A 57,671-nucleotide genomic window follows, 5' to 3' on the forward strand; every position below is an offset into this window, starting at 1 on the left:
CACGTCCACGGCGGCCAACCCGACGCACAAGTACAAGAAGAACGGCACCTACACCGCGACCCTGACCGCCAAGGACGCCTCGGGCCGTACCGGCGGCGCCAGCGTGCAGGTCGTCGTCGGCAACACCGCGCCCACGGTGGTCCTCGAACTGCCCAAGGACGGACAGCTGTTCAGCTTCGGCGACGCGATCCCGTTCAAGGTGAAGGTCACCGACCCCGAGGACCGCAGGACCATCGACTGCGCCAAGGTCAAGGTCACCTTCGTCCTCGGCCACGACACCCACGGCCACCCGCAGACCTCGGCCACCGGCTGCACCGGCACCATCCAGACCAGCGCCGACGGCGGCCACGACGAGGACGCCAACATATTCGGCGTGCTGAACGCCGAGTACACCGACAACGGAGGCGGCGGCCAGGCCCCGCTCACCTCCCACGACCAGAGCGTCCTGGAGCCCCGACACCGCCAGGCCGAGCACTTCGGCGCCGGCTCCGGTGTCGACATCATCACCAAGGACACCGCGCACGGCGGAAAGACCGTCGGCAACATCGACAACGGCGACTGGATCTCCTTCACGCCGTACGTCCTGAACAACGCCAAGTCGGTTACGGCACGCGTCTCTTCGGGTGGCGCCGGCGGCACGCTGGAGATCCGCTCGGGCTCCGCGAAGGGCACTCTCCTCGGCAAGGCGACCGTCCCGGTGACCGGCGGCTGGGAGACCTTCCAGGACGTCACCGCGAACCTGTCCCGCGCACCCAAGGGCACGACCACGCTCTACCTGGTCTTCAAGGGCGGCACGGGCGCGCTGTTCGACGTGGACGACTTCACCTTCACCACGAGCTGAGGGGAGACGACGTGATGCGCTCAACAAGCCGACTGGCTACCGCAGTTGTGGGCGCCGCCCTGCTCCTCGGCTGCGTCTCGGGCCCGGCCTCCTCGCACCCCGGGGACGCGGGACACGGTGGTGCCGACGGGAAGCGGGTGCTGGTCTTCTCCAAGACGGCCGGCTTCCGGCACGACTCCATCCCCGAGGGCATCGAGGCGGTACGGCAACTCGGCGCGAGCGGCGGCTTCACGGTCGACGCGACCGAGGACGCGGGCAAGTTCACCGACCGCAACCTGCGGCGGTACGACGCGGTCGTCTTCCTCTCCACCACCGGTGACGTCCTCGACGCGGCCCAACAGCGGGCGTTCGAGGGCTACATCAGGCACGGCGGCGGCTATGTCGGCGTCCATGCGGCCGCCGACACCGAGTACGACTGGGCGTTCTACGGTGGCCTCGCCGGCGCCTACTTCCAGTCGCACCCGGCGATCCAGCCCGCGACCGTGGACGTCGAGGATCGCGGTCACCCGGCGACCGCGGGCCTTGCCGACACCTGGACCCGCACCGACGAGTGGTACAACTACCGCTCGAATCCCCGGGATCGGGCCCACGTCCTGGCCTCGCTCGACGAGTCCTCGTACACCGGCGGCACGATGAACGGCGATCACCCGATCGCCTGGTGCCAGGACTACCAGGGCGGCCGCGCCTTCTACACCGGCGCGGGCCACACCAAGGAGTCCTACGCCGAACCCGCCTTCCGCGCCCACCTGTTGGGCGGGATCCGCTGGGCCGTCGGTGACGCCCAGGCCGACTGCCGCCCGGAGAACGGCTACCGCCCGCTCTTCGACGGCACGGCCGCCTCGCTGTCCGACTGGCGGCAGGCGGGCCCGGGCTCCTTCACCCTCTCCGACGACGGCACGCTGACGTCGTCGGGCGGGATGGGCCTGCTCTGGTACGCGACATCGGGCTTCACCTCGTACTCCCTGAAGCTCGACTGGAAGATGGCCAGCGCCTCGGGCGACGACAACTCCGGTGTGTTCGTGGGCTTCCCGCCCTCGGACGACCCGTGGTCGGCCGTCGACAAGGGCTACGAGATCCAGATCGACGCCACCGACGTGCCCGAGAAGACCACGGGTTCCGTCTACGGCTTCCGCTCCGCTGACCTGAAGAAGCGCGACCGCGCGCTGAATCCGCCGGGGGAGTGGAACACGTACGAGATCCGCGTGGAGGGCGAACGACTCCGCGTCCATCTCAACGGCGTGAAGATCAACGATTTCCGCAACACCGACCCGGCCCGGAGCCTGCGCGACGGACACCTCGGCATCCAGAACCACGGAGCCGACGACCAGGTGTCCTTCCGCGACATCCGGCTCAAGGAACTGCCCGCCAAGGGCAATTGAGCGGCGGTGGGCGAGGGACGCCGGACTCTCGCCCACCGTCTTCCGGCCGGCCCCTTTCAGGGGTCGTCCGGCCGCCCCGCCCTGGGGTGCGCGCACGAGGCGTTCGATGCCGACGCGTTCGACAAGGAGGCTGCCCATGTCCGCGTCCGTTCCCGTTTCCGACTCCGTCTCCTCACCACGCATCGGCGTCTGGCTGATCGGCGCCCGCGGCTCCGTCGCCACCACGGTCGTCGCGGGCTGCGCCGCCATGACCGCGGGCCTGCACCCACCGACGGGCCTGGTCACCGAGACCCCGGCCTTCGCGGAGAGCGGCCTGCCACCCCTCACCTCCCTCGTCTTCGGCGGCCACGACACGGTGGACTGCCCCCTCCCCAAACGCGCCGAGGCCCTCGCGGCCGGCGGCGTCCTCCCACCCGGCCTCCCCACGGCGGTCGCGGCCGAACTCGCCGCCGCGGACCGGGAGATCAGGCCGGGCGGCCCGGCCCCGGGCGACACACGCACCGAACAGGAACTGATCGAGGCCTTCGCGGCGGACATCGACGATTTCGTACGACGGCTCGGCCTGGCGCGGGCGGTAGTGGTGAACGTCGCGTCGACCGAACCCTCCGCTGCGGGGCCCGAACTCCCGCCCAGCTCCCTGTACGCGGCGGCGGCCCTGCGCGCCGGCTGCCCTTACGTCAACTTCACCCCGTCGACGGGCCTGCACCACCCGTCGCTCGCCGAGTCGGCGGAGTCGAGCGGGCTGCCGTACGCCGGCCGCGACGGCAAGACCGGCCAGACACTGCTCCGTTCCGTGCTCGGCCCAATGTTCACCCAGCGCGCCCTCGCGGTCCGCGCCTGGTCCGGCGCGAATCTCCTCGGCGGAGGCGACGGTGCCGCTCTCGCGGACCCCGCCGCGGCCGCCGCCAAGAACGCCGGCAAGGAACGCGTCCTCGCCGACACCCTCGGTACGACCCCCGAGGGCGAGGTCCACATCGACGACGTCCCGGCGCTCGGCGACTGGAAGACCGCCTGGGACCACATCGCCTTCGACGGCTTCCTCGGCACCCGCATGATCCTCCAGACCATCTGGCAGGGCTGCGACTCGGCGCTGGCCGCTCCGCTGGTCCTGGATCTGGCCCGCCTGACGGCACGGGCCCAGGAGGCAGGCCTGTCCGGTCCGCTCGCTGAACTCGGCTTCTTCTTCAAGGACCCGGTGGGGGAAGGGCCTGCGGGGTTGGGGGAGCAGTACGAGGCGTTGGTGGGGTTCGCGGGGCGGTTGAGGGGGAGCGACGGGGCCGCAAGTGAGGGGGCCACAGGGGGTGTCGGTCGGCAGGTCGGAGGCGTCGGCGGGCACACCGAGGCTGCCGGTGAGCGTTCCGAGAGTGTCGGCGGCCGGGCCGCGGGCGAGGACCGGCCCGGACATGCGAAGGGCTCGTCCGGGGCGGACCGTTCGGGGGAACTGTGGTGACCGCGGGACCCGCACTGACGGACGGTTCCACAACTCGGGGCGCGAAGAGGCCGATCGACAGGTCGACTTCAGGTCGTGACAACACGGACCGCCGCCCGAGCCGCCGCCTCGCCTGGGCCGAACTCCTGCGTCTCCCCGCCCTGTTCACCGTCCCCGGCGACGCCCTCGCCGGCGCCGCGGCGACCGCCACCACCCCCAACTCCCGCACCCTGCTCGCCATCGGCTCCTCCCTCTGCCTCTACACGGCCGGCATGGCGCTCAACGACTGGGCCGACCGCGAGGAGGACGCCGCCGAACGCCCCCACCGACCCCTCCCCTCGGGCCGCATCCACCCGACCGCCGCCCTGTCGACGGTCGGCGTCCTCACCGGCGCCGGCTTGGCCCTCGCCGCCCGCGCCGGCCGCCCGGCGCTCGCGGTCGCCGTACCTCTGGCGGCCACGGTCTGGGCGTACGACCTCACCCTCAAGCACACCGCCGCGGGCCCCACGGCCATGGCCGCCGCCCGGGGCCTCGACCTCCTCCTCGGCGCCGCCGCGACAGCGGGCCGCGTCCACGAGGCGCTCCCCTCAGCGGCCCTGCTCGGCACGCACACCCTCGCGGTGACGACGGTGTCCCGCCGGGAGACGACGGGCGGTTCCCCCGTGCCTCCGCTGGCGGCCTTGGCGACGACCGCTTTCGTGACGCGACTGCTCACGCGGCGCCGCCCGGCGGGTCCCCGGGAAGCAGGCACCCTCGACCTGCCCGGCACCGGGACGGACACGGCTCCGCCCACCCGAGCCGGTGATCAGTCCTTCCGCTCGGTCACGGGCACGCTGCAGCTGGCCCTGGCCGCCGCCTACGCCGCCACCTCCGGTCGCCGCTACTTCCACGCCGCCCTCAATCCATCACCCCCACTCGTCCAACGAGCCGTCGGCGGCGGCATCCGCGCCACCATCCCGCTCCAGGCCGCCCTCACCGCCCGCTCCGGTGCCGGCACCACGGCCGCGCTCATCGCGGCTCTCGCCCCACTCGGCCGAAGGTTCGCGAGGAAGGTGAGCGTTACGTGACCCCGCACACGACCCCTCCCGGTACCTCGCCCGCGACTTCTGTGCCGCGGCACCCGGACGGCCCCGAGACCAGCGCCCCCACATCTCCGACCTCCGTGCCTCCCGCCAACACCTCCTTCCGCTTCGGGTACGGCACCAACGGCCTGGCCGACCTCCGCCTCGACGACGCCCTCTCCCTCCTCGCCGACCTCGGTTACGACGGCGTCGGACTGACCCTCGACCACATGCACCTGGACCCGCTGGCGCCCGACCTCGCCGCCCGCACCCAGCGCGTCGCCGGCCGGTTGGATGCCCTCGGCCTGGACGTCACCGTGGAGACCGGGGCCCGGTACGTGTTGGACCCGCGCCGCAAACACGGTCCCTCGCTCCTAGACCCGGACCCGGACGACCGCGCCCGACGCGTCGACCTGCTGATCCGCTCGGTCCAGGTCGCCGCCGACCTCGGTGCACACGCCGTCCACTGCTTCAGCGGCGTCACCCCGGCCGGAACCGACACCGACACTGCGTGGAAGCGACTGGCCGAGGCACTCACGCCCGTCCTGGAGGCCGCCGACGACGTCGGCGTCCCCCTCGCCGTCGAGCCCGAACCCGGCCACCTCCTCGGCTCACTCGCCGACTTCCACCGGCTCCGCCACATCCTCGGCGACCCGGAGAACCTCGGTCTGACCCTCGACATCGGCCACTGCCAGTGCCTCGAACCCCTCTCTCCCGCCGACTGCGTACGCGCCGCCGCCCCTTGGCTGCGGCACGTCCAGATCGAGGACATGCGTCGGGGCGTCCACGAACACCTCCCCTTCGGAGACGGCGAGATCGACTTCCCGCCCGTCCTCGCGGCCCTCGCCGCGACCGGCTACCAAGGCCTGACGGTCGTCGAACTGCCCCGCCACTCGCACGCGGGCCCCCACTTCGCCGAACACTCCCTCCCGTTCCTCCACCGCGCGGCGACCCGAGCAGCCGCGCTGCCGGAGCGCCAGCGCGATTCCGGGGCTGCCGTTGATCGCGGTCCCGCCCCCTCCTCACCACCCGGCGATCCCTCCGCCACCCCAGAAGGGAGCAGCACCTCATGAGACAGCCGACGAGCCGACCCATGAGCCAACCCGTGGATAGCCCCACGACGGGCCCCACGACAGGCCCCACCCCGCACCCCCACTCCGCACCGGAGACCCCGGCCGCAGACCTCACGACCCCCGACTCCACGACCTCCGACTCCACGACCTCCAACTCCACAACCTCTCCTCCCACCACTCCTGACTCCACCGCCCCCGACCCCACCACCCCCGATCTCCCGGCCCCCGACATGACGACCCCCGACATGACGCCCCCCGACCTCACAGGCGCCCCCCTAGCCCGCACCCCACCAGCCGACCTGCACCGCCTCCTCACCGCCCGCCTCGGCGGAGCCGCCCGTGCCTGGCTCGACCAGGCTCTCGAAGAGGCCGCCACCCATCCCGGCATCCACGGACCCATCTCCGTCTGGGAGTTGCGCCTCGCCGAGGCCGGACGGCGATGCGGCCCGGAGCACGCCGACGTCGCCCGCGTGCTGATCCTGGACGCCGCCCGCGCCGGCACGGACGCCGTCACCCGCGTCTACTTCCAGGGCACCGCCGCCGAACGCCGCGCCGTCCTGCACGCGCTGCCCCATCTCGTGGTCGGCCCCGACGCCCTCCCGCTCGTCGAGGACGCCCTGCGCACCAACGACACCCGGCTCGTCGCCGCCGCCGTCGGTCCGTACGCCGCCCGGCATCTCGCCCCCCACCATTGGCGCCACGCCGTCCTGAAGTGCCTGTTCACCGGCGTGTCCGTGGACGAGATCGCCGACCTGGACCGCCGCGCACGCGACGACGCCGAACTCGCCCGCATGCTCGGCGACTACGCCGCCGAACGCACCGCCGCGGGCCGTCCCGTGCCCGAAGACCTGTACCGCGTCCTGACCTTGACCGACCCCACGGCCACCCCACCCGCGCCCGCCGCCGAACGCGACCCCGGCCCGCGCGGAACCGACGGCGAGGAGTCCTGATGCGCATTTTCGACCCCCACATCCACATGACCTCCCGGACCACCGACGACTACGAGGCCATGCACGCCGCAGGCGTCCGCGCCGTCGTCGAACCCTCCTTCTGGCTCGGCCAGCCCCGCACCTCACCCGCCTCTTTCTTCGACTACTTCGACTCCCTCCTGGGCTGGGAGCCCTTCCGTGCCGCGCAGTACGGCATCGCCCACCACTGCACGCTCGCCCTCAACCCCAAGGAGGCGAACGACTCGCGCTGCACGCCCGTCCTCGACGAACTTCCCCGCTATCTCGTCAAGGACCAGGTAGTCGCCGTCGGCGAGATCGGCTACGACTCGATGACCCCCGCCGAGGACACCGCCCTCGCCGCCCAGCTCCAACTCGCCGCCGACCACGGCCTGCCCGCGCTCGTCCACACTCCGCACCGCGACAAGCTCGCCGGCCTGCGCCGCACCCTCGACGTGGTGCGCGAGTCCGTGCTGGCCCCGGACCGCGTCCTCGTCGACCACCTCAACGAGACGACCGTCAAGGAGGCCAAGGACAGCGGCTGTTGGCTCGGTTTCTCCGTCTATCCCGACACCAAGATGGACGAGGAACGGATGATCGCGATCCTGCGCGAGTACGGGCCCGAGCAGGTCCTGGTGAACTCCGCCGCCGACTGGGGCAAGAGCAACCCGCTGAAGACCCGCGGGGTCGGCGACCTGATGCTGGCCGAGGGCTTCTCGGACGACGACGTCGACCGGGTGCTGTGGCGCAACCCCGTCGCCTTCTACGGCCTCAGCGGCCGGTTGGACCTCGATCTGGACCTGGACGTCACGGCCACCGGCGCCACCCACGAGGGCAACTCCATCCTCCGCGGCGGAGCGTGAGCCATGCGCTTCCGCCACCCCGACGGCTCGACCGTCCACCTCGCCTACTGCACCAACGTCCACCCGGCCGAGACCCTGGACGGCGTCCTCGCCCAGCTCCGCGACCACTGCGAGCCGGTACGCCGCCGCCTGGGCCGCGACCGCCTCGGCATCGGGCTCTGGCTCGCGAAGGACGCCGCCCACGCCCTGGTCACCGACCCCTCCGCGCTGCGCGGCCTGCGTACCGAACTCGACCGGCGCGGCCTCGAAGTCGTCACCCTCAACGGCTTCCCCTACGAGGGCTTCGGCGCCGAGGAGGTCAAGTACCGCGTCTACAAGCCGGACTGGGCCGACCCCGAACGCCTGGAGCACACCACCGCCCTGGCCCGTGTCCTCGCCGGACTCCTGCCCGACGACGTCACCGAGGGCACCATCTCGACCCTGCCGCTCGCGTGGCGCACCGTCTATGACCTGAGCCGAGCCGAGAAGGCCCGTACCGCACTCCTCACCCTCACCGAACGCCTCGACGCCCTCGACGAGTTGACCGGCCGCTCCATCCGCGTCGGCCTGGAACCCGAACCGGGCTGTGTCGTCGAGACCACCGGCGATGCGATCGCCCCGTTGACCGCGATCGCCCACGACCGCATCGGCATCTGCGTCGACACCTGCCACCTCGCCACCTCCTTCGAAGATCCGCACACCGCCCTGGACGCGCTCGCCGAAGCCGGCGTCCCCGTCGTCAAGTCCCAGCTGTCGGCGGCCCTGCACGCCGAACACCCCCATCTCCCCGAGGTCCGCACCGCTCTCGCGGCCTTCGACGAACCCCGCTTCCTGCACCAGACCCGCACCGCCTCGGCCGCCGGCCTGCGCGGCACCGACGACCTCGGCGTGGCGCTCCGGTCCGACGCCCTGCCCGACGCGACCCCTTGGCGCGCCCACTTCCACGTCCCGCTGCACGCGGCCCCCGCCGCGCCCCTCACCTCCACGCTCCCCGTGCTCAAGGCAGCCCTCACCCGGCTGGTCGGCGGCCCGCATCCGCTCACCCGCCACCTGGAGGTCGAGACCTACACCTGGCAGGCACTTCCGCCCGAGCTGCGCCCTCGCGGCCGAGCCCAGCTCGCCGACGGCATCGCCGCCGAACTCACCCTCGCCCGCGACCTGTTGACCGACCTCGGCCTGAAGGAGCTGCCATGAGCGACCGACCGGCCGACCCGCACGCCACCGGGGACTCCGTTCCGCCGGTCAGCGCGGACCGTGCCTCGCACACCACCCCGCTCCCTGTCCCGCACGGGGAGTCGCACCCCACCCCCCTCCTCGTCCTCGACGTCGTAGGCCTCACCCCCCGTCTCCTCGACCACATGCCCCACCTCAAGACGCTCGCCCAGTCCGGCTCCCGCGCCGCACTCGGCACCGTCCTGCCCGCCGTCACCTGCGCCGCCCAGTCGACCTTCCTGACCGGCACCCACCCGTCCGAGCACGGCATCGTCGGCAACGGCTGGTACTTCCGCGAACTCGGCGACGTACTCCTGTGGCGCCAGCACAACGGCCTCGTCGCCGGCGACAAGCTGTGGGACGCCGCCCGCCGCGCGCACCCCGGCTACACCGTCGCCAACATCTGCTGGTGGTACGCCATGGGCGCCGACACCGACTTCACCGTCACCCCCCGTCCCGTCTACTACGCCGACGGCCGCAAGGAGCCCGACTGCTACACCCGGCCCCCGGCCCTGCACGACGAACTCACCGAGAAACTCGGCACCTTCCCCCTCTTCCACTTCTGGGGACCCGGCGCGGACCTGGTCTCCAGTCAGTGGATCATCGACGCGACCCGCCACATCCTGCGCACCCGCCGTCCCGATCTGGCGCTCTGCTACCTCCCTCACCTCGACTACGACCTGCAGCGCTTCGGCCCCGACGACCCGCGCTCCCTGAAAGCGGCCGCCGATCTGGACGCCGCCGTGGCCCCGCTCCTGGACGACGCCCGCGCCGAGGGCCGTACCGTGGTTGCGCTGTCCGAGTACGGCATCACCCGCGCGGACCGCCCCGTCGACATCAACCGGGCCCTGCGCCGCGCCGGACTCCTCGAAGTGCACACGCAGGACGGCATGGAGTACCTCGACCCGATGGCCTCCCGTGCCTTCGCGGTCGCCGACCACCAGATCGCCCATGTCTACGTGCGCCGTCCGGAGGACCTCGACGCCACGCGGGCAGCACTGGCGGACCTGCCCGGCATTGAGCAACTCCTGGACGACGAGGGCAAGAAGACCCACCACCTCGACCACCCGCGCTCAGGCGAGCTCGTCGCCGTCGCGGAGCCGGACGCCTGGTTCACGTACTACTACTGGCTCGACGACGCCCGCGCGCCCGACTTCGCGCAGCTCGTCGAGATCCACCGCAAACCCGGCTACGACCCGGTCGAGTTGTTCATGGATCCGCTCGACCCCTACGTCAAGGTCAAAGCGGCGACGGCACTGGCCCGCAAGAAACTCGGCATGCGCTATCGCATGGCGGTCGTGCCGTTGGATCCGTCACCTATTCGCGGCAGCCATGGCCGCCTTCCGGCGAGCGACGACGACGGTCCGCTCCTCATCTGCTCCACCCCCCGTGCTGTCGGCGACCGCCTCGCGGCCACCGATGTGAAGTCCCTGCTGCTCCGACTCGCCGGTCTCACCTGACAGACCGGCCCCATCGACCCGTCCGATCGCTGTGATCCGACTGGTACCGAGTGAAGCACTCACCACTGACAACGCCCTCCGAATCCGAGGAGTTCCAGGCATGAGCCGCATCTCCCAGCCCGATCCCGAACTCACCCACCGCCTCAGCAGACGAGGCATGCTCGGCGTGGCCGCGGGTGCCACCGCCGCCGCACTGCTGGGCGCCGCGGCGACCCCGGCGACGGCCGCCGAGAGCACGTCCGCCGCTGCCGCGTCCGGCGGCCGTGGCCGTCCCGTCCTGCCGCCCGGCCGGCTCGGCATCCAGCTCTACAGCCTGCGCGACAAGGTCTCCACGCTCGGCTTCGCCCCCGTCTTCGCCGAGTTGGAGAAGTACGGCTACGACGAGGTCGAGTTCGCCGGATACACGCAGGGCTCGGCGGGTCCCATCACCCTCGCCCAGCTGAAGCGGCTGGCGCACAGCCATGGGCTGAACCCGATCGGCAGTCACGTCGGCTACTACTCCGACGACCCGAACGCGTACACCTTCGCCCAGAACCTGACCAAGGTCCTCGACGACGCCCAGGCGCTCGGCCTCAAGCACATCGGCACCGCGTCCGGACCCTTCCGCTACGGCTCGACCGTGGACGCGTGGAAGCGCGCCGCGGCGGAGTTCAACACGTACGGGGCGGCCGCCAAGAAGCGCGGCATGAAGTTCTACCAGCACAACCACTCCGACGAGTTCGGCTTCGCCTCCGACAATCCCAAGGTCCGGCTCTACGACGTGCTGCTCGCCGAGACCGACCCCGACCTGGTGTTCCTGGAGATGGACATCTTCTGGGCGTACGCGGGCCAGTTCCGCTTCTCGACACGGCCGGACGGCAAGCCGGCGCCGTTCGACCCGCTGCGCTACGTGCTCAAGCAGCCGCACCGCTACCCGCTCTTCCACGTCAAGGACGGGGTGAGCGACCCCTCGAACCAGTTCGGCTACCGGATGGTGGACGTCGGCGACGGCGACATCGACTACGAGAAGTTCATCTCCGCCGTGAGCCGGCTGCGCGGCGAGCGCCTCGCCCACCACTGGCAGGTCGAGCACGACCAGCCCACCGAGTCCTTCACCTTCGCCCGCCGCTCCAGCGCCTATCTGCACTCCCTGCGCGAGAAGAAGTGCTGAATCGCGGGGAAAAGTGCTGAACCACCGCTAGCACACGTGAGGAGGCCCTCCCCGCACCCGGGGAGGGCCTCCTCACGCGCGCGTGGCCGTCAACCGGCCGGTTGCGGCTGGGGAGTCGACGTCACCTCCCGGCTGCGACCCGGCTGCCGCAACAGCAGCGCTATCGCCGCCGCGGCCATCGAGACGCCGCCGGCCAGCGCGTACGCGCCGTCGTAGCCCCAGGACGCGACCACCATCGAGCCGAGGCCGCCGCCGAACAGACCGCTGATCAGCTTTCCGCTGTACACCAGCCCGTAGTTGGTGGCGTTGTAGTTCTCACCGAAGTAGTCCGGGGTCAGCGCCGCGAACATCGGGTAGAACGCGCCGCCGCCGAAGCCGGACAGGAAGGCGAAGAACAGGAACAGCCACTCGCTCTTCAACTCGCCCGCCAGGATGACGCCGAACTGCGCGAGCCCGAGCACCAGGATGACGAACACCAGGGTCGGTTTGCGGCCCCACTTGTCGGACAGCCAGCCCACGACACCGCGCCCGATGCCGTTGATGACCGCCATGACACCCATGGAGGACGCGGCGACCAGCGGTCCGAAGCCGACCTCCTTGGCGTAGTCGACCTGGAAGGAGATCCCGAAGATCGACACACCGGCGGTCATCACGATGGCCACCCACATCAGGGGCAGCATCCCTGTCCTGATGGCCTCCTTGGGGGTGTACTGCTTGGTCGCCGGAGGGTTCTTCGCGAGGCTCTGCGCGTTCTTCTCGTTGCCGGCGAACGTCAACGGGTCGATGTCCGCGGGCCACCAGTTCTTCGGCGGGTCCTTGAAGAAGAACGCGCACCCGAAGACCACGATCATGATGTAGCAGCCGATCAGGTCCAGGACGCGGTGGTAGTTCCCGGTGTCGAAGGCATAGTTGAAGATGAAGATGAACGGCAGCGACCCGTACGCGAAGCCGCCGTTGACGAAACCGGTCCGCGCGCCCCGGCGTTCGGGGAACCACTTGCCGACCATGTTGATGCAGGTCGCGTAGACCAGGCCGGCACCGATGCCGCCGATGACACCGAAGCCCAGGATCGCCAGCAGGACGTTGCTCAGGTGCGACAGGGCGAAGAACCCGATCAGGCACATCACGGAGCCGATGTACATGGCCTTGCGGGCCGTCAGGATGCCCTTCTCGCGCATCCAGCCCGCCGGGAAGGCGATGCCGGCCTGGAAGAACACCCAGACGCTGAGGATCCAGAAGGTGTTGCTCTGCGTCCAGCCGTGCGCGCTGGACAGGGTGTCCTCCGCGGAGCCGTACGCGTACTCGAAGACGCTGATCGCCATCATGGCGACCCAGGGCAGGTAGATCATGAACTTGCGGGAGTGGCCGAGGATGGCCCGGTCGGTCTCGCCCACGCGGTAGACGCGGCCTCGGGCGTCGGTCACTTCACGGTAGGGACGGTGTGCGGCGTCGGGGTCTGCCGACGAGTTGCCGGCTGCGATGGGGTCCGCCGTCATGTCAGGCCATCTCCTCGCCGAGCGGTTGCGGGTTGGGGACGATGCGCCGGGCCTTGGGGCGGCCCGGGGACTTCAGGAAGAGCGCGAGCACGGCGGAGGCCAGCCCGATGGAACCGGCGAGCACGAAGGCTCCGTGGTAGTCCCACACGTCGACGACGACCGCGCCCACGCCGGAGCCGACGAGTCCGGAGATCAGCTTCGAGCTGTAGACCATGCCGTAGTTGGAGGCGTTGTTGTTCTCACCGAAGTAGTCCGCCGTCATGGCCGCGAACAGCGGGAAGATCGCGCCGCCGCCGAAGCCGGAGACCATGGAGCAGAACAGGAAGAACGGCATGCTGCCCATCTGTCCGGACACCAGCACGCCGAACTGCGCCGTACCGAGCACCAGACACACGATGACCAGCGTGTTGCGGCGCCCGCAGCGGTCGGAGATCCAGCCGATGACACCACGCCCGGTGCCGTTGACGATCGCCTTGAGGGACATCGCGGTGGCCACGATCCCGCCGGCGAATCCCATGTCCTTGCCGAACGGGACCTGGAAGGCGATACCAAAGATGTTGATGCCTGCGGTGCACAGGAGACAGAACCACATCATCCACAGCACTGGCTGACGGGCGGCCTCCTTGGGGGTGTACTGCTTGACGGCCGGCGGGTTCTTCTCCAGCGCCCGCCGGATCTTCGGGTCGTCGGTCTGCAGCAGCGGGTCGACGTTCGCCGGCCACCAGTTCTTCGGCGGGTCCTTGAAGAACCAGCCCGCCGACGCCACCACGAGGCACAGCCCGACACCCACACAGGCCAGCACGACCTCGTAGTTGCTCAGGTCCATGTACGAGGTGAACAGGAACACGAAGGGCACGGATCCGTAGGCGAAACCGCCGTTGACGAAGCCCGTCTTGCCGCCCTTGCGCTCCGGATACCACTTGCCGACCATGTTCACGCAGGTCGCGTAGACGAGGCCGGCGCCGATGCCGCTGCACATGCCGAAGCCGAAGTAGGCGACGAGCACGTTCGGCGCGTACGCCAGCGACAGATAGCCCAGCAGTGTCCCTACGGCGCCGATCATCATCGCCGTACGGGCCGGCAGCCTGCCGCTCTCCCGCAGCTGCCCGGCGGGGAAGGCCACGGCAGCCTGGAAGAAGATCCAGACGCCCATCAGCCAGAAGATGTGTCCGCTGCTCCACAGATGCGCCTCGTGGAGCGTGTCCTCCGCCGACGTGAACGCGTATTCGGCGGAGCTGATGCCCATCATGCCCACCCAGGGCAGGATGACCATCCACTTGCGTGGTCGGCCCATGATGTCGACGTCGGACTCGCCGATCCGGTACATGCGGCCGTTTCGGTCCGTCACCTCCCTGTACGGGACGGACGTCGAGTAGTCGGTGGTTGTCATCGCTCAGTACCCCTTGCGTCGAAAGCTCTGGCCAGCGCCCCCTGTCCAATGCCTTTCGTGCGCGCACGGGTCCCGGGGCCGGCCGACGCGCACCGTCGGCCGCCCCCTTGTCGCTCACCTCATGAGCCGCCCCCCAACAGGCCCGCCGCACGGGCCCAGCGGTACTTCGCCCCGAGCACGGCCACCGGCTTCTCGGTCGTGTACGGGTACGCCACGACCCCCCGCTCGTAGAGGTACTGGCAGGCCTCCTCGACCTCGACATCGCCCGCGAGAGAGGCCACCACGGGCTTCTCGATGCCGCGCTCCCGGAACTCGGCCACCACGCGTGCGGTGAGCTCCGCGAAGACCATCGGGGGAGTGACGATCGTGTGCCAGTAACCGAGGACGAGCGCATGGATGCGCGGATCCTCAAGACCGAGCCGGATCGTCGCCTCGTACGTCGACGGCGGCTCGCCCCCGGTGATGTCCACCGGGTTGCCCGCGGCCCCGAAGGGCGGGATGAACTTCCGGAAGGCCTCGTCCAGGTCCGGCGGGATCTCCATCAGGGTCAGACCGTTGTCGGTCACCGCGTCCGACAGCAGCACGCCGCTGCCGCCCGCCCCGGTGATGATCACGACGTTGTCGCCCTTCGGAGCGGGCAGCACCGGCAACCCGCGCGCGTACTCCAGCATGTCGTTGAGACCCGGCGCCCGGATCACCCCGGCCTGCTTGAGGATGTCGTCGTACACGGCGTCGTCGCCCGCCAGGGCGCCGGTGTGCGAGCCCGCGGCCTTCGCGCCGGCCGCCGTACGGCCCGCCTTCAGGACCACGACCGGCTTCTTCGGCACGGTCGCCCGCGCGGCCTCCACGAAGGCGCGGCCGTCCTTGAGGTCCTCCAGGTGCATCGCGATGCAGTCGGTGTGCGGGTCCTCGCCGAACCAGGTCAGCAGGTCGTCCTCGTCCAGGTCCGACTTGTTGCCGAGGCCGACGATCGCCGACACACCCGTCTTCGTGGTGCGCGCGAAGCCCAGGATGGCCATCCCGATGCCACCGGACTGCGAGGTCAGCGCGACCCCGCCCTTGACGTCGTACGGCGTGCAGAACGTGGCGCACAGGTCCTGCCACGTCGAGTAGTAGCCGTAGATGTTCGGGCCCAGCAGCCGGATGCCGTACCGCTCGGCGATCGCCACGATCTCGTCCTGGAGCGCGACTTCACCGGTCTCCGCGAACCCCGAAGGGATCAGTACGGCGTTGGGGATGTTCTTGCGTCCCACCTCCTCCAGGGCCGCGGCCACGAACTTGGCGGGGATCGCGAAGACCGCCACATCCACCTCACCGGGAACGTCGGTGACACTCTTGTACGCCTTGCGGCCGAGAATGTCATCGGCCTTGGGGTTCACCGGATGGATCTCCCCGGCGAAGCCGCCGTCGACGAGGTTGCGCATCACCGAATTGCCGATCTTGCCCTGCTCGTTGGAGGCACCGATCACGGCGACCGAGGACGGCTCCATCAGACGGCGCATCGAGGTGAGGATCTCCGCGCGCGTGTACGTGCGCCGGGGCGGCGGCTGCTTCTCGGCGAGGATCACGCGGATGTCGGCGGCGACCGCGCCCTGAGGTGTGGCGATCACCGGGTTGAGGTCGACCTCCGCGATCTCCGGGAAGTCCGCGACCAGTTGGGACACCCGCCGGATCTGCTCGGCGATCGCCCACCGGTCCACACCCGCCTGGCCACGTACCCCGCGCAGGATCTCCGCCGACCGGATCGAGTCCAGCATCGACAGGGCCTCGTCCGCACTCACCGGCGCGAGCCGGAAGGTGACGTCCTTGAAGACCTCGACCAGCACCCCGCCGAGCCCGAACGCGACGATCTTCCCGAAGGTCGGGTCCGTCACCGCGCCGACGATGACCTCCTGCCCCTGCGGCAGCAGCTCCTGCACCTGCACGCCCTCGATACGGGCGTTGGCGTCATAGGCACGCGCGTTCTCGATGATCCGGCAGAACGCGGCCCGCACGTCCGCCGCACCCTCGACCCCGACGACGACACCACCGGCATCGGTCTTGTGCAGGATGTCCGGCGACACGATCTTCATCACGACCGGCCCGCCGAAGCGTGCCGCGTACGCCACCGCCTCGTCGACGTCGGTCGCCAACTCCTCACCCGGTACGGCGATCCCGTACGCGTCGGCGAGGATCTTGCCCTCGGGCGCGGTCAGCGCCGCCCGTCCCTCGGCGCGCACGGCGTCGAGGAGCGAGCGCACCGTCAGCTCCCGGTCTTCGGCCATCACGTCAGATCACTCCGTTCGACTTGAGCAGGCGCAGTTCCTCGTCGCCGAGGCCGAGCTCGCCGACGTAGACCTCTTCGTTGTGCTCGCCGAGCAGCGGCGAACTGGTCACGTCCACGGGGGAGTCGGAGAGCTTGAGCGGGCTGCCCACGGTCACGAACTCGCCGCGCTCGGGGTGCGGGACGGTGACGACCATCTCGTTGGCGACCAGCGAGTCGTCCTCGATGATCTCCCTGGTGGAGAGGATCGGGCCGCACGGGATGTTGTGGGCGTTGAGCCGCTCCAGCACCTCCCACTTGGGCAGGGTGGCGGACCACTCCTCGATCAGCTGGAACATCTTGCCGAGCTTGGGCAGCCGGGCCTCCGGCGTCGCCCACTCGGGGTCGGCCGCCAACTCCGGCCGGCCGATGAGCTCACTCAGCGGCTGCCAGCCGACGGGCTGCACGATGACGTACACGTAGTCGTTCGGCCCGCCCGGCGCGCACCTCACGGCCCAGCCCGGCTGACCGCCGCCGGACGCGTTTCCGGAGCGGGGAACTTCCGTGCCGAAGTCGTCGTTCGGATATTCAGCGAGCGGCCCATGTGCCAGGCGTTGCTGATCCCGCAGCTTCACTCGGCACAGGTTGAGTACGGCGTGCTGCATGGCCACGTTGACCCGCTGCCCACGCCCGGTGTTCTCCCGCTGGAACAGCGCCGCGAGAATCCCCGCCACGGCGTGCACACCCGTCCCGGAGTCCCCGATCTGGGCCCCCGTCGCCAGCGGCGGCCCGTCCTCGAAACCGGTGGTCGACATCGACCCGCCCATGGCCTGAGCGACGACCTCGTACGCCTTGAAGTTGGTGTACGGGCCGTCCCCGAACCCCTTGATGGAGGCATAGACGATCCGCGGATTGATCTCCTGGATGCGGTCCCAGGTGAAGCCCATACGGTCGACCGCGCCCGGTCCGAAGTTCTCGACCATGACGTCCGAGCGCCGGATCAGCTCGGTGAGGATCTCCTTGCCGCGCTCGGTCTTGGTATTGAGGGTGATGCTCCGCTTGTTGCAGTTGAGCATCGTGAAGTAGAGGGAGTCGACGTCCGGGAGATCACGCAGCTGCTTGCGCGTGATGTCACCGGTCGGGGCCTCCAGCTTGACCACGTCCGCACCGAGCCAGGCGAGCAGCTGGGTGGCGGAGGGCCCGGACTGGACGTGCGTCATGTCGAGGACACGGATGCCTTCGAGAGCCTTGGTCATGGCCGGCTCACCTCACTTGTACATCGTCTGGTTCATGGTTCCGGGGGCGTACGCGTCCGGGTCGACCCAGACGTTGATCAGCGACGGCTTGCCCGACTCGCGGGCGCGCTGGAGAGCGGGGGCGATGTCGGCGGGGTCGCGGACCTCCTCGCCGTAACCGCCCAGCATCTGGGCGAACTTGTCGTAGTGGACGTCGCCGAGGGTGTTGCCGACCCGCTCGCGCTCCAGGCCGTACTTCTGGGCCTGGCCGTAACGGATCTGGTTCATCGAGGAGTTGTTGCCGACGATGCCGACGAACGGGAGGTCGTAGCGGACGAGGGTCTCGAAGTCCCAGCCGGTCAGGGAGAACGCGCCGTCACCGAAGAGCGCGACGACCTCCTTGTCGGGCCGTGCCTGCTTGGCCGCGAGCACGAACGGGACGCCGACACCGAGGGTGCCGAGCGGGCCCGGGTCCATCCAGTGCCCGGGCGACTTGGGCTGCACCACCTGACCGGAGAAGGTGACGATGTCGCCGCCGTCGCCGATGTAGATGGAGTCCTCGGTGAGGAAGTCGTTGATCTCGCTCACCAGGCGGTACGGGTGGATCGGCGACGCGTCCGACTTCAGGCTGGGCAGCCGCTTCTCCAGGGCGGTCTGCTCGGCGGCACGCAGCTCGTCGAGCCACTCCTTGCGCTTGGCGGCCCCGCCGTTGACGCGCCCGGAGGCGGCCTCGGTGACCGACTTCAGGACGAGCCCGGCGTCGCCCACGATCCCGAGGTCGATGTCGCGGTTCTTGCCGACGGTCCGGTAGTCGAGGTCGATCTGCACGACGGTCGCGTCCGGCGACAGCCGCTTGCCGTAGCCCATGCGGAAGTCGAAGGGCGTGCCGACGATGACGATGACGTCCGCGTTGGAGAAGGCGTACCGGCGCGACAGCTGGAAGTGGTGCGGGTCGCCCGGCGGGAGGGTGCCACGCCCCGCGCCGTTCATGTAGGCGGGGATGTTGAGGGTGCGTACGAGGTCGATGGCCTCCTCGGTGCCGCGCGTCGTCCACACCTGGCTGCCGAGCAGGATGGCCGGCTTCTCGGCGTGGACCAGCAGGTCGGCGAGCTTCTCGATCGCCTCGGGGTCACCGGCCGAGCGGGTCGAGGCGCGGTAGGCGCCGGGCTTCGGCACGCGCGCCTTGCTCACCGGGACCTTGGCGTCGAGCACGTCGCGCGGGATCTCCAGGAAGGAGGGGCCGGGCGCGCCGTGGTAGCACTCGCGAAACGCCATCGACACCATGTCGGCGGCGCGCGCGGTGTCCGGCACGGCCGCCGCGAACTTGGTGATCGGCGTCATCATGTCCACGTGCGGCAGGTCCTGCAGTGACCCCATCTTGTGCTGGGTCAGGGCCCCTTGGCCGCCGATCAGCAGCATCGGGGACTCCGCGCGGAAGGCGTTGGCGACACCGGTGACGGCGTCGGTCGTCCCCGGTCCCGCGGTGACGACCGCGCAGCCGGGCTTGCCGGTGATGCGGGCGTAGCCGTCGGCGGCGTGGGCGGCGACCTGCTCGTGGCGGACGTCGACGACCTCTATGCCCTCGTCGACGCAGCCGTCGTAGATGTCGATGATGTGGCCACCGCACAAGGTGTAGATGCGGTCGACGCCCTCGGCCTTGAGTGCCTTGGCAACGAGATGACCACCGGAAATCACATCCTGGGTGTCGTCGGGCATGGCGAAGTCCTGTCCCTTCGTAGGGGGTTGGGAAGCTCTCGCGGTACATTGCATACAGTCGACGAATACTGTATGAAGCTTGTTATCCCGCATCCAGTGGGTGGTGTCCAGGGGGCGTGCGGCACTTTTAAGACGGGAGCCGAGATGGACCTGTACGAACACCAGGCAAGGGAACTCTTCGAGGAACACGGGATCTTGGTGCCGAGGGCGGAGGTCACCGACTCGTCCAAGGAGGCACGCGAGATCGCTCGCAGGCTCGGCGGGCGGGTCGTGGTGAAAGCCCAGGTGAAGACCGGCGGCCGCGGCAAGGCGGGCGGGGTCAAACTCGCCGCCGACCCGGCCGCCGCCGAACTCACGGCACGGCAGATCCTCGGCATGGACATTAAGGGCCACCGGGTCGGCAAGGTGATGCTGGCCCAACCGGTCGACATCGAGAGCGAGTTCTACGTCTCCTACGTGCTCGACCGCGCGGCGGGCACGTTCCTCGCGATCGCCTCCGCCGAGGGCGGCATGGACATCGAGGAGGTCGCCGCGAGCAGGCCCGAGGCCGTGGCCCGTATCCCCATCGACCCGTCGGAGGGCGTCACTTCGGCGAAGGCGGGCGAGATCGCCGAGGCGGCCGGCCTGCCGCCGCAGACGGTCGACGTCCTCGTACGCCTGTGGGACGTGCTCGTGCGCGAGGACGCCCTGCTCGTCGAGGTCAACCCGCTCGTGCGCACCGCGCAGGGCCAGATCCTCGCCCTCGACGGCAAGGTCACCCTCGACGACAACGCCCGCTTCCGCCAGGCCCGTTGGGGCGCCGAGGACGTCGAGCACGACGACGCGCTGGAGGCGACTGCCGCCGCCAAGGGCCTCAACTACGTCAAGCTCGACGGCGAGGTCGGCATCATCGGCAACGGCGCCGGCCTCGTCATGTCCACCCTCGACGTGGTGGCCGGCTGCGGCGCCCGACCCGCCAACTTCCTCGACATAGGCGGCGGAGCCTCGGCCCAGATCATGGCGGACGGCCTGTCCGTCATCCTCTCCGACCCGGCCGTGAAGTCGGTCTTCGTCAACGTCTTCGGCGGCATCACCGCCTGCGACGCGGTCGCCGAGGGCATCGTCCAGGCCCTGGACGCGGTGCAGTTGACCAAACCCCTGGTGGTCCGGCTCGACGGCAACAATGCGGCCCGCGGCCGGGCCGTACTCGACGACCGCGGGCACCCGCTGGTCCAGCAGGCCACCACCATGGACGGCGCCGCCCGCCGCGCCGCCGACCTCGCCAACGCACGCTGAGGAGCAGGGACATGGCGATCTACCTCACCAAGGAGAGCAAGGTCCTCGTCCAGGGCATGACCGGCGGCGAGGGCATGAAGCACACCCGCCGCATGCTCGCGGCCGGCACGGACGTCGTCGGCGGAGTCAACCCGCGCAAGGCGGGCACTACCGTGGACTTCGACGACCGGATCGTCCCCGTCTTCGGCTCGGTCCGCGAAGGCATCGAGGCGACCGGGGCCGACGTCACCGTCGTCTTCGTGCCGCCCGCCTTCGCGAAGGCGGCCGTCATCGAGGCGGCCGACGCGGGCATCGGCCTGGCCGTCGTCATCACCGAGGGCATCCCGGTCCACGACTCCGTCGCCTTCACGGCCCACGCCAAGTCGAAGGGCACCCGGATCATCGGCCCCAACTGCCCCGGCCTGATCACCCCGGGCCAGGCCAACGCGGGCATCATCCCGGCCGACATCACCAAGCCCGGCCGCATCGGCCTGGTCTCCAAGTCCGGCACCCTCACCTACCAACTCATGTACGAACTCCGGGACATCGGCTTCTCGACCTGCGTCGGCATCGGCGGCGACCCCGTCGTCGGCACCACGCACATCGACTGCCTGGCCGCGTTTCAGGAGGACCCCGACACCGAACTGATCGTCCTCATAGGCGAGATCGGCGGCGACGCGGAGGAACGGGCGGCCGCCTACGTCCGCGAACACGTCACCAAGCCCGTCGTCGGCTACATCGCCGGCTTCACCGCCCCCGAGGGCAAGACGATGGGCCATGCGGGCGCGATCGTGTCCGGCTCGTCCGGTACGGCGGCGGCGAAGAAGGAGGCGCTGGAGGCGGTGGGGGTGAAGGTCGGCAGCACCCCGACGGAGACCGCACGACTGGTGCTTGACGTCCTCGAAGCAGCACGTGACGTCACTCATAGTTGACGCGACGTGACTGTTGCGCTCCTTCGAGCGCAACTAGCGTCATCTGTACGGCGGTTCCTGCCGGAGCATGACAGCCACTGCCGGATCACTATGGCTGCTGCCGGATTACGGCAACCGCTGCCGCAGCCGCGACAGTTGCTGCCGCGCACAGGACAGTTGCCGCCGTACACAAGACAGTTCCTGCCTCACCCCGCCCCGACTGTGCACCGAGAGCGGAGCAGAAGCATGGCAACAACCCTCACCCCTGACCACGTCCCTCCCCAACTGACCCTCAAAGCGGGCACGTCCTGGAACGACGCATGGCGGCGCTGCCTCGCCGTCGCCCCCGAGGCCTTCCAGGACGACCGCGTCCTCAACCTCTGGGGCTCCGCCTGGCGGGCCGACGGCCGGGCGCTGCCCGCCACCAGCCCCGTCGACGGCAGCCCGATCGCGGGCCCGCCCCGCCTGGACCGGGACACCGCCCACCAGGCCGTACGGGCCTCTCTCGACCAGCACCGCGCCTGGCGGCACATCCCGCTCGACGAACGCCGAGCCAGGGTCGCCGCCACTCTCGACGCCCTCACCGAACACCGCGAGCTCCTCGCGCTGCTGCTGGTGTGGGAGATCGGCAAGCCCTGGCGGCTGGCGCAGGCCGACGTCGACCGGGCCATCGACGGTGTGCGCTGGTACGTCGACGGAATCGAGCCGATGCTCGCCGAACGGGCCCCGCTGGACGGCCCGGTGTCCAACATCGCGAGCTGGAACTATCCGATGAGCGTGCTCGTTCACGCAATGCTGGTACAGGCACTGGCAGGCAACGCGGTCATCGCCAAGACCCCGACCGACGGCGGCGTCGCGTGTCTGACCCTGGCCTCGGCACTGGCCGCCCGCGAGGGGATTCCCGCCACCCTCGTCAGCGGCAGCGGAGGCGAGCTGTCCCAGGCGCTCGTGCGGGCGCCCGAGATCGGCTGCGTCTCCTTCGTCGGCGGCCGCGACACCGGCGCCGCGGTGGCCACCGCCGTCGCCGACCTCGGCAAGCGGCATGTACTCGAACAGGAGGGACTCAACACCTGGGGCATCTGGAACTACTCGGACTGGGACGCGCTCACGGCCGTCGTCCCCAAGCTCTTCGACTACGGCAAACAGCGCTGCACGGCGTACCCGCGCTTCGTCGTCCAACGGCAGCTGTTCGACGAGTTCCTGGCGGCGTACCTCCCGGCGGTCCGCACGCTCAGGGTCGGCCACCCACTTGCCGTCGAGAAACCCGAAGACCCGTACCCGGAGCTGGACTTCGGCCCGGTGATCAACGCGGCCAAGGCCAAGGAACTGCGCGACCAGGTAGCCGAGGCCATCGACCGCGGCGCTGTCCCGCTGCACCGCGGCCACGAGTCCGACGCCCGCCTCCTGCCCGGCCAGGACACCTCGGCGTACGTCCACCCCGTCACGCTCCTCAACCCGCCCCCGTCCTCACCGCTGCACCACGCGGAACCCTTCGGCCCGGTCGACACCATCGTCCTGGTCGACACCGAGGCGGAGCTGCTGGCCGCGATGAACGCCTCCAACGGCGCGCTGGTGGCCACGCTGTCCACGGACGACCGGGCCACCTTCGACCGACTCGCGCCGCAGATACGGGCGTTCAAGGTCGGCCACGGCAAACCCCGCTCCCGCGGCGACCGGGACGAACTGTTCGGCGGCTTCGGCGCGTCCTGGAGCGGGGCGTTCGTCGGCGGCGAACTCCTCGTGCGCGCCGTGACGCAGGGCCCGGAGGGGGAGCGGTTGCCCGGGAACTTCCCGGACTACCACCTCATGGCGTGACCGGGTGCGTCATGGCCTGACCGAGAGCAGGGTGGCGTCTCCCTCCCGGGGGTGTCACGCGGCGATCACCCAGGGCGTTATGCGGTGATCACTTCGGGCGCCATGCGGCGATCACTTCGTCGGCCAACCACCGTGCCACGCCCCGCGGATAGGGGCGCGGCAGGCTCAGAACGACGTGGTTCACACCGGCGTCGACGAGCGCACGCACCGTGGCGCGCGTCGACGCCGGGTCGTCGTAGGACACCAGGACCTGTACGGACCGGGTGATCTCGGCGGTGTCGCGGCCGAGTTCGGCGCAGTGGGCGTCCAGGACGCGGGCGCGCTCGGCGACGAAGTCCACGGTGTTGTGCGGCGGCCCGGGCACGTTCCACACGTCGGCGTGCTCGGCGACCAGCCGCAGCAGCCGGGTGCCCCAGCCGCCGATCAACAGCGGGGGACCGGGGCGCTGCACGGGCTTGGGCTCGCTCCGGGTGCCCTTGAGCCGGTAGTGGCGGCCGTCGTAGTCGAACACGTCCTCCGTCCACATCAGCTTCAGGATCTCGACGGTCTCGGCGAGACGAGCGACGCCCTCGCCCGGCGGCACCAGCGTCAGCCCGTACGCCTCGTACTCCTCGATCGCCGGATTGGCGCCGGCGATCCCGCCCGCGCCCGGCGACTGGTGGGTGCCGCCGACCCCGAGCCCCATGATCAGCCGCCCGCCCGAGATCACGTCCAGGGTGGACGCCATCTTGCCCAGCACGGCCGGCGGACGGACGCGGTTGCTCGTCACCAGCAGCCCGAGCCGCAGCCGCCGAGTCTGCGCGGCGAGCGCGCTCAGCAGGGTCCAGCCCTCGTGTATCTGCCCGTCCTTCGGCCCGGCGACCGGCAGCAGGTGGTCCCACAGCCAGGCGTCCTCGATCTCGGGCACGGCGTCGGCCTCCAACCAGACGCGGCGGATGTCCTCGTAGGAGACGTGCATGGGGGTGGTCTTGATGCCGAAGCGCACTCTCGTCATATTGGTCAGCGTACTAAATCATCAGCAGCACTGACGATCAGTCGCCGATACGGCACGGATAGAGTCGGGGGATGGCGACTGAGGCGAGACCCGCACCCCTCGAATCCCGGCTCGGCTACCTCCTCAAGCACGCGCAGGCCAGATTCGCCCGGACGTCCGCCGAGGCGCTCGCCCCGCACGGGGTGGACGGGCACGAGCTGGCCGTGCTGGTGGTGCTCTCCGGCGACGAGCCGCTCTCGCAGGTCGAGGCGGCGGGACGGCTCGGCGTCGACCGGACCACGATGGTGTCCCTGATCGACGGCCTGGAGGACCACGGCCTGGTGGAGCGCCGGCGCAGTCAGCGGGACCGGCGCAAGAACATCGTCGAGTTGACCGCCGACGGAACCGAGTGCCTGCGACAGGCGGAGAAGGCCCGCCGGGCCGCCGAGGCCCGGTTCCTCGCACCGCTGGGGGAGGAAACGGCGGCGGTGCTGGTCCGGGCCTTGCAGACACTGCTGGCGGACGAACACCCCGCCCCCTCGACGGCCGGAACGGACCGCCAGGCGTAGCGGTCGGGTCACCTCCGGTGACGGCCGGCGCCCTCCCCTCGCGGGTGCGTCGGGGCTCCGCCCAGGGGCGGATATGCAGGTGAAAGGCACCCCGAAACCTTGGTATTGTTGTGCACGTCGCCGCGGGGAACACCCCCGGCCAGGCGACAGACACCTAGTCCGGGTGGCGGAATGGCAGACGCGCTAGCTTGAGGTGCTAGTGCCCTTTAACGGGCGTGGGGGTTCAAGTCCCCCCTCGGACACAGATCACAACCCCAACTTGTGCGGGTCGAGCTGAGCCTCGGCCCGCACGAGCTGTTTTGTGGGGTCGAAGGCCCCCTCTAGACTTCCGAGACCGTCTGACGGAAGGCTGGCGCTATGCGGAGATTGCACTACGGCATGAACCTGTCTCTGGACGGCTATGTCGCCGCGCCCGGCGACGACCTCAGCTGGAGTGAGCCGAGCGACGAGCTGTTCCAGTGGTGGCTCGACGAGGAGCGGGCGATCAGCCTGTTCCTGTACGGGCGCAGGCTGTGGGAGACCATGAGCTCCTACTGGCCGACCGGCGACCAGCAGCCGGACGCCACCCCCGCGCAGATCGAGTTCGCGCGGAACTGGCGGGATACGCCGAAAGTGGTGTTCTCCTCGACGGTCGACAAGGTCGACTGGAACGCTCGCCTGGTCACCGGCGACGCGGTCGCGGAGATCACTCGGCTCAAGGCCGAGGACGGTGGCCCGATGAGGGTCGGTGGCGCAGCGCTCGCCGGGGCGGCGATGCGAGCCGGGCTGATTGACGAGTACGCGATCATCACCCATCCGGTTCTGGTGGGCAGCGGTACACCGTTCTTCGCCGCGCTGGACAGCCAGGCGAAACTGAACCTGATGGAGACGCGGACGTTTCCCGGCGGCGTGGTCCTGAACAGGTACGAGACGAGGCGCTGAACGTGGTGGTCGTGCGGCGGGACATCGACGGCGACCAGCGACGGATCGGGTCACGTACACAGACCGCCGGCGAGCAGTTCGCGGTCGACAGAACCTGATGATCACCCGCACGCCGGTTCTGCGCCGCGCCGTGGCAGTTCCGCCGATGAGTTTTCGACGGTTGCGCGGTCTGACTGTCGACGAAGGGAGCGCACCATGCGCGAGATCATCGTTTGCACGTTCCTGACGCTGGACGGTGTCATGCAGGCACCGGGCGGACCGGACGAGGACGCGGAGAGCGGCTTCGAGCACGGCGGCTGGCAGAAACCGGTGGACGACGACGAGGTCGGCGAGGCCATCGCCGGCTGGTACGAGGACTCCGACGCGATGCTGCTCGGCCGCAAGACGTACGACATCTTCGCGTCGTACTGGCCGACCGCCGATCCCGACAACCCGTTCACCGATCGGATGAACAGCATGCACAAGTACGTGGCGTCCCGGACCCTGACCTCGGTCGAGTGGCAGAACTCCACGCTTCTGGAGGGCGACGTCGTCGATGCCGTAGGCGCGCTGAAGGCGTCCGACGGCGGCAACATCAACGTCGTCGGCAGCGGCGACTTCGCCCAGACCCTCATGCGGCACGGCCTCGTCGACGAGTACCGGCTGACCATCCATCCGGTGATCATCGGAACCGGCAAGCAGCTGTTCGCGGACGGAGCGATCCCCACCGCGCTGCAGCCTGTCAGCGTCTCGACGACGAAGGGCGGCACCGTCGTCGGCGTGTACCGACCGAACGGCAAGCCCAGCTACGACAGTTACTAGGCGGTTGATGCACCGTTCGACGGCGCTGCGCTGTCGGCCGCGCCCCCAGGCTCGCCGTACACCGAGGACTACACCGAGAACTCCCGTATCACCGTGTTGCGGAACACCGCGCTGCCGCCGATCGTGAACAGCGCGAGCCGAGTGTCCAGCAGGTACGGGAAGACCTGGCTGGTGTGCACGTAGCGGCCGTCGTCGACGAACATCTCCACCGACGTGCGGTCCACCAGGATGCGCAGCTTCACCGTGCCGGCGGACGCGTTGAACGGGGTGTGGCTCTCCTGCCACTTGCCGGACGTGTCGGCGTTCACCGTGTTACGTCGGTTGAGGAAGGCGTAGTCGGCGTAGATCCCGGCGTCGATGTGCCGACCGCCGTCGGGTGAGCGCCTCAACTGGAGGCCCGCGCCGGTGAGTTGGGACCACGCGATCTCGGTCGTCACCTCGTAGGAGATGCCGGTGTAGTCGAGCACCTTCGTGCCGTTCACGGTCACGTCGCCCAGGTTCACGGTGCGGGAGACGTGCGAGTCGAGGCCGGTGACGGGCCGGGAGGCGAGGTAGTAGGTGTTGTCGGACGCCTTCTTCAGGGTGACCTCGCGGACGATGGAGTCGGTGCCGTTGAAGCCGTCGCAGTCGATCGTGGGGGTGGTGTTGGCGTAGTCCCAGTTGTTCACCCATGCGATCGCGTAGCGGGCAGCCGTGTCCACCGCGCCGCTCGTGTCCCGCTTCTCGAAGGTGACGGCGCCGTACCAGTCCCAGCCGTGGTCGAGCCACTGCGGCTCACTCGTGTCAGCGGTGAACGCGCTGCCGTCGAAGGAACCCGTCCAGTAGGCATACGTGTTGGGCAGCCCCGAGCCCTTCCCGTTGGCGCTCACGCCGAGCACCCACTTCACGGTGCCGTCGTTCGCGGTGATGCGGAACAGGTCGGGGCACTCCAGCACGCCGATGCCGTCGTGGACGTAACCGCCCACGTACGACCAGGACTTGAGGTCGTTGGAGTGGTAGAAACCGACCTTGTCGTTCTCGGCGAGGGCCATCACCCAGCGGCCCCGGTCCTCGTCGCGGATCACCTTGGGGTCGCGGAAGTCGGCGACGCCGGGGTTGGGCAGGACGGGGTCGGTCCCGTAGTTGGTGAAGGTGAGACCGCCGTCGGTCGAGTAGTACAGGAACTGCGCCTGCTGGTCCGTGCCGCCGCCGGGGGACATGGTGACGATGACGACGACCGCGCCCGCGCCGAATCCGGCCGTGTTGCCGGTGTCGACCACCGCCGAACCCGACCAGAGATCGCCGTTGGGTGTGGTGTCCTTGGGGACCGCGACCCCGCGGTCGGTGAAGGAGACCAGGTCCTTGGTGGTGGCCAGGCGCCACGCGGTGCCGACCGCCCCCGTGAAGTAGTCGGCGTTGTAGAGGTAGTAGTAGCGGTACTCGCCGTCGATCCAGACGGGCCGCTGCGGGTCGTTCTTCCACTGGTCGGGGACCGTGAAGTGGTACGCGGCACGGTAACTCGCCCCGGTCGCCGCGGAGTTGGTCACGCTCTCGGCTGCGGCACCGGACTCGGGCTTCGAAGCGGCGGCGGCCGTCCCGGCCGACAGCAGCGCGGCAGCGGTCCCCGCAGCCGACCCCGCGAACAGTGATCTCCTGGAAATCCCCAACGAAGTCCCTGATGAAATCCCCGATGTTCCGGGCATGGTGCATCGTTCCTCTCATGGCGGCTCACGGCTCCTGCGAACGAGGACTGTAGACCTAACTCGATAAAGGTCAAGAGGCCTAACTCGTTAAAGGTCAACCGTTCCCGACCCTTGACAGGCTCGCCGCCCGGTTCCCATCATCTGGGCATCACCCCTGAACTAACACGAGTTAGGCCCGTTGATGACTGACTCGCACATCCCTCGCCGCACGCTGCTGCGGTACGGCGCGTACGGGGCCGGCGCAGCCGCCCTCGCCGGGACCGCCGCGAGCTGGGACCGGCTCACGGGAGCCGACATCCCCGGCCGTGACGACGGCTCGCTCGTCGTCGCCACCCTCGGCTCCGCCTTCGACCCGGCCACCGTCGACGCCCTCACCAAGGGCTTCCACCAACTCCACCCGGACATCCCGCTGCGGGTGAACGCGGTGCAGGCCGTCGACTGGTCGGACTTCTTCGCGAAGATCCTCACCCAGATCGCCGCGGGCACCGCGCCCGACCTGGTGTATGTGGCCACCGAGGGCGTGCAGTTGTTCGCCCAGAAGCTCGGCGTACCCCTGGACCGCTGGGTGCGGCGGGACGCGGCGGAGCTGCGCGAGTACTTCGCCGACGTCCACCCCTCGCTGGTCGAGTCGATGATGTACGAGGGGCACCTCTACCAACTCCCGCTGGAGTTCAACGCCGCCGACATCTACCTCAACAAGCAAGTGCTGAAACGGGCGGGCGCGGGGTTCCCGGCGGCCGACTGGACCCGCGACGACTTCACCGCGCTGCTGCGGGAGATGAAGCGCGCCGGCGACGCGCACTTCACGCCGTACTTCTGGACCAACCGGCTGTGGGGCGGCGTGGTCCCCTGGCTCTTCGCGAACGGCACGAACCTGCTCAAGGAGTCGAAGGCGCCAGGCGGTTCATGGCTGTGGGACTCCTTCTACCCGGCCGCCGATCGGCAGGGCCGCGGCGGAGGCTTCCGCTGGAGCACCCCGCAGGCCACCGCCGACCGGGTCGAGGAGGCGTACGACTATCTCGCCTCCCTCGTCCAGGAGGACCTGTGCACCCGGCCCGAGGGCGGCAACGGCAGCAATCTGGTCGGCGTGTTCTCCACCGGCCGCGTCGGCGTCACACCGGCGGGCGGCTTCTGGGCGGGCGGCCTGCATCTGGCCGGCATGCCGGCCGCCGACTACGACGTGCAGTACTTCCCGCGCTGGCGCACCCAGCGCCACCAGTTCGGCGCGGCGGGCTACGCGCTGCTGCGCACCTCCAAGAAGCAGGAAGCCGCATGGGAGTTCATCAAGTACGCGGCCCGCAAGGACACCATGACCCGGCTGTTCCAGGGCAACCAGACCACCCCGGCCCGCCGTTCGATGCTGAACGCCGCACGCTACGCCGAGACTGGCCCGGCGCACTGGCAGGTCTTCTACGACACCCTCGACCGGTTCCCCGACACCGGCCCGATCCCCGCGCCGCCGCAGGTCGCCGAGGTGACCGACGTCCTGCTCAAGTACACCGGCACCGCGCTGGCCTCGCCGCGTGCGGTCGGTCCGGCGCTGCGCAGGATGCAGGGCGACCTGGAGCAGGCCATGGAGCGTGAGATATGACGAACACTCAGGTCCCCAACTCCGAGGCTCCGGGCGTACGTTCGCGGCCCGCCACGCCATCAACTGCCGTCGCCGTACGGCGGCCGTCCGTCCGCGACCGCGGCTCCCGGCTGCTGGCCGCGTTGTTCCTGGCGCCCACGGTCGTCGGCATCGTCGTCTTCACGGTCGTGCCGATCATCGGGTCGATCGTGCTGAGCCTGTTCCACTGGAACGTGATCGACCCGCCCCGTTTCGCCGGCGGCGCCAACTACCGCACCACCTTCACGGATTCGACCGTCCTGGTCTCCTTCCGCAACACGCTCGTCTTCATGGTCCTCGCGGTCGCGCTGCAACTGCTGATCGCGCTGTCGCTGGCGCTCGCGCTCAACGGGCGGATGCCGGGGTGGCTGCGATCGGTGTTCCGTTCGGCGTTCTTCTTCCCGCTGGTGCTGTCCGCCGCGTCCATCTCGGTGGTGATGAAGTACCTGTTCAACCAGGACTTCGGGGTGGTGAACTGGCTGATCGGCCTGGTCGGTGTCGCGCCCGTGCCCTGGCTGACCTCGGAGCACGCGGCGATGGCCACGGTGATCCTGGTCTACGTATGGCAGCAGTTCGGTTTCTCGTTCCTGCTGTTCGTCGGCGGTCTGAACAACATCCCCAAGGAGATCCACGAGGCCGCCGCCCTCGACGGCGCGACGGGCCTGCGCAAGCACCTCGGCATCACGCTGCCGCTGCTGTCGCCGACGCTGCTCGTCGCGTCGGTGGTCGGCATCATCAACGCCCTCCAGGTCTTCGAGCAGCCCTACGTCCTCACCGACGGCGGACCCGGCGACGCCACCCGCACCGTGGTGATGGTCATCTACGAACGGGCCTTCGAGCAGCTCGACTTCGGCGAGGCATCCGCGGTGGGCGTGCTGCTCTTCGTGCTGATCATGGCGGTCACCGCCCTCCAGTTCCGGCTCAGCCGGCGTTTCGTCCACTACCAGTGAGCCGGTGAGCCGCATGAGCGCTGTGAGCCAAGCAACCCCGACCCTGAAAACGACCCCGACACCGACCCTGAGCCGAGTACGTCATTCACTCGCCCCCTGGACCCGGATCGCCGCGCTGACCGTGTGCGCCCTGCTGACACTGGGCCCGGTCATCTGGACCGTCTCCACCTCGCTGCGCACTCCGGCCCAGTCCTTCGACCTGCCCCCGCAGATCGTCCCGACGCACCCGACGACCGAGGCCTACCGCGGGGTCTTCGATCAGATCGACGTGTGGCTGCTCGCCCTGAACTCCACTCTCGTGACGGCGCTGATCGCCGTAGGCCAGATGATCACGGCGGGCCTGGCCGGATACGCGTTCGCGCGCCTGGAGTTCCGCTTCAAGAAGCCGCTCTTCGGCCTGGTCCTGGCGACCATGATGGTGCCGTTGCAGGTCACCATCGTGCCGGTGTTCCTGGTGCTGAAGTCGATGGGCCTCACGGACACGCTCCTGGGCCTGATCATTCCCGCCTTCCCGACGGCCTTCGGTACCTTCCTCATGCGCCAGTACTTCCTCGGTATGCCGAAGGACCTTGGCGAGGCGGCCATGCTCGACGGCGCGGGGCCCTGGCGGATCTTCCGCTCGGTGTACGCGCCGCTGGCCGCGCCCGGCCTGGCGATCGTCGGCGTACTGGCCTTCAACTACCACTGGAACGAGTTCTTCCGCCCGCTGATCCTGGAGACCTCCGGCCAGAACTACACGCTCCCGCTGGGTCTGGTCTCCCTGCAGGGCAACCTCGGCACCGGGTCCATCTCCGTCGTCCTCGCCGGTGTCGTCCTCTCGATGCTCCCCGCCCTCGCCGTGTTCGTCGTCGGCCAACGCCCTCTGCGTGAGGGCATCACCTCGGCAGGAGTCAACCGTTGAGCCATGACCCCAACGCACCGCGTTTCAGGGTCCGTCCGCCCGCCGGCTGGATCAACGACCCCAATGGGCCGTTCCGTTGGCGGGACCGTTACCACCTCTTCTACCAGCACAACCCCGACGCACCGGTGCACGCGAACGTCCACTGGGGGCACGCCTCCAGCACCGACCTCGCGCACTGGGAGCACCACCCGATCGCGCTCACGCCGACGCCCGGCGGCCCCGACGAGGCCGGCTGCTGGTCGGGCTGCGTGACCGACGACGCGGGCACACCGACCGCCGTGTACACGGGAGTTGACCGTACTCACACCGGACTCGGCACCATCTGCCTGGCGCGGGCGACGGACCCGGACGACGAGTTGCTGACCGAGTGGAAGCCGGTGCCGACGCCGGTGGTGGCAGGTCCACCGCCGGGACTGGACGTGGTGATGTTCCGCGACCCGTTCGTCTTCCACTGCGCGGGCAGACGCTGGGCCCTGGTCGGGGCCGGGCACGCCGACGGCACGCCGTCGGTCCTGCTCTACGACTGCGACGACCTGACGGACTGGCGGTTCGCCGGTGTGCTGCTGGACGGAAACGACCCGGTCGCGGCTGGGGTGTTCGGCGACAAGTCGGTGGGCTGGGAGTGCCCGCACCTGTACCGGACTGCGGGCGACGAGTACGTACTTCTGGTGTCCCTGTGGGACGGGGATCCTTGCTCCACGGGGTATCTGACGGGTCGTCTGGAGTCGGATGGACAGGGCGCGTTGAGATTCGATCCGCGCGTCGGCGGTCGGCTCGATCAGGGGCGGGACTTCTACGCTCCCGCCGTGCTCCAGGAACCGGACCGCGCACTGCTGTGGGGCTGGTCGTGGGAGGCCCGCGAGCAGGAGGAGACGGATCGGACCGGATGGGCGGGCGTGCTCACGGCACCTCGGGTGGTCGACGTCCACCCTGACGGTTCGCTGCGGGTGAGTCCGGCTCCGGAACTCGAACTGCTGCGCCCGGCCGAGCCGTTCGTCACCGAGCCGCCGGGCCGGGTTCCGCTTCCGCAGTCGTACGACCTGACGGTCACCGCGTCTGGACCGACCACGGTGAGCCTGCTCCGGGACGCGGCGGGGCGGGAGTTGACGGTCCGGGCGGATCCTGGCGCGGGGACTGTCGTCCTCGACCGCGCGGCCTGGCCCCGGACTGGTCCGGAAGGCTCCGCCCCGATCACCGTGCAGGTGCCGAAGGGGCCGGAACTCGCGCTCCGGCTGCTCGTCGACGGCTCGCTCCTCGAACTCTTCGTCGGGGAACGGGCCATGGTCACGGAGCGCGTCTACCGGCGCCATGACGACATCGCGGAGTTGGTTGTCGATGGGGCGGGGGTTCGGGTCACGGGGTGGGCGCCGCCGGACCCAGGGAGGCGCGGCTGAGCAGGGGCAGAGCAGGCCCGGGACGGGCGCCCAGGTGGCTGGACCCGCGGAGGTGCGGTTGCCCAGAGTGCAGGCCACACGCGGGCCGGGCGCCCGGGGCATGGGTGGGCGCCGGCCCCACCGAGGCCTGGCTGATCACAGGGCAGGTACGCATGGGCCGGGTGCCCGGGTCACGAGGTCGGCGCCGGACCCACGGAGGCCAGGCTGACCACGTACGAGCCAGGCACCTAGGTCACCGCGTGGGCGCCGGCCCCACCAAGGCGCGGCTGATCACAGGGCAGGTCACGCACGGGCCGGGTGCCCGCGCCACCAGACGGGCGCAGGCCCCACGGAGGCCAAGCTGACCACGTACGAGTCAGGCACCCAAGTCACCGCAAGGGCGCCGGCCCCACCGAAGCCCGGCTCACCACCGGACACGCCAGCCGCCGGATCGTCGCCGGCGGCGTACGGCCCGCCTCGATGGCGTCCAGGAGCAGTCGGGTCGCCGCCTCGCCCATCGACCGGTGCGGCAGTGCGACCGAGGTGAGTGGTGGGGTGAGGAACGCGGCCATGTGCTCCTGGTCGTCGTATCCGATCACGGACAGGTCGGCGGGTACGTCGATCCCGAGCCGGGTCGCGGCGTGCAGGACGCCCGCCGCGACCCGGTCGTTGTAGCAGAGGACGCCGGTGGGGCGACGGTCCGGCTCGACCCCGTCGAGCAGGCGCAGCGCACCCGCGTAGCCCGCGGAGATCTCCCCGCCGCCGCGCACGATCCACTCCTTGGGCACGGTCACGCCCTCGGCGCGCAGCGCGTCGCGGAAGCCGCGGGTGCGTTCCGCCGAGGCGATGTCGTCCAGGCCCCCGATCACGGCGAGCCGGCGGTGGCCCGCGCCGAGCAGCAGCCGGGCCGCGGTACGGCCACCGGCGCGCTCGGCCGGGACCACGGCGGGCAGGGAGTCGTCCTCGGGCAGGCAGTTGGCCAGCACGGAGTGGGTGCGGTGCAGGCCCTCGGGGACACGCACCCGGCGCAGCGACATGGCCGCGTAGATGATGCCGTCCACGCGCCGGTCGAGCAGTTCCGCGACGGCCGCGTCCTCCTTGGCCGGGTCGCCGCCGGAGTCGACGGTGAGGACGAGATGGTCGCTGTCCCAGGCGGTCTCCATGGCGCCGCGCAGCAGCCGGCCGGCGAACGGCGAGGACGCGATCTCATCGGTGACCAGCCCGATCACGGCCGTACGGCGACGGCGCAGACCGCGGGCCACCGGGTCGGGGCGATAGCCCAGCTGGGTCGCGGCTTGCCGGATGCGTTCCTGGGTGGCGGGCGAGAGGTTGCCCTCGGCCCGGCCGTTGAACACGAAGGACACCGCGGTGTGCGACACACCGGCGAGCCGGGCGACGTCCCGAGACGTCGGGCGCCCGGTGCCCGTGCTCCCGCTCTCCTCGGCACCACCCACGCCGTCCGCCGCCCTCACCCAGCCCGTCCCTGTCGATCACCGTCCACCCTATCGGCGGGGAGCGCCACGGCACATGGCGTGGGCGTCGGATGTGATCACCGGAGTCTCCTGGTCGGGCTCTTGGCGCACCCGCTCCAGGCGAATGTCTCGGCCCGCCTACTCCTACGGCGACGTCGGCACGTGCGGGGAGCGGAGCACGAGCAAGGTGATCTCGCTGGGGGCGAAGACGCGGAACGGTGGGCCCCAGAAGCCGGTGCCGCGGCTGGTGTAGAGGAGGGTGCGGTCGCCGTGCCGGCTGAGGCCGGCGAGGGCGGGCTGGTCGATGCGGACCAGGTGGTGGAAGGGCCAGATCTGGCCGCCGTGGGTGTGGCCGGAGAGCTGGAGGTCGATGCCGTCGGCGGCCGCCCGGTCGACGAACTTGGGCTGGTGGGCCAAGAGCAGGACGGGCAGCTCGGGGTCGGCGCCGCTTAGGGCTCCGGCGAGGTGGGCGCGGTGGCCCGGCAGCCCGGAGGACTCGGCGGTGACGTCGTCCACGCCGGCGACCACGAGGGTGTCACCGCCGCGTTCGAGCAGCACATGGCGGTTGCGCAGCGGCTCCCAGCCCAGCTCGCCCATCAGGTCGACCCAGCCCTGGGCCTCGCTGTAGTACTCGTGGTTGCCGGTGACGTAGACCCGGGCGTGGACGGCACGCACGGTGCCGAGCGGGACGGCCTGGGCGCGGCGGCGTTCTGCCGTGCCGTCCGCGATGTCGCCGGTGTGGCAGACCAGGTCGGCTTCCAGGGTGTTCACCGTCTCGCACACCCGCTCCGACCAGCGGGCGCGGTCGAGCGGGCCGTAGTGGGTGTCGGTGATGAGGGCGACCCGGAGGCCGTCCAACCCGGCACCCAGCCGCGGGAGTTGGACGTCGAGGCGGCGCACGCGTGGCACGCGGCGGGCTTCGGCGTACCCCCAGGCGAGCAGTACGGCGGTGGTGCCGAGGACGGCCCAGGTGACGATGCGGGCGCGGTCCTGGCTCTCGCCTACGCCGGCCACGGTCAGGGCGAGCCGCAAGAAGACGCCGAGCAGAACGGACCAGGTGAACAGCACCCAGCTGCCGCCCAGCAGGCTGTCACCGACGATCGCAGCCCAGTCCTGCTGGCGCCGGCCGTGGCCACGCCCCATCGCGAGTGGCATCCCGACGAGGCCGATGACAAACAGACCCGTGCCGACCAGTGTGACGGGCAGCGGCCAGTGCTGGCCGGCGTACAGGAGCACCCAGCAGGGCACGGTCCACAGCAGCACGGGGGCGATCAGGGGGAGGTAGCGCATCAGGCGGAGCAGTGGGCTCCGCCGCGGAGTCCGCACTTCGCCGTCGGCGGGTCGGGTGTCGCTGGTGTCGGTCACGCTTCCCCTCTCTGACCAGGCCGCCGCCTCGTCTCTCTGAGCGGGCTGCCGTCTCGGCACTGTATCCGGTCGTGCTCGGGCCACCTCACGGGCCGGTTCTCTGGTACCACCGACCCATGGGCATTGAGCGGTTCATCGGCGTCGACCTCGCCTGGGCGCAGGAGGGAGGCCGCGCCAAGGTCAACGAGACCGGTGTGGCCGCCATCGACGGGCGCGGTGTGGTGATCGACTGCGGCTGGACCTCCGGGCTCGACGAGACCATGGCCTGGATCAGCAGGACAGCCGTCGACGGCTCGACCCTGGCCTTTGTCGACGCGCCGCTGGTCGTCGACAATCCGGCCGGCCAGCGGCCCTGCGAGCGACAAGTCGGTCAGCGGTACGGCCGGTGGAAGGTGAGCGCGAACAGCACCAACCTGAACTCTCGCCGTCGGGGCGGAGTGCTGTTGAGGGCCTTGATGCAGGAGTCCGGCTGGGTCTACGACGACGGCAGGGGCGGACCGCCGACGGGCGGGCTGGTCTTCTCCGAGTGCTATCCGTACACGACCTTGGTCGGCGCGTCCGAGTTGGGCTACGACCAGGAACGCCCCACCTACAAGCGTCCGCCCGCCCGGGTCCCGAAGGCGCGGTGGCGAGCAGTCCGGGCGGAGGCGTGCGACAAACTGATCGCGCGTATGGCGGGCCTGGCCACCGCCGATCCGCCCCTGCTGCTCTCCTCCCACGCGGTGTCCCGCCGGCTGGTCGAGGAGCCCTCACCTCAGCTCGAAGCCGACTACAAGCATCGGGAGGACCTCATCGACGCGCTCCTCTGCGCGTGGACGGCCGCGCTGTGGTCCCGGCACGGACTGGCGCGCTGCCAAGTCCTGGGCGCGGACAGCCTCGTACCCCTCGGATCCGCTCCTACGATCATCGCGCCCGCCCGGCCTGAGCAGACGCGCGGCCGGGCGAGCTGAACCGACGGGAACGCAGGGGCCGTTCACCGGGGTGGTGTGCTTGGTGTTCGGTCCGTGGTCGGTGCTCTTCTCTCTCCTCAACCGTTCTCTGCGAACAATCGCCGAATCAACTCCGGGTAGGGCACGCCCACTTCGGAGAGGATGCTCCTCAATGCCTCGGGAGCGCCCTCCCGGAGCTGGGTCGGCTTGCCGATGCGGCCGGGTACCGCGGCCAAGTCGCCGCCGCTGAACCGTGATTCGGGGGTGGCCGGGGGACGGATCTGGTAGGTGCGCCAGACGCGTGCCGGGGGATTCAGGAGGACCAGGTGAGGGGCTGCCCAGGCGACGAAGGCCCAGCGGTTCCTGCTCCGGGCCCGGACGAGCACACCGTTCGGATGGTGCCGCCCGAGTCGGTCGGCGGCTCGGGCCACGACGGGGACCGGGTTGCCGAAGGAACCTGTGATCTCCCAGAGCCCGTCCTCGTACGACGCCTCCCAACCCGCCGCGGAGAGCTCCGCGACGACCTCCGCCTGGGGGTCGTCCTCCCGGGCCCGGGCAATGAGCCGTTCCACCTCGCTCCAGGGCGCGACGCGGGCGAGCGCCTGCTCCGGCGGGATCATCAGATCCTCCGCCTGAGCGGGCTCGGCACGCGCGATCATGTCCTTGCCGTTCTGCCATGCGCGGGCGGCCAGCACATCGTGCTCACCGCCCCCGGTGAACGTGGCGTCCTGGCTCAGGAGTGTCATCACCACGGCCGCGACCGCGTCCAGTCGGCGCCGGGTCTCGGGTGGAGCCTGCTGGTCCCCTTCGCTCGGGCCGTCCTTGGGACCGAGTGTCTCAAGCAGACGGCTGAGGCCTTCGCGCCAGCTCTGGTCGTTCTCGTCCCAGACGCCCGCGGCGAGGAGCTGGACATACAGGTTCGCCACGACGAGCCGTAGCGGTAGCGGCGAAGGCGAGCCGCCGGAGGGGGTCAGCGTCTCCACCCAGCGTCGGATCCAGGTACGGCAACGGGCCCGCTGCTCAGGCGGAATGTGGGGAGCGACAGCCGCGCTCGCGGTGAGCGGCTCCTCGTCCTCCGCTTCGTCCTCGTACGCCGTGTCGTTCTCCTCCGCCCCGCTGCCGGTGACCGCCGACACGACCCACCGGGACGACGGTGCCTGTGGTAGGCCGATCTGCAACGCACCGAACGCGAGATCGGTCAGCGGTGCCCCGATCATCCGACGGCAGTCCGCGACGTACGCGTCCCAGCGGTCGACCCCGCTCAAAGCGACCGAGCCCGCCGGGGCAGCGGGCGCCGGGCTCACCCGGGGTGTGGACATTCCGGCCGTGAGCTCGCGCAGGCGCAGCAGGTCGGTCTCGAAGCGGCGCGCGGCACGTTCGTCGGCGAACAGCACCTGCGCCGTGTAGTCGTAGCGCAGGCGGGGCCCGTTGTCGGCTCCGTGGCGGCGCGCGCAGTGCACGGGGCTGTAGACGAAGACGACGGGCGACTCGACGGTGCTGCCGTCCGGTTGGACACATGTGGCGCGGACCGCGGCACCCGGGACCTCGGGCTGCGGGAAGGAACAGGCCGATTTCTGTGGGGGGATGGGGCCGATCTCCGTCCATGAGCCCGGCGATCCGTCGAGGGACGTGCTGATCACGACGGGTGTCGTCCAACTGCGGGCCAGGGAGACGTGCAGGCCCTCACTGTCCGTTTTCGCGCCGAGCAGGACGAGTCCTCGACCGTTGGAGGTGAAAGGCCGGATGGTGCGGCCCATCAGGGTTGCGAGCGGAGCGATGCGGCCTTCCTCGGGGAGCAGCGGCTGAGTGTCGGCGGCGAGTACGGCGAGCTCGCAGTTGCCGCCGGCCCTCGTACTTGTGCACAGCGCGGCTCGGGTGAGGTTGGGGCTTCCGGTGAGGGCATAACGGCGGCCGCCGGTCTGCCATTCGACGAACTTGCCGTGGCGCATCCGTGTCTCGTCGAGAAGTCGGATCTGCGCGGCGGAGCCACCGAGTGCCGCCTTGATCGTTCCGGCGTCGTAGCTCGACCAACGGGGCTGCAGACCGAGGGTGACACGGCGCGGGACCAAGCGGTCGACGAGCGCGCTCAAGGCGTGGCCGGCCTCGTCGACGAACGGGGCGTACGCGTGGAGTTCGTCGACCGGGCCGAGCGGCAGTTGGTCCAGCAGACCTTGACGGAGGTTGTGCAGCAGCCGGGGACCGCCTTCCGGTCCGGCGGGAGCGTTGACATGCCGCTCGGTCAGGAGAGCTGCCAGTTCCGCGAGGTGACTCGCCGACCAGGGTGCCAGGCTCACGGCGGAGGGCAGTTCGTCCAACCAGTCGGCGAGGTCGGCCAATAGTGCGTGGGAGTCGTCCTCCTCGGTCTCCACCACGGTCCACAGTTCGTCGTTCGCACCCCAACCGGACAGCGTCGGATTCCCCGAGCCCACTGCCAGCCGACAGGCGTGTTCGCCGACCAGCAGCACGACCTTGGGGTGGAAAGCACCACGGCAGGTGGCCAGGCCGTGCAGATAACCGCGGCCCGCCATGCGTACGTCGACCGGATCGTGGAGGCCTTGGGCCGCGTCGCCGATCACCGCGGTGCGGGCGCCCAGACCGCGTGCGACGGGAATGGCGACCTTCTCCAGGAAGGAGAGATCGACCGTGAATCCCATGAAGAGAGCTTCATGCAGTGCTTGTTGATCCTCGCGTTCGGCCCATTCGCGCAACAGCGTGACAGGGGAGGCGAATCGGGTGTGCTGTACCGCGCTCACCGGTGCGTCTCCAGGATCCGTCGGCCGCTCTCCGTGACGGTGTGACAGCCGTCCTGAACTGCGAAGAGCCCCAACTGCTCTGCGAGGACGCCCAGTTGCGGGATACGTGTGCCGATGTCGGAGTCTCCTTCGTCACCCGTCTTGAAGTACCGCTCATTGCGAAGATGCAGCCGGGAGAAGATCTTCAGCCCGCCCGTCGCCGGGTCGGTGCGCAGCTTCGCGAGGGCGACTCGTCGGGACTGGGCGAGCATGTCGTCGACCAGCCGGCCGGCCAGATCGCGCACCGGCCGGTCGATGTAGTCCTTGATGAGCCCGTCTATCCACGTCGGATCCAGGAACTCGGCCGAACGCCGTTGCCGCCCCAGGAAGACGGCACGTACGTCGTCGGGCAGATGCCCCTCCCGGGACCGCAGCGCCCCCACGATCAGCAGTCGTACATTCGTCATCGGGGCGTCCCCGCCCGGCGCCAGGAGCTCTCGTTCGGCCGGCATCAACTGGCCTGCCGCGTTCTTGAGTTGGGGAAGATCGCCCAGCATCCCCCGCACATCCCCGTCCGGGGCCTCTCGCGCCAGCCAGTCGCGCAGTTCCTCGGCCGACCGGTCGGCCTCGCCGTCCTTGGACCCGATACCCGAGACCAGCGCTGCCCACAGCCGACGCCAGGCGCCGACGGAATAGTGACGCAGCAGCGTTCCGCGCCAACCCGCTGTCTCAGGGATCGCCGCCAGGACAGGATCCGTGGTCATCTCCTCGCCGAAGGCCACGGCGGAGCGCAGTGTCTCCTGATACCCGTCGCCGTCCTGGCCGTGGAGTTCGATCGCCCGGGCGAGGGTACGGAGGGTCGCGCGTCGGGTGCGGTCGGACGCCTCCCAAGCCATCGGCACGTGGGCTCCTGCGGCGTCGGTGGCGGTCAACACCTGTGTCAACCACGCCTGTTCAGCCGGGCAGGGGACGCCGAGGGCCGCCTGCCCCGCCGTTTCCAGAGCCGCGAAGGGCACGACCTCGCGCGAGGCGAGAGACAGCAGCGGGGCGAAGAGCTCCTTGACGGCGGCAGGACACGCGTGGCGCCCGGGCCTGAGCGCTCCCTCCCGGACATCCACCGTGCCGAGCACCATGGCGGGCCCGCCGTACTGATCCCAAAAGCCCCAACGGCGGGGCGAGTACGACTGGTTCAGCTGTTCCTCGTCGGCAGCTCGCGCGAGCTCCAGTTCATCCGCGCAGAAGCGCCGTACCCGATCGACCCCATGAGCGGACCATGTCTGCCCGCTCTCCGTCTGGTGGTGCTGGAGCGCCGCCAGCAGTACCTCGCCCCGGCGTACCAACCGGCGACACGCGGCGACGTCCAAGGCGTTCTCCTGGGCATGCGCCGCCATCGCCGCGTACATCGAGTGGTAGCGGACGTACCGGGTCACCGTGGACACTCCGGGAACCAGACGGTCGACTGCCCGCATGACCGGGCCTTCCACCGCCAGGGGGTACCGCCCCGACCGCACCCCCAGACCGTCGAGCGCCCATGCCGGGCCACGGACGTCCGTAGTCACTTGCCACCCCTTGTCGGCTGCCGAAGTGGTGCTTCGGCAGCGCCCACCTGACCCTGCTTCAGGGTAGATGCCACGGACGGGGGGACAGTACCGGCGACTGGTCTCTGGAACTCGCCGCCCGCACAAGCTGTTCGCGGGGCCCCAGACCTCAGCCCGCGTACGTCGCGAACAGTTTGGAGAACTGGTACGGGGTCTGCGGGATGTTCGTGCAGCGGCTCAGGGCGCCGGTGCAGGCGTTGCCGTCGCGGGTGACGTCCCAGAAGCCCAGTTCGCCGAGGTGGTTCTGCTGGGCGAAGGTGAGGACCTGTTGTGCGTCGGCCGCGGTGAACACCTCGCTGGCGGTGTCGTTCTGGCCGAGCATCGGGGTGAGGCCGACCATGGCCCAGGTCTGGGCGGTGGTGAGGTTCGGCCAGACCGAGGCGATCTGGGCGTGGGTCGAGGTCGCGGCCTGGATGGCGTAACTGCCCATCTTCCCGGACGGGTTGGGCGCGGCGCTGTCGCCGTAGTCCATGGCCATCAGGTTGACGGTGTCGACGTTCAGGTTGTGCGACTTGGCGGAGTTGAGGATGTAGACGCCGTCCGCGGTCAGGCCGCTGGGCAGGACCGGGAGGGTGAGGGTGACCTTGAGGTCGCGGCCCTTGGCGCGCTGTGCGGCCTGGACGGCGGCCACGGCCGTCGAGCGCCGGTCGATCGAGGCGTGGTCGACCGCCGCGGTGCCCTCGATGTCGAAGTCGACGCGGTCCAGGGCGTAGGCGTCCACGACCTTCTGGTACTGCGCCTGGAGCGCGGTCGTGCTGGTGCAGGCGAGGGCCAGTTCGGTGCCCGACGCGCCACCGAAGGACGGCCGGACGTCTCCGCCCATCGCGCGCAGGGAGTCGAAGTCCGCCCGGTTCCAACCCGCGCCCGGGTCATAGGAGTTGAACCAGCTTGCCGAGCAACCGGTCGACCCGGCGGTGATGAAGCCGAGCGAGAACTGCCGCAGTCCGGTGTTCGTGGCGATCTGCGTGAGGTTCGGTGTCGGGTAGGCGCCGAGGTCGACAAAGGGGGCCGCCACACCGGGAGTTGTGCCGCTGCCCGCGGTCGCGGTGAGGGTCGCGGAGCGCGCCGATTGGTTGTTGGAGTCGTCGAGCGCGGTCACCGAGAAGCTGTGGCTGCTGCCGGGGAGCAGGCCGATCACCTTGAAGCTGGTCCCGGTGCCGGAGGTCGTGGCGATGACCTCGTTGCCCTCGTAGACCCGGTAGCCGACCACACCGACGTTGTCGGTCGAGGCGTTCCAGCCCAGGGTGACGCTGCCGGGGCCGGTGGCCCGGACGGCGAGGCCGGAGGGGACCGAGGGTGCGACGGTGTCGGCGGGGACGCCCGCGCAGGGGCCGTTGTTGATCAGACAGGCGCTCGGCAGGACGACCGAGCCGGTGTAGCTGAAGTCCATGCCGACGACGGGCGCGGACTCACCGGGGGCGAGCGGGGCCTCCCAGGTGGGGGAGGTGATGGTGTACTGCGTCCCGCTGTGGGTGACCGTGCCGTTCCATGAGCTCGTGACGGCCTCGGTGGCGGGCAGGGTGAAGGTGATGGTCCATGAATTGACCGTGTGGGTCGACTTGTTGGTGACCGTGTAGCCGCCCTCGAAGCCGGCACCCCAGGTGGAGGTGACGCCGAAGGAGGCGATCAGGCCGGTGTTGTCGGCCGCGTGGGAGGCAGGGGCGGCGATCGTGGTCATGCCGCCGACCACCAGGGCGGTGGCCAGAACGGCGCGCAGCGACGCACGTCTCATGGGGGACTCCTCTGTGGGGCGAGGTCGCGTACGGCGCCTGGCCGTAAGGCGTGGAAACCGAACCGGTGAGCCGTGGAAAGCGAACCGGTAAGCCGTGAACTCAATCGGAAACTTTCCTTACATCTGCCTGCGTAGGGAAGGGTGACCGGCCGCGCCTGACGGCGTCAAGAGATTCGGGAAAGATTCGTCTAGACCAATTCCGGCCCCGAGGGCGCGAGTTGTCGCTGGAGGCGGTCCCGGATGATGCTCTCTGCGTCCGCCACGATCGTGCGGACCACCGTCTCGCAGCTCTCCACGCTGTCGATGAGGCCCTGTGCCTGACCGGCCCACCACATTCCGCCCTCGACGTCGCCTTCCCCCAACACCCGTTGCCTGCCGCGCTTTCCGGAGGCGAGGTCGGCGACGTCGGAGAAGACGGCCCCGGGGCGCGCGCCGAGACGGGCGATGGCCTGCGAGACCGAATTGCGCGCCACCCGGGCGGTGTTGCCGAACTCCCGGAACACGATCTGGGTGCCGCGCTCGTCGTTGGCGACGATCCGCGCCTTCACGTTCGGGTGGATCGGCGCCTCCTCGGTCGCCTCGAACCGGGTCCCCATGTTGATCGCGCACGCCCCGAGCGCCAGCGCCGCGACGAGACCGGAACCCGTGGCGAACCCGCCGGACGCGATGATCGGGATGCGCAGTCTGCGGGCGGCGGCCGGGATCAGGACCAGACCGGGGACGTCGTCCTGACCGGGGTGGCCCGCACACTCGAACCCGTCGATGCTCACCGCGTCGACGCCCAGCGCCTCGGCCTTCAGCGCGTGCCGGACGGTGACGGCCTTGTGCACGACCTTCACCCCGGCCGCCTTGAACGCCGGCAGGTGCGGCGCGGGGTTGCTGCCCGCCGTCTCCACGACCTGCACGCCCGAGTCGATGATGACGGCCCGGTAGTCGTCGTACGGAACCGGCTCGATGGTGGGCAGGATGGTGAGGTTGACGCCGAACGGCCTGTCGGTGAGGTCACGGCAGCGCGCGATCTCCTTCGCGAGCGCCTCCGGGGTGGGCTGCGTCAGCGCGCTGAGGAACCCCAGCGCGCCGGCGTTCGCGACGGCCGAGATCAGCTCCGCGGTGCCCACCGCGAGCATTCCGCCGCACACGATGGGGTGTTCGACCCCGAACATCTCCGTGAACTCGTTCCGGAAGGTCATGTCACTCCACTTGCTGAGGCAGGGGCAGAGACGTCACAGGGCAGAGAGACGTCCAAGGTGTTAGAGGTGTTCGAGGCGTCCAAGGTGCCAGAGGTGTCAGAGTCGCCGCGAGATGATCAGCCGCATGATGTCCGACGTACCCTCCTCGATCTCCTCCAACTTGGCGTCCCGCATCCACTGTTCGACCGGGAACTCCCGCGAGTAGCCCCACCCGCCGAGGGTCTGCACGGCACCCCAGGTCACCGCCATCGCGGTCTCCGAGGCCTGGAGCTTGGCCATGGCCGCGACCTTCGTGGCATCCGCCCCGGCGTCCATCTGCCGCGCCGCGTGCAGGGTGAGCAGCCACGCCGACTCGATCCGGGTCGCCATGTCGGCCAGCCGGAACGCCACGGCCTGGTGCTCGACGATCGGCTTCCCGAACTGCTGCCGCTCCCTGGCGTACTTGAGCGCGTACTCGTAGGCAGCCCGGGCCGCTCCGGTCGCCGCGGCGGCCAGCACGATCCGCGAGATGTCGAACGTCCTCATCAACCCGCGGAAGCCCTGCCCCTCACCGCCGAGCCGATCGGACTCGGGCACGAAGACCTCGTCGAAGAAGATTTCCCGGCAGACGATGGCGCGCTGCCCCATCTTGCGCATCGGCTCGCCGAACCTCATCCCCTCGGCACCCTTGCGCAGCAGAAAGGCGGTGACCCCGGAGGACCCCCGACTGGGGTCGGTCTTCGCGAACACCACGTACTGGTCTGCCAGACCCGCGTTGGAGATCCACGCCTTCTGCCCGCTGATCGAGTAACCGCCCTCCACCCGGACCGCGCTGGTGACGATGGACGCGGCGTCGGAACCCGCTTCCGGCTCGGTCGTCGCCAGCGCGGTGTAGAGGGGGTTCGGACCGGCGAGCGGGCGCAGCCACTCGGCCTTCTGCTCCTCGGTGCCGAGCGCGAGCAGCGGGTCCGCGAAGAACCCGTTGGAACAGACGAAGTTGCCGATGCCCGGGTCGCCCCAGCACATCTGCTCCTGGACCAGGCACTGGGTCACGACATCGGTGAATCCGCCGCCGCCGTACTCCGCGGGCAGCATGAAGTCGGTGATGCCGACCTTGGCCGCGGCCCGGAAGATGTCCAGCGGTGACTCGATGTCCCGCTCGTCGACCTCGCGTCCGCGCGGCCGGATCTCGTTCGCGGCGAACTCCCGGCACAGTTCGACGATCGCCCGCTGCTCATCGGTCAGCGGCCAGGGCTCAGTGGACGTGCTCACGCGATATCTCCTGCTCCTCGGTGGATTCCCGGCGGCCGTTCACCCCGGTTGCTTCACATGCGGTTTTCGGTACGACTTCTGCGCTACGAGGGACGACGAGCGCGTCCACCGCCAAGGCGCCGTCGGGCCCGACCCGGATCGGGTTGACCTCGATGTCCGCCACGCCGGTGGTGCCCGCGATCGCCTCGGACACGACGACGATCGCGTCGATCAACGCGTCGACGTCGACCGCCGGTTGTCCCCGCCAGCCGTCCAGCAGCCGGCGCGAGCGCAGGCGGTCGAGCATCCCGGCCGCCGTCCGCCGGTCGACCGGCGCCAGCTCCACGGCCACGTCACGCCAGAGTTCGGCGTGTACTCCGCCATGGCCCACGGTCACGGTCGGACCGAAGTCACGGTCCCGGCGGCCGCCGATCAGCAGCTCGACGACGCCCGGCCGGGTGTCCTGCTCCTCGACGACGTACTCGCCGGGGCCCAGCCGCTCGTACATCTCGCGGAACGCGACATCGGCGTTGTCGGGGCCCAACCCGGTTCTGACGGCCCGGTGTTCGCTCTTGTGCTCGATCCAGCCGGCCTTGAGCACGAGCGGCGGTCGCAGGGACGCGCAGGCCTCCGCGAACCCGGCCGCGTCGGTGACCCGTCTGGCCTCGGGCATCGCGATGCCGAGGGCCGTGAGGAACGTACGAGCCGCCCAGTAGCCGGGAGTTGGGACGGCCGCTTCAGTCCGTACGGTGGCCGGAGCGCGGCGGGGCTGCGCACCCAGCCGGGTCACGTGGCCCAGCGCGCCCACGGCCGAGTCGATGGTGTCGAAGACAGGGATGCGGTGTTCCCGCAGCCGGGCGACTGCGGGCGAGGCGGCGCTCATGCTGTGCACGACCAGGGGCACGTGCGCCCTGTCGGTGCCGTGGAGGCTGCCGAGGCGGTCGACCACGGCGTACTCGGCCTCCACCAGGCTCGGTGAGCCCTCGCCGTAGCAACCCAGATACCCCGACAGGACGATCGAGTCGACCTCGCCGGAAGCGGCCACCAACTCGACGACCTGGGCGTAGACCTGGAGATCCGCTTCCCCCGCCCCCGCGAGGTCCACCGGGTTCGACACCGCCGCGGCGGCGGGGAGCAGGGCGCGTAGGCCGGCTTGCAGTCGGTCGGTGAAGACCGGTGCGCGCAGGCCTCGTTCGGTGGCGAGGTCGGCGGCGATTCCGCCCTGTCCGCCGCTGTCGCTGATGATCGCGACCCGGGGTCCGCGCGGGGGAGCGGTTCCGTCCAACACCCTTGCTGCGTCGACGAGTTCGCGCGGTGTCGCCACCCGAAGCGCCCCGGCCGTGCGGCACGCCGCGTCGACGACGTCGAGTGCCGAGGTCATCGAACCGGTGTGGGACCGCGCGAGCCGACGGCTGCCCTCACTGGCACCGGTGGTGAGCACCAACGCGTGCTTGCCTGCGCGGCGCAGGGCTTCGAGGACGGCGACGATTCGCCCTCCGTCCGCGAAGCTCTCCAAGTAGAGCGCCACCGTGGTGGTTTGATCGTCGGAGGCGAGAGAGTTGAGTACGTCGACGGCTCCCACGTCGAGTTGATTGCCGACCGAGTAGAAGCGTGAGACGCCCAGCCCGGCCCGTGCGCCGAGCCCGGCGATCTCGGAACCGAGCTGACCGCTCTGCGAGACGATCGACAGGCTCCCTGGGGTGAAGTTCCCCCAGGCGAGCCGGAGTTGCGTGGCGGCGTTGAACAATCCGAGGCTGTTCGGCCCGATCATCCGCGCGCCCGACTCGCGCAGCAGCGCGGCGAGTTGGGCCTCGTCGGCGCCGAGTCCCGTGGTGATGGAGAGAAATGCGCGGCACCCTTTGGCGACGGCCTCCCTGACGACGGGGAGGACGTGTCGCGGCGGCACGCACAGGGCGACGAGGTCGGGGGTCCCCGGCAGATCGCCCACCGTTGGACGGCAGGGTTGTCCGAGGACTTGCGCGGCGCGGTGGTTGACCAGCCACACCTTCCGCCGGTCGGCACCCGCGAGGGCACCGGTGGCGAGCCAGTAGCCCCATTTGGCGCGGTCCTCGGTGGCACCGACGACGGCGATGGACGAGGGGTCGACGAAGGCATGGGGAAAGGACACGGACGATCTCCCGGTGACGGGGCGCGGATGCGCAAGTCCCTGGCGGGCGGCGGCAGTTCGAGCGGATGGGTGAACGGAGAACAGAGAACGGAGAACAGAGAACGGCCCGGGACTCAGGTGTGGGCCACGGCGGTCGGCCGACGTTCGAAGAATGCGGGATACAGGCGCCGGGAGACCAGTAGCGCGAGCAGCCCCAGTACGACCGTCCCGGTGCCGATCACGAACGCGCCGCCGACGCGGGATCCCGAAGAGAACGGGAGCGTCCAACTCGTACCGCTGTTGATCGGATCCCACGCCTGCACCAGGCTCCACGCGCCCGCGCCGAGCAGGACGACCCCGCCGATCGCGGGCAGGACGACGGTCAGCCAGAGGTCCGAGGCCTTGGCGCGCGGCCCGGCGCGGTGAACCCAGGCGGACGTGAGCCCGGTGAGCCCGTAGTAGAACGCGATCAGCACCCCGCAGGCGGACACCGCGTCGCCGAGGACGAGACCGTGGCCGAGGAAGTTCAACGCCACGTACACGACCGCTCCGATGACCCCCACCGCGATCGTGCCCACGTGCGGGATGCGGAAGCGCGGGTGCACCTTGGCCAGTGCGCGGGGGAGCGCGCCCTGGTCGCCCATCGAGAGCATCGTGCGGCTCAGGGTCAGGACGGTCGTCTCCGTCGAGGCGGCGGCCGAGGTGAGGACCATGAGGATCAGCAGGTGCCACAGCACCGAGCCGAAACCGCTCGACCCGAACACCGCGGTGCCGAAGCCGTAGAGGACATCCCCTGAGTTGTCCGGGTTGTTGAGGCCGATCCCGGAGTCGCCGATGCCGGCGAAGGAGATCGCGGCGAACGTGGCGAGGAGGTACAGCGCCACCAGCAGGACCGTCGACCAGGTCGCGGCGCGGCCGGGGACGCGGTGCCGGTCGGTGGTCTCCTCGTTGACGGTGAGCGCCGTCTCCCAACCCCAGTAGATGAACAGCATCAGCACCAGCGCGCTGACGAACGCGCTCAGGGACGCGCCCTCGAACGGGTTGAGCCAGGACAGGCTCGGCCGTCTGGTGCCGGTCGGCGCGCTGCCGGCGTACACCTTGACGAGCGCGACGACGGAGAGGGCCACGAGCATGCCGAACTCCAGGAAAAGCAGGGCGCGTTGGACCGCGGCCGCGATCTCGATGCCGCGGTAGCAGACGAGGGTCATCAGGGCGAGCCAGCCGAGTCCGGCCAGCAACACCCGCCAGTCCGCAGGGTCGGAGCCGACGCCCTCCGCGCCGAACAGCAGGAACACGTACTGTCCCGCGACCTGCGCGAGGCTGCCGATCACGAGGACGAAGGACGCGATGATCGCCCAGCCGCCGAGGAAGCCGAGGCTCGGGTTCAGGGAGCGGGTGGCCCAGGTGAAGATCGTGCCGCAGTCCGGATCGCGGCAGTTGAGCGCGGCGTAGCCGAAGGAGACGAACAGGATCGGGATGAAGGCGAGGACCACCACGGCCGGGGCCTGGAAGCCGACGTATCCGACGACGAAGGCCAGCGTCGCGGTGAGGCTGTAGGCGGGCGCCGCGGAGGCCACGGCGAGGATCAGGCTGGTGGCCATGGAGAGCGCGCCGGAGCGCAGGCCCTTGTCCGTCTGGGCCTCTCGCACTTGGAGTTGCGAATCTGAGGTCATTGCCACTCCCGATCTATTGGTCTACGGGTATCGACAAGAAAACGCAATGACTGATTGGTGAGTCAGGCTGACTGCGGCGGGCGATGCTGTCAAGGCTTCGATCGCAATTTTGTGGAGCTTCTTGACTGGCGAGTCAATGTTGCGGCACGGTCGTCGGTGTGACACCACTCGAAACTTCTGCCGTCGACACCGAGGTCGTGGTCGTGGGCGCCGGATACGCGGGGCTGACCACCGCGTGGCGGCTGGCCGACGCCGGGGTCGACGTTGTCGTGCTGGAGGCCGCCGACCGCGTGGGCGGCCGTGTGTTCAGTCAGGTGAGTCCGTCGGGGGTGCGCATCGACCACGGCGGACAGTGGATCGGGCCGACCCAGCGACGCTTCCATGCTCTGGCGGACCACTTCGGTTGCCGGACGTTCCCGACCTGGGAGACCGGGCGGCACGTCGAGGTCCGCGCCGACGGCACTCGCCTGGACTACGAGGGCGGCGCACCGGACGCCGGACCGGGCATCGGGGAGTACGCACGCGTCACCGCGCTGCTCGACGATCTCGCCCGTACCGTCGACCTCGAACTCCCTTGGTCCACCCCGCGGTTCGCGGAGTTCGACACCCTGTCGGCCGAGGACTTCTTCCGCGCGCAGACCGACGACGAGGACGCACTCCAGCGACTGGCGCTCGCGATCCAGGGCGTGTGGTGTGCCGAACCCCGCGAGATCTCCTTCTTCCACGTGCTGTTCTACCTGGCCTCCGGCGGCGGCTACGAACAGCTGATGGAGACCCGCGGCTGCGCGCAGGATGCGCGCTTCTCCGACGGAGCCGACGCGGTGGCCCACGCACTCGCGAAGTCGCTGGGCGGGCGGGTCCGACTCGGCGAACCGGTGCTCTCCCTGCGGCAGACCGCGCACGGGGTGGAGGCGTACACCGGCCACACCGTCGTCCGCGCGCGGCGCGCCGTGGTCGCCGTACCTCCGGCCGCGATCGAACGGATCGCGTTCGACCCGGTGCTGCCCACCGCGCGGCGCGGCTGGGTGCGCCACTCGCCGATGGGGCGGGTCGCCAAGGTGCACGCCGTGTACGAGGAACCCTTCTGGCGCACGGCCGGCCGCTCCGGCATCGCGACGCTCTACGGCGACAGCCCGGTCGGCGTCGTCTTCGACAACTCCCCGGAGGACGCCTCGCGCGGTGTGCTCGTCGCGTTCGTCTACGGCGACCGGCTCGACCGCTGGTCCGCCGGAACCGAGACCGAGCGCCGCTACGAGGTGCTGGCCGCACTGTCCGCGGTGGCAGGACCCGAGGCCGGACAGCCCGTCGACTACGTCGAGAAGATCTGGCCGCGGACGGGCTGGACCATCGGGGGCTACGAGTGTTTCGTGACCCCGGGCGGCTGGACCCGGCACGGCAGGGACGGTTGGCGGGAGCCGTCCGGGCTCGTGCACTGGGCGGGGACCGAGACCGCCTCGGTGTGGAACGGCTACATCGACGGGGCGATCTCGTCGGGCGAGTGGGTCGCGGCCGAGGTGATGAGCGCCCTGACGGCCGTCGGACACCTGGGGTGAATCGCCTTGGCTGACATACTGAACGGGTTATGACCAGCATCGAAGAGCGGCCGGCCGCGACCGCCGCCGAGCTGCCGGAGCGCGTCCGTACGGCGATCCGGGCGGCCGCTGTCTCCCAGCGCGAGGTCGCCCACCGGATCGGCATGGACCCGACCGCGCTGTCCAAGGCGCTGCGCGGGACCCGGCGGCTGCGCGACGAGGAGATCGCCGCCCTCGCGAAGGCCTGCGGGGTGTCGACGGCGTATCTGGTCGAGGGAGCCGGTCCGGAGCCCGTGCTCCCGCCCGAGGCCGGACGGGACCGGGCGCAGCCGGTGACGGGACGGGAACGCAGGGACCAGATCCTGGAGGCCGCGACCGTTCTCATCGCCCGCCGCGGCTACCACAACGTGCGGGTCTCGGACATCGCCCGCTACTGCGGGACCAGCACGGCGACCGTGCATTACCACTTCCCCAGCAAGGAAGCCACGCTGCACGCGGCGCTCGAGTACTACGCCCAGCGGTTCCGTACCCGGCTCGACGAGGAGTTCGGCCGGGCGACCTCCGCGCGGGACAAGCTGCGCCGCCTGATCGAGGTCCAACTCCCGCTCACCGCCGACGACATCGACGAATGGTCGGTGTGGATCCAGTTCTGGAACCAGGCGATGCTGGAGCCGCTGCTGCGGCCCGCGCAGCGGCGGATCTACTCGGGCTGGTACCGGGTCGTGGTGGACGTGCTGCAGGAGTGCCGGTCCGAGGGCCTGGCGCCGGAGGCGGACGTCGAGGCCCTCGCCGACCGGTTCACCGCGATGGTCGACGGCTTGGCGATGCAGATCCTCGCCGGCTCGACCGAGATGCGGCCGGACCGCATGCGCTCGCTGCTCCTGCGGGCCTTCGAACCGCACCTCTACTTGACCGACGGCCCGGACGCGTCCGGCTGAAGGCGGGGACGGTCGCACAACCCGTGCTCGGTGCCTTTCGGGTTCGGTGCCGTCGCCGTCGACTCCGGTCACACGGAGCCAAGTTGATATGCGAAGCTGTCGTCAACCGATCACGGGTCCGTTGGCCGTGGCGGTCGTGGAGAGGGGAGCGCAGGGTGGGCAAGGACGGCTTCCGCGCCGAGGAGATCGACACCAGCAGGCCACATCCTGCGCGGATCTACGACTACCTGCTGGGCGGCAAGGACCACTACGAGGTCGACCGCCAGGCCGGTGACGCACTCGCCGCCGCGGCGCCCGAGGCGCGGATCGGCGTGCGGGCCAACCGCGACTTCATGCGGCGCGCCGTCCGTTACGTCGTCGAGGCCGGCGTCCATCAACTCCTCGACATCGGCACGGGACTGCCCACCTCGCCGAACGTGCACGAGACCGCGCAGGCGACCGCGCCGGACGTGCGCGTCGCGTACGTCGACAACGACCCGATCGTGAAGGTCCACGGCGACGCGCTGCTCAGCGACACCGGCGCGACCAGCATCGTGCTCGGCGACCTGCGCGACCCGCGGGCCATCGTGGACCACCCGGACGTGCGCCAGGTCATCGACTTCGATCAGCCGGTCGCCGTACTCCTCGTCGCCGTCGTCCACTTCCTCACCGAGGCGGACAAGCCCGAGCAGATCGTGGCCACCCTGCGCGACGCGCTCCCGGCCGGCAGCTACCTGGTCCTGTCGCACGCCACCGGCGACTTCGCCGACCGCCGCGACGCGCAGGCCGTCTACAACAACGCCAGCGCCACCCTGAACCTGCGCTCCCGCGACCAGGTCGAGCGGTTCTTCGACGGCTTCGAACTGGTCGAACCGGGCCTGGCCCAGGTCCCGTTCTGGCGCCCGGACACCCCGCCGCCGGCGCGCTCCGAGGAGATCGGCTTCTACGGGGGCGTGGCGCGCAAGCTGGGCTGAACTCGCCCGCGGGCGGGGCCCGTTGGCGCGACAGCGCCGGTCGGTCGAGGCACCCGCCACAGGCGGACGGCGAGCAGAGACGCGGCCAACGTGAGGGCGCCCAGGGCGCATACGGCGCCCTGGAGCCCAACTGCCGCGCCCAGCACCCCCGCCAGCGGATACGTCAGCAGCCAGCAGCCGTGCGACAGAGAGAACTGCGCGGCGAACGCCGCTGTCCGTTCTTCCGCCGGGGCCGAGCGACGGATCAGCCGGGCGGTCGGCGTGAGGATCGTCGAGCAGCCCGCGCCGAACGCGGCCCACAGCACCAGCAGCGCGGGTGCGCGCCAACTCCCGTACCGCGCGGCCGTGATGGCGCCGAGCCCGGCGAAGACGACGCCGAGCAGCAGGGCCCCGCGCAGCATCACCGTCCGGTCCGCCACCCGGTCCAGCACACGCGGCAGCGCCAGCGCGACGGTCATCGAACCCGCGCCGTACGCACCGAGCGCCAGCGCCACGGCGTCGGCCGACAGACCGAGGAAGTCGCGTACGTAGACGACGGAGTTGACGGTCACCATCGCGCTCGCGCAGGCCACCGCGAGGTTCAGCGCGAGCAGGGCACGCAGTTGCGGGACGGCGAAGAAGAGACGGGTGCCGGCTGTCGCCTTGGCGTAGGCGCCGCCCGCCTTCCGCGTCCAGGACGGCCTCGGCAGCGGGGTCGAGAGCACCAGCGCGGCCGAGGCGAGGAAGCCCAACATCGTCCCGGTGAACAGCCAGTTGTACGTGATCACGGACAGCAGCGCGGCGGCCAGCGCGGGGGAGAACAGGCTCTCCAGGTCGTAGGCGAGCCGGGACATGGACAGCGCCCGCGTGTAGTCGCGCTCCGCCGGCAGCACGTCCGGGATCACGGCCTGGAACGTCGGCGTGAACGCGGCCGACGCGGACTGGAGCAGGAAGACCAGGACGTAGACCTGCCAGACCTGGTCGACGAAGGGGAGCGCGGACGCGACGCCGGCCCGGGTGAGGTCGGAGCCCACCATCAGCGCCCGGCGCGGCACCCGGTCCGCCACGGCACCCACGAGCGGCGCGATCCCGACGTACGCCACCATCTTGATCGCGAGCGCGGTGCCGAGCACCGAACCGGCGTCGGCGCCCGCGAGGTCGTACGCCAGCAGGCCGAGCGCCACGGTGGCCAGTCCGGTGCCGACCAGGGCGACGACCTGGGCGGTGAAGAGCCGGCGGTAGGTGCGGTTGCGCAGGACGGCGAGCATGCGGACGGCTCCCTGGGGCGGGGCGGTCGGGGCGACGCCGTCAGCATAGTCGTCATGTGCGCATCTGCGCACATGACGATCGGATGTACGTGGAGCAGGCGTGCGTGCGGAGATCGCGCGTGCGGGGTTCGGGCCGGCCTGGCTCTAGGCTGAGCCCATGTCCTCACGCGAGCCCGTGCCATCTGCGGCCGATACGCATCTGCGGGCGCCGGACGGCGCGCGGCTGGCCGAGGCGACCGAGGTGTTCGCCCTGCTCTCCGACGCGACCCGGCTGCATCTGCTGTGGCTGCTCGCGCAGGGCGAGTCGGACGTCGGCTCGCTGGCCGAGCGCTGCGAGGCGTCCCGGACCGCCGTCAGTCAGCATCTGGCGAAGTTGCGGCTCGCGGGGCTGGTGGAGACGCGGCGCGAAGGGCGGCACGTCCACTACAGCCTGCGCGACGGGCATCTGCGGCGGCTCGTCATGGAGGCGCTCAGCCATGCGGACCACCGGGTCACCGGCAAGGCACCGCACGACTGAGACGACTCAGGCAGTGGTCACGTACGCGACCTGAACGCCCACTCCATCCTCGGCTCCATGGCGAAGCGGAAGACCCGTCGCACGGGCGGTGTGCACAGCAGGGTCACGGCCACTGCGGCGAAGAGCGTCACGACGATCTCGCCGACCGGCCGGTAGATCCAGTCGGGGGAGTACCAGCCCCAGGGCTTCGAGCCCTGGGCGAGGAATCCGTGCAGCAGATAGCCGTACAGCGTGCCCGCGCCCAGCACGGTGAACCAGGTCCGGCGCCCCGGCACCCAGGACAGGAAGCAGGCGACCAGCACCGTCGAGCAGCCGAAGATGGCCAGCGTCATCAGCGGTCCCGTCCAGCTGGGCGACCCCAACTGCTCGGCGCTGTCACGGTGGAAGAACCACGCGCCGGTCATCCGGGGCGCCGACCAGTACGCCACCGCGAGCCCGCACAGAGCCACCGGTACGGCGAGCAGGCGCACCTTCCACTGGCGCAGCAGTCGGAAGTGCTCGGGCCGCAGACACAGGCCGAGCACGAAGTACGGCAGGAACTGCAGCAGGCGCTGCATGTCGAGGTCCTCGCCGATGGACGGTGACATGGTCGCCAGCATCGCGATGACCAGCGCGATCGGCAGCGGCCAGCGCACCTGGCGCCAGATCGGGGTCGTCAGCCGCCAGACGAACAGCGCGGCGAGGAACCAGGTCAGATACAGCGGGTCGAGCAGGCTGATCGCGCGGTCCGGCTCGTGGTCGGTCCACCGGGTGAACAGGGTGTACGCCGTCTCGAAGAGGACGTAGGGGACGGCGACGCCGGTCACCAGGCGCCGGATCCGCTGCGGGCTCGCGTCGAAGGAGCGCGAGAAGTAGCCCGAGATCACGATGAACGCCGGCATGTGGAAGGCGTAGACGAACGTGTAGACCGCGGTGACGGTGCGGCTGCCGTCGCGCAGCGGCTCCCACGCGTGGCCCATCGCGACCAGCAGGATCGCGAGGTACTTGGCGTTGTCGAAGTAGGAGTCGCGGGTCTTCGCGGGTTGGGACGTGGGACTACTCGGCCGCTCGGGGCCGGTTTCGGGCCTGGCCTGCGTGGGGGCAGAGACAGGGGCAGGGACGGGAGCGGGCTCGGTGCGTGTGGTCTGGCTCACCGCGCCACCTGCACAACGGTGTGGAGGGGATGACACATCCCACGCGCCTCACCGGTTCTGCGCGACGTAAACCCGGCCCGGAGAATTCCGGGCCGGGTCAGGGCACAGCCGCCCGTCAGAGCCAGAGGCTCAGCGGTGGAATCAGAGGTCGAACTCGTGCGGCGGCAGGTCGAGCGCGAAGCACGCCTCTCGTACGACGGCCTGTTCCGTCTTGTCGAAGTCGCCGTCGGCGCCGCCGATGACGATGCCGATCTGGATCACGGCACGGGCCTCGGCCGGCTTCTTCTTGGCCTTGGCGATCTCCTGCAACACGGTGACCTTGCCGAAGGCGAAGTCGGCGGTCAGCTTGTTCAGGTTCTCCTCGAAGCGGCGGCGCAGGTCGTCCGCGGGGAAGTTCTGCAGGACCTCGTTGGTGGAGATGAGCTGGGCCACGCGCTGGCGCTCGGCCGGGTCGATGGTGCCGTCCGCGGCCGCGACGAGCGCGCACATCGCCATGCTGGCGTCACGGAACGCACCGCTCTTGAGGTCGTTCTTCTTCGACACCAGCTGGGTCTGCATCGTCGATGCGGATTCCTTGATGCGGTCCCACAGGGCCATGCGCACTCCTGGTACTCGGGTCGGATATCTGTCGGATATCTACAGCATCGTGGAAACTGCCGGTCCGGTGGATAAGTTCCCATCGTTCCCCCGATGTTCACGGCGGCCCGGCGGGGCCCTGCGCGATGCATTGACCGGACCTGGTCCGGACGTTAGCTTGCGGCAGATTCTCGACGGGGGAGGACGCGTGAACTCAGCGATGCGGGCTGCCGTGATGCTGGTCTGTACGGGGATGCTGGCGCTCGTCGCGTGCGGCGGTGACGGTGACGGCGACAAGGGGGACGGGCCGTCCTCGACGCCGGAGGCCGAATCCACCGTCAACGACTTCGGGTGTCTGTCGGGCAAGCAGCTCAAGAAGTCGGTCACCTTCAAGGACAGCGAAGGGGCCGACGTCAACGGCTACGAGACGGGCACCGGCGCGACCGGCGTCATCCTGTCCCACCAGTCCGACAACAACATCTGCTCGTGGGTCGTCGGCGCCGAGGAGCTCGCATCCGACGGTTACCGGGTGATCGCCGTCGACAGCAACGGTTCCGAGGTGGAGGAGATCCAGGGGGCCGCCGAGCGGCTGCGCGGCGAAGGGGCCGGGAAGATCGTCCTGATGGGCGCGTCCAAGGGCGGCACCGCCTCGCTGGTCGCCGCGGCGGAGGTCCGGCCGGCGGTCTCGGCGGTGGTGTCGGTGTCCGGCCCGGGCCTGTATCAGGACATGGACGCGACGGCCGCCGTACCGAAGTTGGCGATGCCGGTGTATTTCATCGCCGCGAAGGGAGACGGTGAATTCGCCGCGGACGCGCAGGAGTTGGCGGGGCTGGCCAAGAAGTCCACGGGGAAGAAGCTGGAGTTGGTGGACGGTGCCCAGCACGGCAACGACCTGCTGAATCAGCAGCCGGCCGTGTGGGACGAGGTGAAGGCATTCATCGCCAAGTACCGCTGAGGTCCCGGGTCCTCGAATAATCCGGTGACCGGCACGCGTCGGTCTCCCTACACTCGCCAGGTCACGTCAGACCAGTCGAGGGGAGCCCAGCCGTGCGTCACCGTGCCGCTGTCGTCGTTCCCCGTCCCCGGTACCAGGTGATCCTGGTGTCTTCATCCGCCCGGTGCCTGCTGCGCGGCCGGTACCGGATGCCCGTGACGAACGTCTGACACGTTTCTCCCGTCCACTTTCTCGTCCACCGACGAGCCTTCATGGCGTCCGTCGTCGTGACGTTCCGTCCGGGAATCGCGCTGCCCTTTTCCGATCGCGAGATCACCAGAAAGGCCCATGGGCCGTGCGCACTCACCTCAACCCCCTGACCCTTGTCCGCAACTTCGGCATCCTCGCCCACGTCGACGCCGGCAAGACCACCGTCACCGAGCGGATCCTGTTCGCCACCGGCACCACGCACCGGCGCGGTGAGGTCCACGACGGCACCACCGTCACCGACTTCGACCCGCAAGAGCGCGACCGCGGGATCACCATCTTCGCGGCGGCGGTGAGCTGCACCTGGGACGGTC

Annotated in this window: 46 protein-coding genes and 1 tRNA gene (2 of these 47 cut by a window edge); 28 read left to right on the plus strand and 19 right to left on the minus strand. The window is 70.1% G+C overall.

Annotation, left to right across the window (positions count from 1 at the left end; translation table 11 throughout):
- The 10 genes from ACWDR3_RS05850 to ACWDR3_RS05895 all read left to right on the plus strand — a co-directional run.
- Positions 1-841, plus strand: partial view of a carbohydrate-binding protein gene (locus ACWDR3_RS05850; RefSeq protein ID WP_450351093.1) — the final stretch only. Its footprint begins 1,688 nt before the window's first position; 841 of the gene's 2,529 nt are visible here — the last part of the coding sequence; the start codon falls outside the window, past its left edge; the stop codon is at positions 839-841.
- Between the two features lie 14 nt (positions 842-855).
- Positions 856-2,220 (plus strand): ThuA domain-containing protein, encoded by a 1,365-nt coding sequence (locus ACWDR3_RS05855; protein WP_450351094.1) that lies wholly within the window; start codon positions 856-858, stop codon positions 2,218-2,220.
- Between the two features lie 136 nt (positions 2,221-2,356).
- Complete coding sequence (locus ACWDR3_RS05860) at positions 2,357-3,670, plus strand: inositol-3-phosphate synthase (RefSeq protein ID WP_450351095.1); 1,314 nt, start codon at positions 2,357-2,359, stop codon at positions 3,668-3,670.
- Between the two features lie 53 nt (positions 3,671-3,723).
- Entirely contained in the window at positions 3,724-4,716 is a 993-nt protein-coding gene (locus tag ACWDR3_RS05865) for an SCO3242 family prenyltransferase (protein ID WP_450351216.1), read from the plus strand.
- A gap of 95 nt (positions 4,717-4,811) precedes the next feature.
- Positions 4,812-5,783, plus strand: coding sequence for a sugar phosphate isomerase/epimerase family protein (locus ACWDR3_RS05870; protein WP_450351218.1), 972 nt, complete (start codon positions 4,812-4,814; stop codon positions 5,781-5,783).
- A 245-nt stretch (positions 5,784-6,028) separates the two neighbouring features.
- Positions 6,029-6,733, plus strand: a complete 705-nt coding sequence (locus ACWDR3_RS05875; protein ID WP_450351220.1) for an EboA domain-containing protein — start codon at positions 6,029-6,031, stop codon at positions 6,731-6,733.
- Complete coding sequence (locus ACWDR3_RS05880) at positions 6,733-7,593, plus strand: TatD family hydrolase (protein ID WP_450351097.1); 861 nt, start codon at positions 6,733-6,735, stop codon at positions 7,591-7,593. The genes ACWDR3_RS05875 and ACWDR3_RS05880 overlap by 1 nt, the downstream gene beginning before the upstream one ends.
- 3 nt (positions 7,594-7,596) lie before the next feature.
- Positions 7,597-8,766, plus strand: a complete 1,170-nt coding sequence (gene eboE, locus ACWDR3_RS05885) for a metabolite traffic protein EboE (protein WP_450351098.1) — start codon at positions 7,597-7,599, stop codon at positions 8,764-8,766.
- The gene (locus ACWDR3_RS05890) at positions 8,763-10,244 is read left to right on the plus strand and encodes an alkaline phosphatase family protein (protein ID WP_450351100.1); all 1,482 of its coding nucleotides are present in this window, start codon (positions 8,763-8,765) and stop codon (positions 10,242-10,244) included. Before eboE ends, ACWDR3_RS05890 begins: the two co-directional genes overlap by 4 nt.
- Before the next feature lie 100 nt (positions 10,245-10,344).
- Positions 10,345-11,394, plus strand: a complete 1,050-nt coding sequence (locus tag ACWDR3_RS05895; RefSeq protein ID WP_450351102.1) for a sugar phosphate isomerase/epimerase family protein — start codon at positions 10,345-10,347, stop codon at positions 11,392-11,394.
- 89 nt (positions 11,395-11,483) lie between these two features.
- On the opposite strand, the gene ACWDR3_RS05900 is transcribed toward ACWDR3_RS05895, so the two are convergent.
- The 5 genes from ACWDR3_RS05900 to ACWDR3_RS05920 form a co-directional block, all read right to left on the minus strand.
- Positions 11,484-12,890, minus strand: a complete 1,407-nt coding sequence (locus ACWDR3_RS05900; protein WP_450351103.1) for an OFA family MFS transporter — start codon at positions 12,888-12,890, stop codon at positions 11,484-11,486.
- 1 nt (position 12,891) lies between these two features.
- Complete coding sequence (locus tag ACWDR3_RS05905) at positions 12,892-14,280, minus strand: OFA family MFS transporter (protein WP_450351105.1); 1,389 nt, start codon at positions 14,278-14,280, stop codon at positions 12,892-12,894.
- Between the two features lie 119 nt (positions 14,281-14,399).
- On the minus strand, positions 14,400-16,544 hold the full coding sequence (locus ACWDR3_RS05910; protein WP_450351106.1) for an acetate--CoA ligase family protein: 2,145 nt from the start codon (positions 16,542-16,544) through the stop codon (positions 14,400-14,402).
- A gap of 4 nt (positions 16,545-16,548) precedes the next feature.
- The gene (gene frc / locus ACWDR3_RS05915) at positions 16,549-17,778 is read right to left on the minus strand and encodes a formyl-CoA transferase (protein ID WP_450351108.1); all 1,230 of its coding nucleotides are present in this window, start codon (positions 17,776-17,778) and stop codon (positions 16,549-16,551) included.
- Between the two features lie 12 nt (positions 17,779-17,790).
- Positions 17,791-19,473 carry a thiamine pyrophosphate-binding protein gene (locus ACWDR3_RS05920; protein WP_401728638.1) on the minus strand — a complete coding sequence of 561 codons (1,683 nt, stop codon included), beginning with the start codon at positions 19,471-19,473 and terminating at the stop codon, positions 17,791-17,793.
- Between the two features lie 144 nt (positions 19,474-19,617).
- Here ACWDR3_RS05920 and sucC point away from each other — a divergent pair, with 144 nt between their 5' ends.
- The 3 genes from sucC to ACWDR3_RS05935 all read left to right on the plus strand — a co-directional run bounded on the left by sucC (position 19,618) and on the right by ACWDR3_RS05935 (position 23,453).
- On the plus strand, positions 19,618-20,748 hold the full coding sequence (gene sucC, locus ACWDR3_RS05925; protein ID WP_450351110.1) for an ADP-forming succinate--CoA ligase subunit beta: 1,131 nt from the start codon (positions 19,618-19,620) through the stop codon (positions 20,746-20,748).
- An 11-nt stretch (positions 20,749-20,759) separates the two neighbouring features.
- Positions 20,760-21,659: a succinate--CoA ligase subunit alpha gene (gene sucD, locus ACWDR3_RS05930; protein WP_450351111.1), complete on the plus strand. Its 900-nt coding sequence runs from the start codon at positions 20,760-20,762 to the stop codon at positions 21,657-21,659.
- 225 nt (positions 21,660-21,884) lie between these two features.
- On the plus strand, positions 21,885-23,453 hold the full coding sequence (locus ACWDR3_RS05935; RefSeq protein WP_450351113.1) for an aldehyde dehydrogenase family protein: 1,569 nt from the start codon (positions 21,885-21,887) through the stop codon (positions 23,451-23,453).
- Positions 23,454-23,541: 88 nt separating this feature from the next.
- On the opposite strand, the gene ACWDR3_RS05940 is transcribed toward ACWDR3_RS05935, so the two are convergent.
- The gene (locus ACWDR3_RS05940) at positions 23,542-24,447 is read right to left on the minus strand and encodes an LLM class flavin-dependent oxidoreductase (protein ID WP_450351115.1); all 906 of its coding nucleotides are present in this window, start codon (positions 24,445-24,447) and stop codon (positions 23,542-23,544) included.
- Between the two features lie 71 nt (positions 24,448-24,518).
- On the opposite strand from ACWDR3_RS05940, the gene ACWDR3_RS05945 reads away from it, so the two are divergent.
- From ACWDR3_RS05945 to ACWDR3_RS05960, 4 genes are all read left to right on the plus strand, one after another.
- Positions 24,519-24,995 carry a MarR family winged helix-turn-helix transcriptional regulator gene (locus tag ACWDR3_RS05945; RefSeq protein WP_450351117.1) on the plus strand — a complete coding sequence of 159 codons (477 nt, stop codon included), beginning with the start codon at positions 24,519-24,521 and terminating at the stop codon, positions 24,993-24,995.
- A 157-nt stretch (positions 24,996-25,152) separates the two neighbouring features.
- Positions 25,153-25,237 (plus strand) — tRNA-Leu (locus ACWDR3_RS05950).
- A gap of 115 nt (positions 25,238-25,352) precedes the next feature.
- A complete protein-coding gene (locus ACWDR3_RS05955) occupies positions 25,353-25,916 on the plus strand; it encodes a dihydrofolate reductase family protein (protein ID WP_450351118.1) in 564 nt (187 codons plus the stop codon).
- 195 nt (positions 25,917-26,111) lie between these two features.
- Positions 26,112-26,717, plus strand: a complete 606-nt coding sequence (locus ACWDR3_RS05960; protein WP_450351120.1) for a dihydrofolate reductase family protein — start codon at positions 26,112-26,114, stop codon at positions 26,715-26,717.
- A gap of 68 nt (positions 26,718-26,785) precedes the next feature.
- Here the strand turns inward: ACWDR3_RS05960 and ACWDR3_RS05965 are convergent, their stop codons facing one another.
- Positions 26,786-28,399: a glycoside hydrolase family 32 protein gene (locus tag ACWDR3_RS05965; protein WP_450351122.1), complete on the minus strand. Its 1,614-nt coding sequence runs from the start codon at positions 28,397-28,399 to the stop codon at positions 26,786-26,788.
- A gap of 181 nt (positions 28,400-28,580) precedes the next feature.
- Between ACWDR3_RS05965 and ACWDR3_RS05970 the strand changes: the two genes are divergently transcribed.
- From ACWDR3_RS05970 to ACWDR3_RS05985, 4 genes are read left to right on the plus strand one after another with little or no spacing between them, the layout of a single operon-like run.
- Positions 28,581-29,990 (plus strand): extracellular solute-binding protein, encoded by a 1,410-nt coding sequence (locus tag ACWDR3_RS05970; RefSeq protein ID WP_450351123.1) that lies wholly within the window; start codon positions 28,581-28,583, stop codon positions 29,988-29,990.
- Entirely contained in the window at positions 29,987-30,958 is a 972-nt protein-coding gene (locus tag ACWDR3_RS05975) for a carbohydrate ABC transporter permease (protein ID WP_450351125.1), read from the plus strand. Before ACWDR3_RS05970 ends, ACWDR3_RS05975 begins: the two co-directional genes overlap by 4 nt.
- 13 nt (positions 30,959-30,971) lie before the next feature.
- The gene (locus ACWDR3_RS05980; RefSeq protein WP_450351127.1) at positions 30,972-31,859 is read left to right on the plus strand and encodes a carbohydrate ABC transporter permease; all 888 of its coding nucleotides are present in this window, start codon (positions 30,972-30,974) and stop codon (positions 31,857-31,859) included.
- Positions 31,856-33,253, plus strand: a complete 1,398-nt coding sequence (locus ACWDR3_RS05985; protein WP_450351129.1) for a glycoside hydrolase family 32 protein — start codon at positions 31,856-31,858, stop codon at positions 33,251-33,253. The genes ACWDR3_RS05980 and ACWDR3_RS05985 overlap by 4 nt, the downstream gene beginning before the upstream one ends.
- A gap of 368 nt (positions 33,254-33,621) precedes the next feature.
- Here the strand turns inward: ACWDR3_RS05985 and ACWDR3_RS05990 are convergent, their stop codons facing one another.
- On the minus strand, positions 33,622-34,686 hold the full coding sequence (locus ACWDR3_RS05990) for a LacI family DNA-binding transcriptional regulator (RefSeq protein WP_450351223.1): 1,065 nt from the start codon (positions 34,684-34,686) through the stop codon (positions 33,622-33,624).
- A 162-nt stretch (positions 34,687-34,848) separates the two neighbouring features.
- Positions 34,849-36,069: a metallophosphoesterase gene (locus tag ACWDR3_RS05995; protein ID WP_450351131.1), complete on the minus strand. Its 1,221-nt coding sequence runs from the start codon at positions 36,067-36,069 to the stop codon at positions 34,849-34,851.
- A 116-nt stretch (positions 36,070-36,185) separates the two neighbouring features.
- Between ACWDR3_RS05995 and ACWDR3_RS06000 the strand changes: the two genes are divergently transcribed.
- Positions 36,186-37,019: a DUF429 domain-containing protein gene (locus tag ACWDR3_RS06000; RefSeq protein ID WP_450351133.1), complete on the plus strand. Its 834-nt coding sequence runs from the start codon at positions 36,186-36,188 to the stop codon at positions 37,017-37,019.
- 77 nt (positions 37,020-37,096) lie between these two features.
- Here the strand turns inward: ACWDR3_RS06000 and ACWDR3_RS06005 are convergent, their stop codons facing one another.
- From ACWDR3_RS06005 to ACWDR3_RS06035, 7 genes are all read right to left on the minus strand, one after another.
- Complete coding sequence (locus tag ACWDR3_RS06005; RefSeq protein ID WP_450351135.1) at positions 37,097-39,652, minus strand: hypothetical protein; 2,556 nt, start codon at positions 39,650-39,652, stop codon at positions 37,097-37,099.
- A 95-nt stretch (positions 39,653-39,747) separates the two neighbouring features.
- A complete protein-coding gene (locus tag ACWDR3_RS06010; RefSeq protein ID WP_450351137.1) occupies positions 39,748-41,289 on the minus strand; it encodes a hypothetical protein in 1,542 nt (513 codons plus the stop codon).
- A gap of 148 nt (positions 41,290-41,437) precedes the next feature.
- Positions 41,438-43,060: a cellulose binding domain-containing protein gene (locus ACWDR3_RS06015; RefSeq protein ID WP_450351139.1), complete on the minus strand. Its 1,623-nt coding sequence runs from the start codon at positions 43,058-43,060 to the stop codon at positions 41,438-41,440.
- 188 nt (positions 43,061-43,248) lie between these two features.
- A complete protein-coding gene (locus ACWDR3_RS06020; RefSeq protein WP_450351140.1) occupies positions 43,249-44,250 on the minus strand; it encodes an NAD(P)H-dependent flavin oxidoreductase in 1,002 nt (333 codons plus the stop codon).
- Between the two features lie 96 nt (positions 44,251-44,346).
- Positions 44,347-45,501, minus strand: coding sequence for an acyl-CoA dehydrogenase family protein (locus ACWDR3_RS06025; protein WP_450351141.1), 1,155 nt, complete (start codon positions 45,499-45,501; stop codon positions 44,347-44,349).
- Positions 45,485-47,608 carry an acetate--CoA ligase family protein gene (locus tag ACWDR3_RS06030; protein WP_450351143.1) on the minus strand — a complete coding sequence of 708 codons (2,124 nt, stop codon included), beginning with the start codon at positions 47,606-47,608 and terminating at the stop codon, positions 45,485-45,487. The genes ACWDR3_RS06025 and ACWDR3_RS06030 overlap by 17 nt, the downstream gene beginning before the upstream one ends.
- A 113-nt stretch (positions 47,609-47,721) precedes the next feature.
- The gene (locus tag ACWDR3_RS06035; protein WP_450351145.1) at positions 47,722-49,260 is read right to left on the minus strand and encodes an APC family permease; all 1,539 of its coding nucleotides are present in this window, start codon (positions 49,258-49,260) and stop codon (positions 47,722-47,724) included.
- Positions 49,261-49,418: 158 nt separating this feature from the next.
- On the opposite strand from ACWDR3_RS06035, the gene ACWDR3_RS06040 reads away from it, so the two are divergent.
- The 3 genes from ACWDR3_RS06040 to ACWDR3_RS06050 all read left to right on the plus strand — a co-directional run bounded on the left by ACWDR3_RS06040 (position 49,419) and on the right by ACWDR3_RS06050 (position 52,683).
- Positions 49,419-50,813, plus strand: a complete 1,395-nt coding sequence (locus ACWDR3_RS06040; protein ID WP_450351147.1) for a flavin monoamine oxidase family protein — start codon at positions 49,419-49,421, stop codon at positions 50,811-50,813.
- Positions 50,814-50,842: 29 nt separating this feature from the next.
- Positions 50,843-51,730, plus strand: coding sequence for a TetR family transcriptional regulator C-terminal domain-containing protein (locus ACWDR3_RS06045; protein ID WP_450351149.1), 888 nt, complete (start codon positions 50,843-50,845; stop codon positions 51,728-51,730).
- A gap of 155 nt (positions 51,731-51,885) precedes the next feature.
- On the plus strand, positions 51,886-52,683 hold the full coding sequence (locus ACWDR3_RS06050; RefSeq protein WP_450351150.1) for an SAM-dependent methyltransferase: 798 nt from the start codon (positions 51,886-51,888) through the stop codon (positions 52,681-52,683).
- Here the strand turns inward: ACWDR3_RS06050 and ACWDR3_RS06055 are convergent.
- Positions 52,653-53,930, minus strand: coding sequence for an MFS transporter (locus ACWDR3_RS06055; RefSeq protein WP_450351151.1), 1,278 nt, complete (start codon positions 53,928-53,930; stop codon positions 52,653-52,655). The two genes, ACWDR3_RS06050 and ACWDR3_RS06055, sit on opposite strands and share 31 nt — an antisense overlap.
- A gap of 157 nt (positions 53,931-54,087) precedes the next feature.
- Here ACWDR3_RS06055 and ACWDR3_RS06060 point away from each other — a divergent pair, with 157 nt between their 5' ends.
- Positions 54,088-54,447 (plus strand): ArsR/SmtB family transcription factor, encoded by a 360-nt coding sequence (locus ACWDR3_RS06060; RefSeq protein WP_450351152.1) that lies wholly within the window; start codon positions 54,088-54,090, stop codon positions 54,445-54,447.
- A gap of 17 nt (positions 54,448-54,464) precedes the next feature.
- On the opposite strand, the gene ACWDR3_RS06065 is transcribed toward ACWDR3_RS06060, so the two are convergent.
- Both ACWDR3_RS06065 and ACWDR3_RS06070 read right to left on the minus strand, forming a co-directional pair.
- Positions 54,465-55,580: an acyltransferase family protein gene (locus ACWDR3_RS06065; protein WP_450351154.1), complete on the minus strand. Its 1,116-nt coding sequence runs from the start codon at positions 55,578-55,580 to the stop codon at positions 54,465-54,467.
- Positions 55,581-55,721: 141 nt separating this feature from the next.
- Positions 55,722-56,177, minus strand: a complete 456-nt coding sequence (locus tag ACWDR3_RS06070) for a tellurite resistance TerB family protein (protein WP_124002293.1) — start codon at positions 56,175-56,177, stop codon at positions 55,722-55,724.
- A gap of 187 nt (positions 56,178-56,364) precedes the next feature.
- Here ACWDR3_RS06070 and ACWDR3_RS06075 point away from each other — a divergent pair, with 187 nt between their 5' ends.
- Positions 56,365-57,111, plus strand: a complete 747-nt coding sequence (locus ACWDR3_RS06075) for a dienelactone hydrolase family protein (RefSeq protein WP_450351155.1) — start codon at positions 56,365-56,367, stop codon at positions 57,109-57,111.
- A gap of 334 nt (positions 57,112-57,445) precedes the next feature.
- Positions 57,446-57,671, plus strand: the 5' portion of a protein-coding gene (gene fusA / locus ACWDR3_RS06080; protein ID WP_450351156.1) for an elongation factor G. 1,817 nt of this gene lie beyond the right edge of the window; 226 of the gene's 2,043 nt are visible here — the first part of the coding sequence; its start codon is at positions 57,446-57,448; the stop codon falls past the right edge of the window.

This window comes from Streptomyces sp. NPDC001002 (assembly GCF_053599215.1).

Bases quoted from the DNA above. Each gene is read 5' to 3' on its own strand.
- ACWDR3_RS05945 (WP_450351117.1), top strand. From the start codon at position 24,519: ATGGCGACTGAGGCGAGACCCGCACCCCTCGAATCCCGGCTCGGCTAC.
- ACWDR3_RS05960 (WP_450351120.1), top strand. From the start codon at position 26,112: ATGCGCGAGATCATCGTTTGCACGTTCCTGACGCTGGACGGTGTCATG.
- ACWDR3_RS05855 (WP_450351094.1), top strand. From the start codon at position 856: ATGCGCTCAACAAGCCGACTGGCTACCGCAGTTGTGGGCGCCGCCCTG.
- ACWDR3_RS05900 (WP_450351103.1), bottom strand. From the start codon at position 12,890: ATGACGGCGGACCCCATCGCAGCCGGCAACTCGTCGGCAGACCCCGAC.
- ACWDR3_RS05970 (WP_450351123.1), top strand. From the start codon at position 28,581: ATGACTGACTCGCACATCCCTCGCCGCACGCTGCTGCGGTACGGCGCG.
- ACWDR3_RS05895 (WP_450351102.1), top strand. From the start codon at position 10,345: ATGAGCCGCATCTCCCAGCCCGATCCCGAACTCACCCACCGCCTCAGC.
- ACWDR3_RS05920 (WP_401728638.1), bottom strand. From the start codon at position 19,473: ATGCCCGACGACACCCAGGATGTGATTTCCGGTGGTCATCTCGTTGCC.
- ACWDR3_RS06045 (WP_450351149.1), top strand. From the start codon at position 50,843: ATGACCAGCATCGAAGAGCGGCCGGCCGCGACCGCCGCCGAGCTGCCG.
- ACWDR3_RS05905 (WP_450351105.1), bottom strand. From the start codon at position 14,280: ATGACAACCACCGACTACTCGACGTCCGTCCCGTACAGGGAGGTGACG.
- sucD (WP_450351111.1), top strand. From the start codon at position 20,760: ATGGCGATCTACCTCACCAAGGAGAGCAAGGTCCTCGTCCAGGGCATG.
- ACWDR3_RS05860 (WP_450351095.1), top strand. From the start codon at position 2,357: ATGTCCGCGTCCGTTCCCGTTTCCGACTCCGTCTCCTCACCACGCATC.
- ACWDR3_RS05880 (WP_450351097.1), top strand. From the start codon at position 6,733: ATGCGCATTTTCGACCCCCACATCCACATGACCTCCCGGACCACCGAC.
- ACWDR3_RS05965 (WP_450351122.1), bottom strand. From the start codon at position 28,399: ATGCCCGGAACATCGGGGATTTCATCAGGGACTTCGTTGGGGATTTCC.
- ACWDR3_RS05875 (WP_450351220.1), top strand. From the start codon at position 6,029: ATGACGCCCCCCGACCTCACAGGCGCCCCCCTAGCCCGCACCCCACCA.
- ACWDR3_RS05940 (WP_450351115.1), bottom strand. From the start codon at position 24,447: ATGACGAGAGTGCGCTTCGGCATCAAGACCACCCCCATGCACGTCTCC.
- ACWDR3_RS05980 (WP_450351127.1), top strand. From the start codon at position 30,972: ATGAGCGCTGTGAGCCAAGCAACCCCGACCCTGAAAACGACCCCGACA.
- ACWDR3_RS06060 (WP_450351152.1), top strand. From the start codon at position 54,088: ATGTCCTCACGCGAGCCCGTGCCATCTGCGGCCGATACGCATCTGCGG.
- ACWDR3_RS06015 (WP_450351139.1), bottom strand. From the start codon at position 43,060: ATGAGACGTGCGTCGCTGCGCGCCGTTCTGGCCACCGCCCTGGTGGTC.
- ACWDR3_RS05975 (WP_450351125.1), top strand. From the start codon at position 29,987: ATGACGAACACTCAGGTCCCCAACTCCGAGGCTCCGGGCGTACGTTCG.
- ACWDR3_RS06005 (WP_450351135.1), bottom strand. From the start codon at position 39,652: ATGGGATTCACGGTCGATCTCTCCTTCCTGGAGAAGGTCGCCATTCCC.
- ACWDR3_RS06035 (WP_450351145.1), bottom strand. From the start codon at position 49,260: ATGACCTCAGATTCGCAACTCCAAGTGCGAGAGGCCCAGACGGACAAG.
- ACWDR3_RS06055 (WP_450351151.1), bottom strand. From the start codon at position 53,930: ATGCTCGCCGTCCTGCGCAACCGCACCTACCGCCGGCTCTTCACCGCC.
- ACWDR3_RS06020 (WP_450351140.1), bottom strand. From the start codon at position 44,250: ATGACCTTCCGGAACGAGTTCACGGAGATGTTCGGGGTCGAACACCCC.
- ACWDR3_RS05955 (WP_450351118.1), top strand. From the start codon at position 25,353: ATGCGGAGATTGCACTACGGCATGAACCTGTCTCTGGACGGCTATGTC.
- frc (WP_450351108.1), bottom strand. From the start codon at position 17,778: ATGACCAAGGCTCTCGAAGGCATCCGTGTCCTCGACATGACGCACGTC.
- sucC (WP_450351110.1), top strand. From the start codon at position 19,618: ATGGACCTGTACGAACACCAGGCAAGGGAACTCTTCGAGGAACACGGG.
- ACWDR3_RS05935 (WP_450351113.1), top strand. From the start codon at position 21,885: ATGGCAACAACCCTCACCCCTGACCACGTCCCTCCCCAACTGACCCTC.
- ACWDR3_RS05910 (WP_450351106.1), bottom strand. From the start codon at position 16,544: ATGGCCGAAGACCGGGAGCTGACGGTGCGCTCGCTCCTCGACGCCGTG.
- eboE (WP_450351098.1), top strand. From the start codon at position 7,597: ATGCGCTTCCGCCACCCCGACGGCTCGACCGTCCACCTCGCCTACTGC.
- ACWDR3_RS05890 (WP_450351100.1), top strand. From the start codon at position 8,763: ATGAGCGACCGACCGGCCGACCCGCACGCCACCGGGGACTCCGTTCCG.
- ACWDR3_RS06070 (WP_124002293.1), bottom strand. From the start codon at position 56,177: ATGGCCCTGTGGGACCGCATCAAGGAATCCGCATCGACGATGCAGACC.
- ACWDR3_RS06000 (WP_450351133.1), top strand. From the start codon at position 36,186: ATGGGCATTGAGCGGTTCATCGGCGTCGACCTCGCCTGGGCGCAGGAG.